This is a genomic window from Thiocapsa imhoffii (assembly GCF_016583985.1).
GTDB classification, from domain to species: domain Bacteria; phylum Pseudomonadota; class Gammaproteobacteria; order Chromatiales; family Chromatiaceae; genus Thiocapsa; species Thiocapsa imhoffii.
Genome location: NZ_NRSD01000006.1, coordinates 56135 through 111981, shown reverse-complemented (window position 1 = coordinate 111981; position 55847 = coordinate 56135). Strand labels below are relative to the sequence as shown.

Annotated in this window: 60 protein-coding genes and 1 tRNA gene (2 of these 61 running past the window's edge); 34 read left to right on the top strand and 27 right to left on the bottom strand. The window is 64.4% G+C overall.

Features of this window, described 5'->3' with window-relative positions; genetic code table 11:
• The 3 genes from CKO25_RS08160 to CKO25_RS08150 form a co-directional block, all read right to left on the bottom strand.
• Nucleotides 1-353: the 5' portion of a hypothetical protein gene (locus tag CKO25_RS08160; RefSeq protein WP_200387426.1), read on the bottom strand. 169 nt of this gene lie to the left of the window's left edge; the window shows 353 of its 522 coding nt (coding positions 1-353); the start codon lies at nt 351-353; its stop codon lies off the left edge, out of view.
• 103 nt (nt 354-456) lie between these two features.
• Nucleotides 457-1029, bottom strand: coding sequence for a Tll0287-like domain-containing protein (locus CKO25_RS08155; protein WP_200387425.1), 573 nt, complete (start codon nt 1027-1029; stop codon nt 457-459).
• A 250-nt stretch (nt 1030-1279) separates the two neighbouring features.
• Nucleotides 1280-2290, bottom strand: a complete 1011-nt coding sequence (locus tag CKO25_RS08150) for a class 1 fructose-bisphosphatase (RefSeq protein ID WP_200387424.1) — start codon at nt 2288-2290, stop codon at nt 1280-1282.
• Nucleotides 2291-2587: 297 nt separating this feature from the next.
• On the opposite strand from CKO25_RS08150, the gene CKO25_RS08145 reads away from it, so the two are divergent.
• Nucleotides 2588-5041 carry a DEAD/DEAH box helicase gene (locus CKO25_RS08145; RefSeq protein WP_200387520.1) on the top strand — a complete coding sequence of 818 codons (2454 nt, stop codon included), beginning with the start codon at nt 2588-2590 and terminating at the stop codon, nt 5039-5041.
• A complete protein-coding gene (locus CKO25_RS08140) occupies nt 5038-6273 on the top strand; it encodes a ribonuclease H-like domain-containing protein (protein ID WP_200387423.1) in 1236 nt (411 codons plus the stop codon). The genes CKO25_RS08145 and CKO25_RS08140 overlap by 4 nt, the downstream gene beginning before the upstream one ends.
• Nucleotides 6274-6327: 54 nt before the next feature.
• Here the strand turns inward: CKO25_RS08140 and CKO25_RS08135 are convergent, their stop codons facing one another.
• The 9 genes from CKO25_RS08135 to CKO25_RS08095 form a co-directional block, all read right to left on the bottom strand.
• Nucleotides 6328-7338, bottom strand: a complete 1011-nt coding sequence (locus tag CKO25_RS08135) for a LysR family transcriptional regulator (RefSeq protein WP_338115093.1) — start codon at nt 7336-7338, stop codon at nt 6328-6330.
• 325 nt (nt 7339-7663) lie between these two features.
• Nucleotides 7664-7966 (bottom strand): 4a-hydroxytetrahydrobiopterin dehydratase, encoded by a 303-nt coding sequence (locus tag CKO25_RS08130; RefSeq protein WP_200387422.1) that lies wholly within the window; start codon nt 7964-7966, stop codon nt 7664-7666.
• Between the two features lie 12 nt (nt 7967-7978).
• Nucleotides 7979-8455, bottom strand: a complete 477-nt coding sequence (locus CKO25_RS08125) for a ferritin-like domain-containing protein (protein WP_200387421.1) — start codon at nt 8453-8455, stop codon at nt 7979-7981.
• Nucleotides 8456-8510: 55 nt separating this feature from the next.
• Complete coding sequence (csoS1, locus tag CKO25_RS08120; protein WP_093036077.1) at nt 8511-8819, bottom strand: alpha-carboxysome major shell protein CsoS1; 309 nt, start codon at nt 8817-8819, stop codon at nt 8511-8513.
• A gap of 86 nt (nt 8820-8905) precedes the next feature.
• Complete coding sequence (gene csoS1 / locus CKO25_RS08115) at nt 8906-9211, bottom strand: alpha-carboxysome major shell protein CsoS1 (RefSeq protein WP_200387420.1); 306 nt, start codon at nt 9209-9211, stop codon at nt 8906-8908.
• Nucleotides 9212-9334: 123 nt separating this feature from the next.
• Nucleotides 9335-9631 carry a carboxysome peptide B gene (locus CKO25_RS21115; RefSeq protein WP_200387419.1) on the bottom strand — a complete coding sequence of 99 codons (297 nt, stop codon included), beginning with the start codon at nt 9629-9631 and terminating at the stop codon, nt 9335-9337.
• A gap of 46 nt (nt 9632-9677) precedes the next feature.
• A complete protein-coding gene (gene csoS4 / locus CKO25_RS08105; RefSeq protein WP_200387418.1) occupies nt 9678-9968 on the bottom strand; it encodes an alpha-carboxysome shell vertex protein CsoS4 in 291 nt (96 codons plus the stop codon).
• Between the two features lies 1 nt (nt 9969).
• Nucleotides 9970-11673, bottom strand: a complete 1704-nt coding sequence (locus CKO25_RS08100; RefSeq protein ID WP_200387417.1) for a carboxysome shell carbonic anhydrase — start codon at nt 11671-11673, stop codon at nt 9970-9972.
• Nucleotides 11674-11751: 78 nt separating this feature from the next.
• Entirely contained in the window at nt 11752-13614 is a 1863-nt protein-coding gene (locus CKO25_RS08095; protein ID WP_242467515.1) for a CsoS2 family carboxysome shell protein, read from the bottom strand.
• A gap of 79 nt (nt 13615-13693) precedes the next feature.
• Here CKO25_RS08095 and CKO25_RS21110 point away from each other — a divergent pair, with 79 nt between their 5' ends.
• The gene (locus tag CKO25_RS21110; protein WP_242467495.1) at nt 13694-13987 is read left to right on the top strand and encodes a hypothetical protein; all 294 of its coding nucleotides are present in this window, start codon (nt 13694-13696) and stop codon (nt 13985-13987) included.
• A 577-nt stretch (nt 13988-14564) separates the two neighbouring features.
• Here CKO25_RS21110 and CKO25_RS08090 read toward each other — a convergent pair.
• Together CKO25_RS08090 and CKO25_RS08085 are read right to left on the bottom strand one after the other, a co-directional pair.
• The gene (locus CKO25_RS08090; RefSeq protein WP_200387416.1) at nt 14565-14909 is read right to left on the bottom strand and encodes a ribulose bisphosphate carboxylase small subunit; all 345 of its coding nucleotides are present in this window, start codon (nt 14907-14909) and stop codon (nt 14565-14567) included.
• Nucleotides 14910-15055: 146 nt separating this feature from the next.
• A complete protein-coding gene (locus tag CKO25_RS08085; RefSeq protein ID WP_200387415.1) occupies nt 15056-16471 on the bottom strand; it encodes a form I ribulose bisphosphate carboxylase large subunit in 1416 nt (471 codons plus the stop codon).
• A 573-nt stretch (nt 16472-17044) separates the two neighbouring features.
• Here CKO25_RS08085 and CKO25_RS08080 point away from each other — a divergent pair.
• On the top strand, nt 17045-18745 hold the full coding sequence (locus CKO25_RS08080; protein ID WP_200387414.1) for a SulP family inorganic anion transporter: 1701 nt from the start codon (nt 17045-17047) through the stop codon (nt 18743-18745).
• A 103-nt stretch (nt 18746-18848) separates the two neighbouring features.
• On the top strand, nt 18849-19895 hold the full coding sequence (locus tag CKO25_RS08075; RefSeq protein ID WP_200387413.1) for an SAM-dependent methyltransferase: 1047 nt from the start codon (nt 18849-18851) through the stop codon (nt 19893-19895).
• A 51-nt stretch (nt 19896-19946) separates the two neighbouring features.
• On the opposite strand, the gene CKO25_RS08070 is transcribed toward CKO25_RS08075, so the two are convergent.
• On the bottom strand, nt 19947-20165 hold the full coding sequence (locus CKO25_RS08070) for a YgaP family membrane protein (protein WP_200387412.1): 219 nt from the start codon (nt 20163-20165) through the stop codon (nt 19947-19949).
• Between the two features lie 269 nt (nt 20166-20434).
• Between CKO25_RS08070 and tsaC the strand changes: the two genes are divergently transcribed.
• Nucleotides 20435-21001 carry an L-threonylcarbamoyladenylate synthase type 1 TsaC gene (gene tsaC / locus CKO25_RS08065; RefSeq protein WP_242467494.1) on the top strand — a complete coding sequence of 189 codons (567 nt, stop codon included), beginning with the start codon at nt 20435-20437 and terminating at the stop codon, nt 20999-21001.
• A gap of 81 nt (nt 21002-21082) precedes the next feature.
• On the opposite strand, the gene CKO25_RS08060 is transcribed toward tsaC, so the two are convergent.
• Nucleotides 21083-21646 (bottom strand): DUF6790 family protein, encoded by a 564-nt coding sequence (locus tag CKO25_RS08060; protein WP_200387411.1) that lies wholly within the window; start codon nt 21644-21646, stop codon nt 21083-21085.
• 137 nt (nt 21647-21783) lie between these two features.
• The gene (locus CKO25_RS08055; RefSeq protein ID WP_200387410.1) at nt 21784-22269 is read right to left on the bottom strand and encodes a thermonuclease family protein; all 486 of its coding nucleotides are present in this window, start codon (nt 22267-22269) and stop codon (nt 21784-21786) included.
• A gap of 451 nt (nt 22270-22720) precedes the next feature.
• On the opposite strand from CKO25_RS08055, the gene CKO25_RS08050 reads away from it, so the two are divergent.
• From CKO25_RS08050 to CKO25_RS07960, 19 genes are all read left to right on the top strand, one after another.
• Nucleotides 22721-23842 carry an AI-2E family transporter gene (locus CKO25_RS08050; protein ID WP_200387409.1) on the top strand — a complete coding sequence of 374 codons (1122 nt, stop codon included), beginning with the start codon at nt 22721-22723 and terminating at the stop codon, nt 23840-23842.
• 219 nt (nt 23843-24061) lie between these two features.
• Nucleotides 24062-25867 (top strand): translation elongation factor 4, encoded by a 1806-nt coding sequence (gene lepA, locus CKO25_RS08045; RefSeq protein ID WP_200387408.1) that lies wholly within the window; start codon nt 24062-24064, stop codon nt 25865-25867.
• Between the two features lie 153 nt (nt 25868-26020).
• A complete protein-coding gene (gene lepB / locus CKO25_RS08040; RefSeq protein WP_200387407.1) occupies nt 26021-26848 on the top strand; it encodes a signal peptidase I in 828 nt (275 codons plus the stop codon).
• A 42-nt stretch (nt 26849-26890) separates the two neighbouring features.
• On the top strand, nt 26891-27274 hold the full coding sequence (locus CKO25_RS08035; protein WP_200387406.1) for a DUF4845 domain-containing protein: 384 nt from the start codon (nt 26891-26893) through the stop codon (nt 27272-27274).
• A 10-nt stretch (nt 27275-27284) separates the two neighbouring features.
• Nucleotides 27285-27977: a ribonuclease III gene (gene rnc / locus CKO25_RS08030; protein WP_338115091.1), complete on the top strand. Its 693-nt coding sequence runs from the start codon at nt 27285-27287 to the stop codon at nt 27975-27977.
• The gene (era, locus tag CKO25_RS08025) at nt 27970-28884 is read left to right on the top strand and encodes a GTPase Era (RefSeq protein ID WP_200387405.1); all 915 of its coding nucleotides are present in this window, start codon (nt 27970-27972) and stop codon (nt 28882-28884) included. The genes rnc and era overlap by 8 nt, the downstream gene beginning before the upstream one ends.
• Before the next feature lie 9 nt (nt 28885-28893).
• Nucleotides 28894-29655: a DNA repair protein RecO gene (recO, locus tag CKO25_RS08020; RefSeq protein WP_338115090.1), complete on the top strand. Its 762-nt coding sequence runs from the start codon at nt 28894-28896 to the stop codon at nt 29653-29655.
• 98 nt (nt 29656-29753) lie between these two features.
• Nucleotides 29754-30542 carry a pyridoxine 5'-phosphate synthase gene (gene pdxJ, locus CKO25_RS08015; protein WP_200387404.1) on the top strand — a complete coding sequence of 263 codons (789 nt, stop codon included), beginning with the start codon at nt 29754-29756 and terminating at the stop codon, nt 30540-30542.
• Nucleotides 30543-30703: 161 nt separating this feature from the next.
• Nucleotides 30704-31990, top strand: a complete 1287-nt coding sequence (locus CKO25_RS08010) for a GlgC family sugar phosphate nucleotidyltransferase (protein ID WP_200387403.1) — start codon at nt 30704-30706, stop codon at nt 31988-31990.
• A gap of 12 nt (nt 31991-32002) precedes the next feature.
• On the top strand, nt 32003-32725 hold the full coding sequence (locus CKO25_RS08005) for an endonuclease III domain-containing protein (RefSeq protein WP_200387402.1): 723 nt from the start codon (nt 32003-32005) through the stop codon (nt 32723-32725).
• A gap of 10 nt (nt 32726-32735) precedes the next feature.
• Entirely contained in the window at nt 32736-33350 is a 615-nt protein-coding gene (locus CKO25_RS08000) for a hypothetical protein (RefSeq protein WP_200387401.1), read from the top strand.
• A gap of 30 nt (nt 33351-33380) precedes the next feature.
• A complete protein-coding gene (locus CKO25_RS07995) occupies nt 33381-33962 on the top strand; it encodes a class I SAM-dependent methyltransferase (RefSeq protein WP_200387400.1) in 582 nt (193 codons plus the stop codon).
• A gap of 57 nt (nt 33963-34019) precedes the next feature.
• The gene (gene crcB, locus CKO25_RS07990) at nt 34020-34394 is read left to right on the top strand and encodes a fluoride efflux transporter CrcB (RefSeq protein WP_200387399.1); all 375 of its coding nucleotides are present in this window, start codon (nt 34020-34022) and stop codon (nt 34392-34394) included.
• Nucleotides 34391-34711 carry a DUF190 domain-containing protein gene (locus CKO25_RS07985; RefSeq protein ID WP_200387398.1) on the top strand — a complete coding sequence of 107 codons (321 nt, stop codon included), beginning with the start codon at nt 34391-34393 and terminating at the stop codon, nt 34709-34711. The genes crcB and CKO25_RS07985 overlap by 4 nt, the downstream gene beginning before the upstream one ends.
• Nucleotides 34705-35979, top strand: coding sequence for a serine--tRNA ligase (gene serS, locus CKO25_RS07980; protein WP_200387397.1), 1275 nt, complete (start codon nt 34705-34707; stop codon nt 35977-35979). Before CKO25_RS07985 ends, serS begins: the two co-directional genes overlap by 7 nt.
• Before the next feature lie 291 nt (nt 35980-36270).
• A complete protein-coding gene (locus tag CKO25_RS07975; protein WP_338115089.1) occupies nt 36271-38049 on the top strand; it encodes a Wzz/FepE/Etk N-terminal domain-containing protein in 1779 nt (592 codons plus the stop codon).
• 326 nt (nt 38050-38375) lie between these two features.
• Nucleotides 38376-40325: an RCC1 domain-containing protein gene (locus CKO25_RS07970; RefSeq protein WP_200387396.1), complete on the top strand. Its 1950-nt coding sequence runs from the start codon at nt 38376-38378 to the stop codon at nt 40323-40325.
• A gap of 279 nt (nt 40326-40604) precedes the next feature.
• Complete coding sequence (locus CKO25_RS07965; RefSeq protein WP_200387395.1) at nt 40605-41132, top strand: DUF4389 domain-containing protein; 528 nt, start codon at nt 40605-40607, stop codon at nt 41130-41132.
• A gap of 110 nt (nt 41133-41242) precedes the next feature.
• A tRNA-Met gene (locus CKO25_RS07960) sits at nt 41243-41319 on the top strand.
• 210 nt (nt 41320-41529) lie between these two features.
• Here the strand turns inward: CKO25_RS07960 and CKO25_RS07955 are convergent.
• Both CKO25_RS07955 and hslO read right to left on the bottom strand, forming a co-directional pair.
• Nucleotides 41530-42777, bottom strand: a complete 1248-nt coding sequence (locus CKO25_RS07955; protein WP_200387513.1) for a NupC/NupG family nucleoside CNT transporter — start codon at nt 42775-42777, stop codon at nt 41530-41532.
• A gap of 33 nt (nt 42778-42810) precedes the next feature.
• On the bottom strand, nt 42811-43683 hold the full coding sequence (gene hslO / locus CKO25_RS07950; protein ID WP_200387394.1) for an Hsp33 family molecular chaperone HslO: 873 nt from the start codon (nt 43681-43683) through the stop codon (nt 42811-42813).
• A 263-nt stretch (nt 43684-43946) separates the two neighbouring features.
• On the opposite strand from hslO, the gene CKO25_RS07945 reads away from it, so the two are divergent.
• Entirely contained in the window at nt 43947-44129 is a 183-nt protein-coding gene (locus CKO25_RS07945) for a hypothetical protein (protein WP_200387393.1), read from the top strand.
• A 229-nt stretch (nt 44130-44358) separates the two neighbouring features.
• On the opposite strand, the gene CKO25_RS07940 is transcribed toward CKO25_RS07945, so the two are convergent.
• Together CKO25_RS07940 and CKO25_RS07935 are read right to left on the bottom strand one after the other, a co-directional pair.
• Complete coding sequence (locus CKO25_RS07940) at nt 44359-45201, bottom strand: metallophosphoesterase family protein (RefSeq protein ID WP_200387392.1); 843 nt, start codon at nt 45199-45201, stop codon at nt 44359-44361.
• Nucleotides 45202-45325: 124 nt separating this feature from the next.
• Nucleotides 45326-45640: an MTH1187 family thiamine-binding protein gene (locus CKO25_RS07935; RefSeq protein ID WP_200387391.1), complete on the bottom strand. Its 315-nt coding sequence runs from the start codon at nt 45638-45640 to the stop codon at nt 45326-45328.
• 246 nt (nt 45641-45886) lie between these two features.
• Between CKO25_RS07935 and CKO25_RS07930 the strand changes: the two genes are divergently transcribed.
• Nucleotides 45887-46348 carry a hypothetical protein gene (locus CKO25_RS07930; RefSeq protein WP_200387390.1) on the top strand — a complete coding sequence of 154 codons (462 nt, stop codon included), beginning with the start codon at nt 45887-45889 and terminating at the stop codon, nt 46346-46348.
• 109 nt (nt 46349-46457) lie between these two features.
• Nucleotides 46458-46736 carry a DUF6489 family protein gene (locus CKO25_RS07925; protein ID WP_200387389.1) on the top strand — a complete coding sequence of 93 codons (279 nt, stop codon included), beginning with the start codon at nt 46458-46460 and terminating at the stop codon, nt 46734-46736.
• Between the two features lie 111 nt (nt 46737-46847).
• Here CKO25_RS07925 and purN read toward each other — a convergent pair whose 3' ends face one another.
• Together purN and purM are read right to left on the bottom strand one after the other, a co-directional pair.
• Nucleotides 46848-47522: a phosphoribosylglycinamide formyltransferase gene (gene purN, locus CKO25_RS07920; RefSeq protein ID WP_200387388.1), complete on the bottom strand. Its 675-nt coding sequence runs from the start codon at nt 47520-47522 to the stop codon at nt 46848-46850.
• Nucleotides 47515-48588, bottom strand: coding sequence for a phosphoribosylformylglycinamidine cyclo-ligase (purM, locus tag CKO25_RS07915; RefSeq protein ID WP_200387387.1), 1074 nt, complete (start codon nt 48586-48588; stop codon nt 47515-47517). The genes purN and purM overlap by 8 nt, the downstream gene beginning before the upstream one ends.
• A gap of 195 nt (nt 48589-48783) precedes the next feature.
• Here purM and CKO25_RS07910 point away from each other — a divergent pair, with 195 nt between their 5' ends.
• A complete protein-coding gene (locus tag CKO25_RS07910; protein WP_200387386.1) occupies nt 48784-49344 on the top strand; it encodes a CDP-alcohol phosphatidyltransferase family protein in 561 nt (186 codons plus the stop codon).
• A gap of 48 nt (nt 49345-49392) precedes the next feature.
• Here the strand turns inward: CKO25_RS07910 and hda are convergent, their stop codons facing one another.
• Nucleotides 49393-50184: a DnaA regulatory inactivator Hda gene (hda, locus tag CKO25_RS07905; RefSeq protein WP_200387385.1), complete on the bottom strand. Its 792-nt coding sequence runs from the start codon at nt 50182-50184 to the stop codon at nt 49393-49395.
• Nucleotides 50185-50186: 2 nt separating this feature from the next.
• Nucleotides 50187-50786 (bottom strand): NAD(P)H:quinone oxidoreductase, encoded by a 600-nt coding sequence (gene wrbA / locus CKO25_RS07900; RefSeq protein WP_200387384.1) that lies wholly within the window; start codon nt 50784-50786, stop codon nt 50187-50189.
• Between the two features lie 378 nt (nt 50787-51164).
• Here wrbA and CKO25_RS07895 point away from each other — a divergent pair, with 378 nt between their 5' ends.
• Both CKO25_RS07895 and CKO25_RS07890 read left to right on the top strand, forming a co-directional pair.
• The gene (locus CKO25_RS07895; protein ID WP_200387512.1) at nt 51165-51722 is read left to right on the top strand and encodes a thioredoxin family protein; all 558 of its coding nucleotides are present in this window, start codon (nt 51165-51167) and stop codon (nt 51720-51722) included.
• A gap of 58 nt (nt 51723-51780) precedes the next feature.
• A complete protein-coding gene (locus CKO25_RS07890; RefSeq protein ID WP_200387383.1) occupies nt 51781-52071 on the top strand; it encodes an acylphosphatase in 291 nt (96 codons plus the stop codon).
• Nucleotides 52072-52144: 73 nt separating this feature from the next.
• On the opposite strand, the gene CKO25_RS07885 is transcribed toward CKO25_RS07890, so the two are convergent.
• Nucleotides 52145-53041, bottom strand: a complete 897-nt coding sequence (locus CKO25_RS07885) for a phosphodiesterase (protein WP_200387382.1) — start codon at nt 53039-53041, stop codon at nt 52145-52147.
• A 385-nt stretch (nt 53042-53426) separates the two neighbouring features.
• Here CKO25_RS07885 and CKO25_RS07880 point away from each other — a divergent pair, with 385 nt between their 5' ends.
• From CKO25_RS07880 to CKO25_RS07870, 3 genes are all read left to right on the top strand, one after another.
• Nucleotides 53427-53846 (top strand): ferritin family protein, encoded by a 420-nt coding sequence (locus tag CKO25_RS07880; protein WP_200387381.1) that lies wholly within the window; start codon nt 53427-53429, stop codon nt 53844-53846.
• Nucleotides 53847-54008: 162 nt separating this feature from the next.
• The gene (locus tag CKO25_RS07875; protein WP_200387380.1) at nt 54009-54563 is read left to right on the top strand and encodes a hypothetical protein; all 555 of its coding nucleotides are present in this window, start codon (nt 54009-54011) and stop codon (nt 54561-54563) included.
• 29 nt (nt 54564-54592) lie between these two features.
• Nucleotides 54593-54859: a BPTI/Kunitz-type proteinase inhibitor domain-containing protein gene (locus tag CKO25_RS07870; RefSeq protein ID WP_200387379.1), complete on the top strand. Its 267-nt coding sequence runs from the start codon at nt 54593-54595 to the stop codon at nt 54857-54859.
• Between the two features lie 30 nt (nt 54860-54889).
• Here CKO25_RS07870 and lpdA read toward each other — a convergent pair whose 3' ends face one another.
• Nucleotides 54890-55847 carry the 3' portion of a dihydrolipoyl dehydrogenase gene (gene lpdA, locus CKO25_RS07865; protein WP_200387378.1) on the bottom strand. Its footprint extends 818 nt past the window's final position, so 958 of the gene's 1776 nt are visible here — the last part of the coding sequence; the start codon falls outside the window, past its right edge; it ends in the stop codon at nt 54890-54892.

Sequence of the window (55847 nt, the reverse complement as noted above, 5' to 3'; positions counted from 1 at the left end):
GTCCGTGGTGCTTCGAGAAAGTCGTCTGAGTCGGCGAGGGCGAGGGTGGTGGGGCGATCACTGGCAACTGGCTGCCGATCCGCGTGTGCCGCGTTGGGTCTGGGCTGCAGCGGCGCGGCCGGTCGCGCGGTGACGATCAACCGGGCACCGGCGCGGTGAAAGAGTTCCTGATAGCGGGCACGGGTGCTGGCGTCGACATCCCGCTTTACGACGACCGGATGGCCATCGAACAGACGCTCGATCCCAGCGGGGTCGAGTTTGAATGCCGCGGCAAGCCGTGCGCGAACCGCGAGCGGATCCGCTTCGGGTAGAACCTCACCACGATAGGTGAGATCGAAACGCGCCTCCTCCATGCGACCCCCCCATGCTCCGAGTGGTGAACCCTGACCGATCGGTTGCGACGCCCGGCTCTGGCGCTGACGCCCCAGCGCCGGGCTGCTGGCTCAGTGCGGTCGCTTAGAGTGGCTTGCTGAGCGAGAAGGCACCGCGCACATCGCCGAGACTATAGCCACGTGCCATGTCTTCAGGATAGCGCTCATCGATCGCCTCGACGAGCTCGGGCGTGAGATCGCTGCCATGGCAAAGGATGCAGACCTCGGCGGTGGGAATCGCCTTCATGAACCGAAAGGTCTCCCCGTCAGGCGTTTCCACGACCTCGGCGAAGGCCATGGGTTGCACATCCTCACCCGCGGCCCGGCGGGCGTCGAACTCAACCAGGACCTGCTCCTCCCAAGCGTCCGGCACATGATTCGGGTTGCGGGGTTTGAGGCTGGTCCGTGCGACCTGCCAACCCGTGCGCTCGGACAATTCAGCGGCGATGGCGGGCGCCCGCTCCTGGCAGACCGCGATGGCGTTGGTCGGCCCACCCGCTTGCATCGCGCCTTGCAGCTCGCCCTGCAGGGTCGTCGCGAACTCCTGAACGATCACCTTCGCCTCTTCCGCATGGGGGTTCGCCGGAGCTTCGGCGCTCACGACACCGGTGGCCAGGATCGTGGTCAGCGCGGCGGATCCAATCATCATCACCTTCATGATCTTCCTCTCTTCAGTCACGGTTGGTTGAGTGCGTTTCGCCGGACCGGCGAGACGTGCGGTCACGAGCCCGGAGGCTTCTGTCGGTCGACCAGGGATCGTTCGTTACCTTTGACGGAGGACAGTGACCAAGTTCCGCACGCAGGCCGAGTCTGGGCGTGCGCCGAGCATCAGGCACCGTGGTGCCGACCGCTAACGCGCGGCCATGATGGCCCGCATCGCAATGGGGTTGGCGCGGCGCGCGCGGGCGTCAATCCGAATGGTAGCCGAGGATGCGCTCGACCTCGTTCTTCGACCCCAGGATGACCGGAACCCGTTGATGGAGCGATTCCGGCTGCAAATCCATGATGCGCTCGGTGCCCGTGATGGACCCGCCGCCGGCCTGCTCGACGATGAAGGACATGGGGTTGGCCTCATAGAGCAGGCGCAGCTTGCCACCCTGGCCCTTCGACTTCATCTTGCTGTCGATCGGGTACATGAAGACTCCGCCACGGGTGAGGATGCGATGCACCTCGGCGACCATGGAGGCGATCCAACGCATGTTGAAATCCTCGCCGCGCGGTCCTTCCTTGCCGTCCAGACATTCCTGGACATAGCGCTGCACCGGCGGCTCCCAGAACCGACTGTTCGAGGCGTTGATCGCAAACTCGCGGGTGTCGGCGGGGATCGTCATGTTGGGGTGGGTGAGGATGAACTCACCGATGTTCTGATCCAGGGTGAAGCCATTCACGCCATTCCCGGTGGTTAGGACCATCATGGTCGAGGGTCCATAGAGCGCGTAGCCGGCGGCGACCTGCTGCGTGCCGGCCTGGAGGAAATCACGCTCGGTCGGGGCGCCGTCGCCGCCCTGAATGCGCAGGATCGAGAAGATGGTGCCGACCGAGACATTCACGTCGATGTTCGAGGAGCCATCGAGCGGATCGAAGGTCAGGAGATATTTTCCGCGCGGGTATTTCGCTGGAATGTCATAGATGGTGTCCATCTCCTCCGAGGCCATGGCCGCGAGATGCCCCGCCCATTCATTCGATTTGATGAAGACCTCATTGGTCAGGATGTCGAGCTTCTTCTGGGTCTCGCCCTGCACATTCTCGCTTTCGGCACTGCCCAGAACACCGACTAAGGCGCCGTGGTTCACCATGTTGCTGATGACCTTGCAGGCGGTGACGATGTCGTTGAGCAAGGAGGTGAAGTCGCCGGTGGCGCCCGCAACGTGGCGTTGCTCCTCGATGATGAACTGCGTGATGGTCGTGCCGTTGTGCATGCGATCCTCTTCGTCTTCTGGTTTGTTCGACGGTTCTAAACTGCGTGCAGTATAGGATTTTCCGCACTCGCCATAAACCAGCAATGCGTCATTCGCCGCTCGTCGCGCTGCCGCGAACCCGCGGCCTGATGCCCGCGTGCGGTGAGGCGAGGGGAGCGGGGCCGGTCTCAGGTTGCAGAATCGCCGCCGCCGCGACATCATCATGGCAGCGATTGGTTGGCGCATGGCCCGAGGCGACGCCCCTTGAATGTCTTCGACAGTCTGACCGATACGGGTGCGCGTGATGTCCAGCGCACGGTGTCGGGATCACCCCCCGAGCGCGCATCCCTGCCCTTGACACGGCTGCGGAACCACTTACTCAAGGGCCACCGAGGTCGGATCGTCGGGGCGACGACCCAAGCGGCGCGGCACGCGCGCTGGTGTGACCTGCCCGCGGAATTGGCGCCGGCGCTTGCCGCGGCGCTGCGTGCCAGTGGGCGCGAACGCCTCTATAGCCATCAATCCCAGGCCTGGGAACTTGCACGGACCCCGCGGCATCTGGTCGTTGCCACCCCCACGGCGTCGGGCAAAACCCTGTGCTACAACCTGCCCGTGCTCGATGCGGTGCTGTCGCGTGGTCACAAGGCGCTCTATCTCTTCCCCACCAAGGCGCTGGCCCAAGACCAGGCGGCTGAATTGATGGCGTTGAGCCGGGCGATTCAAGCCGCCGGTGGTCCCGGCGTCAAGGCCTTCACCTTCGATGGGGATACTCCGGGGGATGCGCGCAAGGCCGTGCGCACGCGCGGCGATATCGTGCTCAGCAATCCGGACATGCTGCATCAGGCGATCCTGCCGCATCACACCAAGTGGGCGCAGTTCTTCGAGGGTCTGGCCTACGTCGTCGTGGACGAGTTGCACACCTATCGGGGCGTCTTTGGCTCGCATGTCGCTAATGTGTTTCGGCGGTTACGCCGGGTCTGTCGCTTCTATGGCGTGCAACCCACCTTCCTCTTCACCTCGGCGACGATCGCGAATCCAGCCGAATTGGCCGAGCGGCTCTGTGGTGAGCCCGTCGTGGCGCTCACCGAGTCGGGTGCGCCGCAGGGTGAGCGTCATCTGCTGCTCTGGAATCCGCCGGTCATCAATCCTGATTTGGGGATCCGCGCCTCGGCTCGCTCCCAAACCACGCGGATCGCGCGCGCGGCGACAACACTGGGTCTGAAGAGCATCATCTTTGCGCGCTCGCGCCTCATGGTCGAGGTCATCACGAAATACTTGAAGGACGTCTTTGACCGCGACCCGCGCAAGCCGGCCCGGGTGCTGGCCTATCGCGGCGGTTATCTGCCGAGCGAGCGCCGTCGGGCCGAGCAGACGATGCGCGACGGTGCCGTGGATCTGGTGGTCAGCACCTCGGCCCTGGAGCTGGGTGTCGACATCGGCGCCTTGGATGTCGCGATCCTGAACGGCTATCCGGGGACGATCGCCGCAACCTGGCAGCGACTCGGGCGGGCCGGACGGCGGCTCAAACCCAGTCTGGGGGTGATGGTCGCAACCAGCGACGCGCTCGATCAATACATGATGCGTCACCCTGAGTTCTTCTTCGGGGCCTCGCCCGAGCAGGCGCGCATCCATCCTGATCAACTCTTGATCCTGATGGAGCATGTCCGGTGCGCGGCCTTCGAACTGCCGTTTCACGATGGCGAATCCTTTGGTGCCGAGGATCTCGGCGAGATGCTCGGTTACCTGCGTGATGAGGGGGTGCTGCAGCATCAGGGCGGGCGCTGGTTCTGGATCGCCGACAGCTATCCCGCCAACGCGGTCTCGCTGCGCTCGGTCGCCGAGGGGAATTTCGTCGTCATCGAGACCACGGAGGGTGCCCAGCGGGTGATCGCCGAGGTCGACTACAGCAGCGCGCCCGGTACGCTCTACGAAGGGGCCATCTACATGATCCAGTCCCAACCCTATCAAGTCGAACGGCTCGATTGGATCGGGCGCAAGGCCTTCGTGACCCGCACCCGCGCGGACTATTACACCGATGCGATCGATTACACGCGGCTGAAGATTCTCGCCCGCTTCGAAGGCCGCGCCCTAGGCCAGGGCGCGACGGCCCAGGGCGAGGTGCATCTGGTGCGTCGTTATCCTGGATACAAAAAGATTCGTTACTACAGCCATGACAACGTCGGCTATGGGCACATCGACCTGCCAGACCAGGAGATGCACACAACGGCGGTCTGGTGGCAGATCGCGCCTCAGGCCCTGGACCGGGCGCTGCCTGATCGTCAGCAGGCGATCGACGGCTTTCTGGGCGCGGCCTATGCGCTGCATCACATCGCCGCGTTACGGGCAATGGCCGAGATCCAGGATCTCGGACGCTCGGTTGGGGACGCGCAGGGGACCTGGTTCGCCGTGGTGGGCAACGCGGGGCGCGGGCAGTTGCGTGGACCGGATCATCAGCCCTTGGAGCCGAGCGCCGAGCCGCGGTTTGAGCCGACGCTGTTCCTCTACGACAACTATCCAGGCGGCGTCGGGCTGTCGGCGCCGCTCTTCGACGATGCGGCGCTCTTGGTCCGAGATGCCTTGGATCTGGTGACCCATTGTGGTTGTCGCAGCGGCTGTCCCGCTTGCGTTGGGCCGGTCCTGCAGAGCGATGAGACGCTTGCCGTGACCCCACGCGCGGCCGCGCAACGGGTGCTGGCCCTTCTCGATGCCGTGACCCAGCCCCGTGCCTGGGAATCCGCCGCGGATCGGTCTGATGTGCTGTCTGCCGGATGAGCCAGCTGAGTCTCAAGGACCGTCTCGGGCGCTTGCGGGGATCGCCCCCTGCGGGTGCGACAGCGCCGACTGCGCCAGCTCCCTCCCTGGCCGCGCGGCTGCAGCGTCTGACGCTCGGTCGCGCGCGCGTTGAGACCCACTCCAGGTCTGGCGGTGCCGCGTTGGTCGAGGCGCTCGGCGCGGTGGAGGTGGCGCCTGGTGTTCTCCGTCTCGAACGGCAATTCGGTGCACGCGAACGGCACGGTCAGGTCGCACTCGGTCCGGACGGGTGCGCGAGCGCGCTGGCGGCACTCGATCACGGCGGGCCCGCGCCGCGGGTGCTCGAACCCCTGTCCGGTGCCTCGCTGGGGCGGGAGCTACTCTGCTTGGATACCGAGACGAGCGGTCTCGCCGGCGGCACGGGCACCTGGGCCTTCGTGTGCGGATTCCTGCGTGGCCATGCCAAGGGTTGGACCCTGCGCCAGTATCTCCTGACGCGTCTCGATGCCGAACCGGCCTACCTGGATGCGATCGCCGCCGAATTGCAACCACGCGCGCTTCTCATCAGCTACAACGGACGCGCTTTCGACATTCCGTTGCTGACCACGCGGTTTCGTCTGGCCGGTCTGCGCGATCCCTTCCCAGACGTGCCGCATCTGGACCTGCTCCAACCGGTGCGGCGCGCCTATGGCCGGGTCTGGGCGGATTGCCGACTCGCGAGCGTCGAACAGCGGCTGTTGGGGTTCGTCCGCCAGGATGACCTCCCCGGTGCGGCGGCGCCGGCGGCCTGGTTGGACTGGTTGCGTGAGGGGGCGGTGGCGCCCTTGGCGGGGGTGATGCGACACAATCGCTGGGATCTGCTCTCCCTGGCGGCGCTGCTCCCACGGCTCGGTGCGGTGTTTGCGGATCCGCTTGCGCACGCGGCGGATATCCGCGCGATTGCGGCCTATCATCAGTCACGGGGTCGCACCGAGCAGGCGCTTGACTTGCTCCAGTCCGGACGCCGGCGCTTGACTCACGCGGGACTCCTGGAGTTAGCGCGGCTGCATCGTCGTCGCGGCGACTGGGAGCAGGCGCGCGCGATCTGGGAGGAGCTCGATGCGGCGGACGATGCGACCGCGCGCACGGAATTGGCCAAGTACCACGAGCATCGCACGCGTGATCTGGCGCGCGCCCTCGCCTTGGCCAGGCGTCTCCCCCCTGGGCCGGAACGGGATCGACGCTGTGCCCGGCTGGGGGCAAAGACGCGTTGAGAGGAACACGCGGGCGGCGCCCAGCGAGGATCGGGGTTGAGGATCGAGCGCCGTTCAGGTCGAGCGGCAGGCCCTGAGCTGTGCGTCCGTGTGCGCGAGCTTCGCGCGGATCTCTCCCTCGCGGTCGACGGCGTAGGCCAGAAAGGTCTTGGCAATGGTCGAGAGATCTCGCCCCTTAGGATGGACGAGATACCAGGCGCGTTCGATCGGGAAGCCCTCGACATCGAGCATGGCCAACCGGCCCGCTCCACCATCGAGTGTCAGGGTATGCAGCGAGAGCGCCGAGATCCCGAGCCCGGCAATGATCGCGTGCTTGATGGCCTCGTTGCTGCCAAGTTCCATGCGGACATTGGGCCGGATGCCGCGTTCGGTAAATCGCCGGGCGATCGCGTCACGAATCCCGGACCCGGGTTCGCGCAGGATGAAGCGTTCCTCGGCCAAGCGCTCCAAGCTGATCCCGGACTGGCCGACTAGGGGGTGATCCTTGCGGGCGAGGATCACCAGCGGATTGGGGGCGAGATAGGTGGCCTCGACGTCGAGGCCGGCATGCGTGGGCTCACCGAAGATATAGAGGTCGTCGTCGTTGGCCGCCATGCGCTCGATGATGCGCGTGCGATTGGTGACCTTGAGCGACACGTCGATCCCTGGAAAGACCTCACAGAAGCCCCCGAGCAACTCGGGCGCGAAATATTTCGCGGTCGTGATGACTCCGAGTCGAAAACGTCCACTCTTCAATCCCTTGAGATCGGCCAGTTTGATCTCAAGATCCCCCAGCGAACGCAGGATGCCCTTGCAGGTGTCGTAGACCTCGCGCCCAGCGTCGGTCGGCTCGACATTGCGCCCGACATGCAGGAACAAGGGCATCCCGACGGTTTCAGTCAGCTTCTTGATTTGCATCGAAACGGTCGGCTGCGTGAGAAACATCTCCTCGGCCGCGCGGGTAAAACTACCCAGTCGCACGATCGCTTCGAGGAGCTGGAGTTGCCGCAAAGTCGCATGGCGAACGAATCGGTTCACCGCTTCGGTTTGGCCAACGACCTCGCGTGGCAGGTCCGGTCCGCTCACCAGCGGTGTCTCAATCGGGCCAGACGCGCGGTCGTTGCGGTAAGCCTGCCGGTCGCGGCTCCGGCTCCGCGCGGGTGTTCGGGGCGGCTCGTGGGGTCTTTGGGGTGCGCGGACGTGTCGTCGGCGCGGTTTTGCTCGCGGACGGACGGGGCGTGCGAGGTGAGGTGGCGGCCGTGCCCTGGTCCTGCGGCGACGACGCGCCATCGTTGGTTTCAGGTTCTAGCGGGATCTCACCACTCTTGGGATCGGACATTTGGAATCACTCGCTGGCAGTCGGTCAAGCGGTGTGATGGACTCACCCTGGGTGCTGGTGAGCCGTGGAGGATCAGGCGGATGCCGATCCGTCTCGAGACGCGGGAGCGGCACTCACATCATCTGCTGGCGCGACCAAGACATCCAGATCGCGGGCAAACCTATGCAAGGTGTCATCCACCTCCGTCGCGCCGTCCGGCGCATGCAAGGTGACGTTGACATAGGTGCGTCCAAAGCTCAGATCGGGGTAGACCCCGCTCTGTTCGGACAGTTCAGCCGCGCGTTCGAGGAAGGCGCGGGTGGCCTCGTAATCAGGGAATTCCAAGCGGCGCTCGAGTCGCGGTGGGCGCTGACGCTCGCTCCATTCTTGCTTCATGCGGCGACTCCCTCAGAAATAGGCGCGTTCGTTGCGGTCCTGAACACGCGGGACGCCGAGTGCGATGAGCCACTGTTCGAGCTCTTGGGCATGGACGGTTTCGTCCTGGAGTAGCCCCTGGAAGAATTCTCCATTTGCCTGATCGCCGATGCGCAGACAGAAGGTGACCGCTTCCTGATAGAGCGCAATGATCTCAGCCTCCAACACGGCATCTTGCCGTAGGAGATCGACGAGATTGCGGGCCACCCCTGCCGGTCGCAACTGCGACGCATTGGGTGCCACGCCAAGGATGAGCATCCGCTGAATGATTCGCTCGGCATGCTTCATCTCTTCGACCGTTTCCTCACGGAAACGTGTTGCCGCCTCGGTCAGGCCCCAGGCCTCGGCGAGCGAGGCCTGCGTCATGTACTGCTGAACCGCGGACAGCTCCAAGCTCAAGGCGCGGCCAAGATAGCCGAGGGTACGAGGATGTATGCGGACGTGTCTCATGCAGTCTGACCCGTGCCGCCTATGACGGGCGGCTCAAGGCTCGGTTGGCGGATGCTCAGTCTGCCGCCGCGGGCAGGGTCCTGTTGAGGATCGGCTCCACCTCGCGGTGCGGGCGGGCAATGATGTGCGCGGCGACCAGACCATCGCCGACGCGCTCACAGGCATCCGCGCCGGCACGCACCGCGGCGTTGACCGCGCCGGTCTCACCGCGCACCAGCACCGTGACGTAACCACCGCCGACGAACTCACGCCCGATCAGACGCACCTCGGCGGCCTTGGTCATGGCGTCCGCCGCTTCGATCGCGGGAACCAGTCCGCGGGTCTCAATCATCCCCAGGGCAATCCCGTAGCTCTCACTGGCCATTGTCTTCTCCACTCAGTTGTTGTGTATCGAAATGGATTCACGGACCGCCCACGGCGGCCGGTTTGGATCAGGTGCTCCCGCCGCGCTTAGTCGGTCGCGGGGCCGCCGACGGGCAGGATCGGCTCCACCTCGCGGTGCGGGCGGGCAATGATGTGCGCGGCGACCAGACCATCGCCGACGCGCTCACAGGCATCCGCGCCGGCACGCACCGCGGCGTTGACCGCGCCGGTCTCACCGCGCACCAGCACCGTGACGTAACCACCGCCGACGAACTCACGCCCGATCAGACGCACCTCGGCGGCCTTGGTCATGGCGTCCGCCGCTTCGATCGCGGGAACCAGTCCGCGGGTCTCAATCATCCCGAGCGCGATTCCGAATTTGTCGCTTGCCATCGTACGTGTCTCCTCTGTGTACCAAGTCGCCGCGGGCGCTGCGGCCCGATAGTCTTCAATTCAGGTTCAACCCTGTCCGTTCACGCGGATCGCTCCAGCCGATCCAACTCCGAATGCCGCGGCTCATGCCGCCCGCGCGGGGAGGGACGCGGTCGGCTGGATGGCCGCGGCTTCCTCCGTTTCCCAGTGATCGATGACCCCGCCGATCGTCAGGTCGGTCAAGATCGCGGCGTTCCCCATCGCGTAGCGCGCCGCCGAGCCGCTGACCACGAAGACCCAATCACCGACGCGGGCGTCGACGGGATCCGTGGCGACGACATATTGTCCCTTCAGATCCTGCAACAGCCGCAGATCCAGATGTCCCAGCCCCCCGTTGCGATGGGTACAGACGATGGAGCCGACAACTTTCCTGATTTCCACGTCCGGTTCTCCCGTGCGGGTGATGTTGCCGAGTGACCGCCGCGACTCAGGTCGACTTGGGCCGCGGTCGATCCGCTCCATCGTCGCCGGCACTCTCGGGCGGCCAGTGATCGATGATGCCGACGATCGTGAGGTCACTGGGATATTCCTTGCTGCCGGCCGCCTCGCGCGCCGCGGAGCTGCCGACACAGATCACCCAGTCACCCGGTACGCAACCCACTGAATCCACTGCGACCTGTCGGGAGCTGCCGTCGCGAACCACGAGCAGGTGTTTGTGTTCGAAGCCCGCGATGCGATTGGTCGAGACCAGCGGCCGTTCGACTTGGCAGATCTTCATCTCAGTGTCCCTCCGCAACGATGAGGCCGAGCGAGTCACCAATGACCTCGATCCCGGATTCCGCATCGCGGTCGCGCACCGCGAGCAGGCGATGCAACATCCCTTGCGCCGCGAGACCTTCGAAGCGGTCGGCGAGCGCCAGATCGAGCCGTTGGCACCGCTGCACGGCGCGGTCGCGGGCACCCGGCACCCGACCGTGATAGTCGAAGCGGATCACGACCGGGATCGGCAGGCCATGCGCGACATTGAGTCCACGAAAGATCGTGCAGCCGACATCGAGATCAGCCGCCCCTTCCTCCACCGTATCGAGATAGGCGAAGTAGGTGAGATTGCGCAGTTGGATCTCCTCGAACCCGATCCCGGCTCCCACGAAGCGCTCGGCATGCCCGATGTCCGGGTAATGCCCACCCTGATACTGGCGGACGTAATCGATCTGCGACAGATTGTTCTCGATCAACTGGGCCGCGAGGCGCACCATCCCGGCGTCGGCCGATGCGGGTGCGTGCGTCCGCACCAATTCAGCGATGCGTGAGCGCGCCGCCTCCGCGGACAGGTCACGCGTCATGGCATGCACCTTGGCCGCGTCGACGCCTTGCGCTGGACTCAGCTGACCCATGGCATCCGGCAGGTGAATGCGGATCGCATCCGTATCCGTATCGAGGCCGATCAGCAAGAGCGCGACCGAGGCGCCACAGCAAAAACTGTTCTCAACGGCCTCGCGAAACGCCGAGAGTCGCTCGATCGCGGCAGTCGCCGCGACCGCCTCGTTCGAGCCATGGGCCGCGCATCCCTGATGCGTTGGATCGACCGAGCTGTAGTGATAGATCGCCGCTTTGAGATAGCGTGTCGGGGTATCGGCGGTGTTGGGCTTACCCTCCCGGTAACGCCCCAGTTCCACCTCGACCCACTTCGCGACCGTGTTCTCGACGTCGAACAAACTCCCCGCATAGGACTTACGGCGCACCGCCGCGAAGGGCAGGCGCAGGACATAGCTGACGGCATGCGCGAGTCGCCCATCGGCGCACGGGGTCACGTCGAACAGATGAAATCCACAGTCCTGGATCATCTGGTCGAAGCCCTCGGTGTCGCGGCCGCACAGCGGGTCATTCAAAAAGAACTCGTCGGCCATCCGCCGGTAGGTCTCAAAAACGGTCCAGGCGAACAGGGTCCGGATATCAAGACCGGCGACCCAGGCATCCTCGAGCAACCGGCTCGGCAGTTGAAACCCCAATTCCGCCTCGGCAATGCGTTGCGCCTGGTGCTCGAAATCCGGTGTCCAGCCCAGCGCGGACAGACGCTTGAGCACCGGCACGATGTCATCGAACGCCCGTTTGGTCCGCTCTTCGTAGTCACGCAGCCGCCGATTCATGGCCCGATCGGTGAGCGGATGAAGCCCGCTCTCGGATCCTGCCGCGACCGGATTCGCCGGCCGTGCGGGCACCACCGGTTGCGTGGCGGCCTCCGCGGTGCGCCGTCTGGGCTCGCGCCGCGCCCGCTGGTCGCGCGACGCCGGAGCCACCGGCCGTGGCGCGCGGATGCGGGCTGCCCGCCCCACGGTCTCCGTCGCGCGCGGTTCGGTGTCAGGCCCGACGGTGCCCTCTGGTGCCGGCGCCGGCGTGCGCGGACGATAGCGCGGCGCGGCGACCGGTCCAGACTGGCTGGACCAGATCAGGCTTGATCGGGTTGGTCGGCGTTTGCTCGACATGGCCTCGGTGTCTCGTGCGGATCCTGGTTGATGGCTGAACGAGGGTTCAACGCGATCGGCTCGACGCATGGCGTCGCCTTAACCGCGCGCGCCCCCCGAATAGGTGATCAAGGAACCACGGTCGGTATTCCCGCTGGCGCCTGTCACCCGGCTGACCGGTGCTGGGACCTCTTCGTTGCGCTTCGCCTTCATCGCGGCCATGGCCGTCAGCGGGCCCGGGCGGGTCGGATTGCGGCGGCGCGCGGAGACGCCCTCGGTTCCGGTCACGCGTTCCCCGCGCTCCCAGTCATCCCCGGTGATCTTGGTGCCGGCGGCCTGTCCCTCTCCCGTCACCCGCGAGCGGACCGGTGGCGCGGCCGTGGCGACCGAGGGGTCAGCGCTGTCGGGTGCGCCGGCTAGGACCTCGGGTGCGAGGAGACTGGTGGGCACGGACTGATTCCGGTTGAAGCGAAATTGCTCGGTTCCGGTGATCTTGCCCGTGCCCATCCCAAAAGGGCCGGTGATACGACCCTCCTGCTCGTAGAGCGTCCCGGTCACGGCGCCCGACTGGCGGGCCTGAAAGGCCTGCCGGGCCGGCGAATTCACGCTGAAACTCTGCCAGGGCGCACCGTCGATGGGTTGCGGAAAATCGGCTTGGCCGGGTAGGGCGCCATTGCCACACGCCGCTTCGTATTGATCGACTCCGACATAGGGCGTCCCGGTCACCGGTTCGCACGCACCCTGTTCCGCGCCCGTCATGATGCCTCCAATGCCGGGTTGCATGCCTGTCATGCGCGCACCCATGGCAGCGGCCATCGGAGGGATCCGTTCGGCCATCGCGCGTTGCTGTGTGGGCTCGCAATAAGTCGCGCTCTGCTCAAGTCCCGCATAGGGCGTTCCGGTCACGGTCTTACAGGTGCCGGGTTCATCGCCGGTCACCCGGCTCGAGCGGCCGGTTTGCGTCCCGGAGACGACCAGGCCCCGCGTGGTCGTGGAGTGGCCAACCTTCGGCGGCTCGGTCGGCGGAGGCGCACTGTCGCAGAACTCGGCATACTGCTCGCGTCCGACGTATTCGTCCCCGGTGACCAGGCGACAACTGCCAGGCTCGTCGCCCGTCAACTTGGCGCTGCGACCGACGCGCGTCCCGGTCACGGTGCCGCCGCTCAGGGTCTGGGTCTGGTTGACCTTGGGGGGGACGTGCTGAAGTCCGGCCGCCGAGCGATTCGGGAGGTCCTCGTTGGTCAGATACTGGCTGCCCGTGGGCACGATGCCGGCGCCGGACTCATTGCCCGTAACCCGTTCGGAGAGTCCGACCATCACCCCGGAAACAGGGCGACCGGCGCGCGTCTGGGCCTGTCCGGGACGGCGTGGGTTCCCCGGCAGTTCGACCCCGCAGAAGGCACTCGCCTGCTCGGCGGAGAGATACTCGGTCCCGGTTACCGTTTTGCAGGTGCCGGGCTCGTCACCGGTCACCTTCGTCGAGCGACCGACCTCGTTGCCGGTGACGCGGTTGCCATGACTGGTGCTGGTCGTGCGGACCTTGGCGACCGGTTGAGGTGGCTCGGCCTGACAGAATTCGCGAAAGATTTCGGCGCCCATGTATTCGGTGCCGGTGACATCGCGACAGACGCTCGGCTCGTCGCCCGTCACGGAACGACTGCGTCCGACCCGCGTGCCGGTGACCAACTGGCCCTGCGCGGTCTCGCTGAGGCCGACCTTCCAGGGCTGATCAGCCGCGGCGCCGACCTGGTGCTCACGTCCCGGACGGATGCGTCCAACCGGCTGACTCCGCCGGCTCCCGGCGGACCCGTTGGTACTCCGCTGCGCACGCACGGTCTGCGCCAATTCTCGGCCTGACAATTGCGGATTGGCCTGGCGGGCGAGGCTGGCGGTGGTGGCTGGGGCGTTGACCGCGGCCTTACCACGGCCCGACTGCGCGCTGCGCCGGGCGAGGGCGAGCATGCGCCCCGTGGGCTTCACGGCGGTGATCCGTTTCCCCTGACGCCGCGCTCCAGCGCCCGTGGCGTCGGATCGTGGGGCGATGGCGCGCTCGCTGCTGCTGACCCAAGCACTGGCCGTCGTGGCCGTCGACGCGCCGGCACTGTCCGGGGTTCTACCGCATCCGCAGCCGCAGCCGCCAGCGGTGTCCGGCGTGCGTGGGGAACTCGGTTCCGGTGTGCGTGGCGCCCGGGTACGACTCCGATCCGCGGTCCGGTCGGCTCGTTTCCCGGCGCGGGAAAGGGCCTCGCGCCGCGCGCGGGCTTGCGCACGGCTCGAGTTGGCCGGTGAGGCGGGGGCGGTGACCGGGCGTCCGGCTGGGGCGGCACGGTGGTGATCCGCAAGGGACCGGGACGCACCCATGAGGCGAGTATCCGCTCGCTCGAGCAGGGGACGATCCAGCTTAGGCTGGGTCGAGGACGCCCGCTGGGGTGGCGCCGCGGTGGCCGCGCGACTGCGTTGGGGCGTCCCGCTGGCACCGTTGGTTCGCTTGCCGAGTGTGGACATGGCACGACGCCGTGCCAAAGCCGCTTCGCGGCCGCTCGATCTCAGATTCGCTTTGCTAGCCATGGTCGTCCCCTTGGGCGTCGAGTGCGTCATGCGGCGATGTCGGCCAGTCGCGGTGGCAACTACGGCCCCACGTTCGTGCCCTGACCGGGTCGGTGGACCGCCTCGGCCGCTCGATGTTTGTAACTGGATGCGCGGTCGCCGGCGCGCACCGGCGACCGAGACGCATCACGGATGAAGTGCAATCACGGATCAACCCCTTCGCGTCGCGGCCGCCCGGGAGATCGCCAGCAGGCGATCGTCTCCGGATCGATGCGCGCCGAGATGCCACCCGGGCGCAAGACCCCTGGTTCCACGGCACCGATTGACCCTGTCGAACCTCACCGCAACCCCGCGCTCCGGCGCGCTCAGCCGCGCCCTTCGAAGACCACGAAACAGGAGCCTTGGCTCTGCGTGTAGTTGTCGTAGCCGGTGATGCGCACGTGGTGATCGGGGTAGGAACGGTGACAGGCTTCCAGTTCACTGACGATCTGGCCCAGATCCTTCGTGCCGAAGAATGGCAGTTTCCACATGGTCCAGTAGTGATTGGTTGCCTTGCTGGGGTGCACGTGCTCAATGCCCGGGGTCCAGCCCTGCGCAATGATGTAGGCGATCTGGTCGAAGATCTCGTCCTGCGTCATCGGCGGCAGGAACCCGAAGGTTTCGAGCGTGACGCGGGTCTGATAGTCGCCTTGGGTGGATTGAAATGGCATGGCTCAGGTCCTCTTGACGGAAGGTGGTGGGGTTCGAGTGACGGCACGGAGTCCCGCCGCGACCGGTCGGGTCGGGGAACCTCGCGACGCGTGGGTGCGCGACACAGGAGTCCCCGACCGGCCGATCACAGTGGCGAGCGCAGGTCTCAGCCGACGTCGAGCTTGTCGACCGTGTCGAACTCGAACTTGATCTCTTTCCAGGTTTCCATGGCGATCGCCAGCTCGGGGCTGTGCTTGGCGGCCGCGGTCATGATCTCGCGGGCCTCCTTCTCGAGTTCACGGCCCTCGTTGCGAGCCTTCACGCAAGCCTCGAGCGCGACGCGGTTCGCGGCCGCGCCGGCCGCGTTGCCCCAGGGGTGACCCTGGGTGCCGCCACCGAACTGAAGCACGGAGTCGTCGCCGAAAATGGTCACCAGCGCCGGCATGTGCCACACGTGGATTCCGCCCGAGGCCACCGCGAAGACACCGGGCATCGATCCCCAGTCCTGATCGAAGAAGATGCCGCGCGCGCGGTCCTCGGGGATGAAGGATTCACGCAGCAAGTCGACGAAACCCAGCGTGGAACCCCGGTCACCTTCCAGCTTGCCCACCACGGTTCCGGTGTGCAGATGATCGCCGCCGGAGAGACGCAGGCACTTGGCGAGGACGCGGAAGTGGATGCCGTGTTTGGGGTGACGGTCGATCACGGCGTGCATGGCCCGGTGGATGTGCAGCAGCATCCCGTTCTTGCGGCACCACTTCGCCAATCCGGTGTTAGCCGTGAAGCCGCCGGTCAGGAAGTCGTGCATGATGATCGGCTGACCCAGTTCCTTGGCGAACTCCGCCCGCTCGTACATCTGCTCCGGGTCGGCGGCGGTCACGTTCAGATAGTGCCCTTTGCGCTCACCCGTCTCGGCCTGTGCGGCGGATACGGCCTCGGCGACGAATTCGAAGCGGTTTTGCCACCGCATGAAGGGCTGGGAGTTGACGTTCTCGTCGTCCTTGGTGAGATCGAGACCACCACGCAGGCACTCATAGACGGCCCGTCCGTAGTTCTTGGCGGACAAGCCGAGCTTCGGCTTGATCGTCGCGCCGAGCATCGGACGACCGTATTTGCTGAGCTTGTCGCGCTCGACCTGGATGCCGTTCGGCGGACCCATGCACGTCTTAACGTAGGCGATCGGGAACCGGATGTCTTCCAGGCGCAGGTGGCGCAACGCTTTGAAGCCAAAGACATTACCGACTAGGGACGTTAGCACGTTGACCACCGAGCCTTCCTCGAAGAGGTCGAGCGGGTAGGCAATGAAGGCGTAGAAGGACTCTTTGTCGCCGGGGACGTCCTCGATCCGGTAGGCACGACCTTTATAGAATTCCAGGTCGGTCAGCAGTTCGGACCACACGGTACTCCAGGTGCCGGTCGAGGACTCGGCCGCCACGGCCGCGGCGACTTCTTCACGTGGCACGCCAGGCTGCCCGGTACATTTGAAACAGGCCAGGAGGTCGGTGTCGAGAGGAACATAGTCGGGCGTCCAGTACATGTCCCGATATTCTTTTACACCGGCATCGTAGGTCTTCACGCTCATGATCAGCTCCTGTGGTCTGTGCCTTGTCCGCCTCGCCTGGAGGAGGCCGTTTCGAACTCTGTCGGCTAAAGTACCTGATAATTAGGTATAGAAAATAATCAATTGTTTCTATCGTTTGGTTCGGTGAATTTATATGGGTTGGGCGGTTTGCCGGGTCATGCGCTCAGCGCTCGGACCGCGCCTGAGACCGGGTTGTGCAACCTCAAGCGGGCTAGGGTAATCGATTCAGGGTGAAATAGGGAGTCACGTTGAGCGAAAAAGACCCCTAGGATCCGGTGCGCGTGAACGCGCGATGGTTGCCGTGCGCGGTGTGGTGGAACGGCGCTGATACGATGGAGTAATGAGGGGGATGAGGAGGTCGGGCGGGTGTGCGGTGGGGTCATCCAAATGAGCCGTGACGGGGCGACCCCCGGATGTATCCGCGAATTGAGGCGGCCCAAGAGGCGTCGATACATAGCTTTTAGACGATGCATTGATTCACAAACTTCGATTATCGTCTAAGGCTTCCGAGCCCCATAGTGTGTCGGTTTGGCCACCGCGAGGTGGTCCGTCGGTGACAGAGCGGAGCGATCCATGCGTATTTTGAACGAGATTCGATTCGACAACCTACGGGGTGATCTCTTCGGTGGCGTCACGGCCGCGGTGATCGCACTGCCCATGGCACTGGCTTTTGGGGTTGCCTCCGGTGCCGGCGCGGAGGCGGGCCTCTATGGCGCGGTCCTGATCGGGCTGTTTGCCGCCCTCTTCGGCGCCACGCCCACGCTCATCTCCGAGCCCACCGGGCCGATGACCGTGGTTTTCACGGCGGTGATCGCCTCCCTGATCGCTGCCAACCCGGAACAGGGCATGGCCATGGCGTTCACGGTGGTGATGCTGACGGGTCTGTTCCAGATGCTGTTCGGTGTGCTAAAGCTCGGTCGCTACGTGACCATGATGCCCTACACCGTTATCTCGGGGTTCATGTCGGGGATCGGTCTGATTCTGATCATCCTCCAGCTGCCCGGACTCATGGGGCAGGCGCCGCCGAGTGGTGGCGTGCTCGGCACGCTCCAAAGTCTCCCGGCGATGGTCGCCTTGATCGATCCCCAGGAGGCGATCCTTGCCGGCGTGACCTTGGCGATCCTCTTCCTGATGCCTGCTCGGATTAGACGGCTGCTGCCGCCCCAACTCGTGGCGCTCGTGGTGGGGACAGTGGTCGCGATTTGGTGGCTGGGCGATCAGGATATTCGTCGCATCGGCGAGATCCCATCGGGGCTGCCCTCGTTCCAGATGCCGGTGTTCACCACCGCGCAGTGGCAGATCATCCTCATCGACGCACTCGTCCTGGCGTTGCTCGGATCAGTCGATGCCCTGCTGACCTCCGTGATCGCCGGCAGCCTGACACGCAAGCACATCGACTCCGACAAAGAGTTGGTCGGTCAAGGCGTCGGCAATCTCGCCTCGGGGCTCTTCGGTGGACTGCCCGGGGCGGGTGCGACCATGGGAACCGTGGTCAATATCCAAGCGGGAGGGCGCACGGCGCTCTCTGGTCTCACCCGGGCCGCGATCCTCGCGGTGGTGGTGATCTGGGCCGGCGCCCTGACCGCCAACATTCCCCTGGCGGTGTTGGCCGGCATCGCCGTGAAAGTAGGGATCGACATCATCGATTGGCGCTTCCTCAGTCGCGCCCATCGGGTCTCGATGAAGGGGGCCCTCATCATGTATGGGGTGATCGCCATGACGGTGTTCATCGACCTCATCACCGCGGTGGCGATCGGTCTGTTCGTGGCCAACGTGCTGACGATTCGGCGGCTCGCCGATGTGCAGGAAGAGTCCGTGTGCGTGATGCCGGCACGGCGCAAACGCGACGAGGGTCAATGTGCTCAGTTGTCCTGTGACGAGCGCACCCTGCTCGCTAGGGCGCGTGGGCGCGTGAAGATCCTCTATCTGAGTGGTCCACTCGTCTTCGGCGCGGCCGCCTCCATCAGTCGGCAAAGTCCGAAGTTGGAAGGTGCCAACGCGGTCGTGATCGACTTGAGCAAGGTCCCGCACATGGGAGTCACCACCGCGGTCGCGATCGAAGGGATCGTGCGCGAGGCACTCGCTCATGGCCAGGCGGTTTACATGGCGGACGTCCACGGCCAACCCCGCGAGCGTCTCGAACACCTCGGACTGCGCGAGGTGATGCGCCGGGATCGCTGGGTCGCGGACCGTGAGACGGCACTGAGAAAGGCCCTGGACGAACTGCCGGACCTCCAGCAACACCGGGGTGAGGCGCACGGCGAACCGGCGTGATGGTGCGCGGGCGCGGAGGTCCTCCCGCCTTGCCTTTAGGGTGGGCGCCAATACCTTCGTGTTGCTTCATTCTGTCCAAGCAACGAACGATTGAGGGAACATCATGGTCAGCGCAACAGAGATGGCGATCCGTTGGGTCGAAACAGGCAAGGTCCCCGATCGCGTGACGCGCAGCGGCATTCGCGCCCTGTTGCGTGGGCGTCTGGCGACCTTGCCCACCAAGGATTGCGAAGCAGCGATGCTGGCGAAACAGGAGTTCATTGCCATGATGGACGCCTCGCCGATCGCTGCCGTGCCGGAGCGCGCGAATGAGCAGCACTATGAGTTGCCGGCGCGCTTCTTCGACCTCGTGCTCGGTCCGCGCCGCAAGTACAGTTCCTGCTACTGGCCCGACCAACGCATGACGTTGGAAGAGGCTGAACGCGAGTCATTGCGGATCACGGTCGATCGGGCTGGCGTCCGGGACGGCGAGCGCGTGCTCGAACTCGGTTGTGGTTGGGGTGCCCTGAGCCTCTATCTGGCCGAACAGTTTCCAGGTTGCCGGATCACCGGGGTCTCCAACTCGAGCGGACAACGGGCCCATATCAAGGCCGAGTGCGAACGACGTGGATTGACCAACCTCGAAATCCTGACCGCCGACATGAACGACTTTCGGCCCGAGGGCGTCTACGATCGGATCATCTCGCTCGAGATGTTCGAGCACATGCGCAATCACCGTGCGCTTTACGCCCGGGTGCACGACTGGCTGACCCCCGGCGGACGTTTTCTGATGCACATCTTTGTGCATCGTGATCATCCGTACCCCTTCGAGGACGTGGGACCGAGTGATTGGATGAGCCATTATTTCTTCGCCGGCGGCATCATGCCGAGCGATGACTTACCACTCTACTTCCAGGAGCACCTGAAGCTGGTCGATCGGTGGCGGTGGGACGGTCGCCATTATGAACGCACGCTCAATGCGTGGTTGGCGCGCATGGACGAGGCGCGTGATGAAATCTGGCCCATCCTGGAGGAGACTTATGGTGCCGCGCAAGCGGCGACCTGGTGGGTCCGTTGGCGGCTCTTCTTCATGGCCTGTGCCGAACTCTTCGGCTATCGCAAGGGGCAGGAGTGGTATGTGAGCCACTATTTGTTCGAGCGCCCGACCTGAACGGACAACCGCGCACACCGCCCCGATACCGGGGCAGTGCGCGCAACGGGATCAACTCCCCGGCGCGTCGTTTTTCGTGGTATCCATCTTCAGGGGAACATAGGCGAGGCAGGTGCCGGTGAAACCGGTGGCGAGGACGACAAGGCCGATGATCGTCAGCAGGACCTTCGCGCCTGTTGGGGCGACCAAGAGTCCTAGGAGAACGAGTAGACCGCCAACCGCGAGGCGGATGTTACGATCGGTCTTGCCAACATTTTTCGGGAGATTCATGACGGAGGACTCCGGTTGAGAGGTGATTGCATGATGGCATCCAAGCCGATCCTGTCGCGCTTTGACTGGGCGCGCGACCGATGGCTCCTTTCCACGCATCGGCCAGCCAGGCTGGCGGTCCACGAGGGGATCCAAGAACATCCGAGTATACCTGAGTCCCGACCGTCAGATCAGCTGCGATTGGTCAGGTTGTCTTTCGGGTCGAGGGGACCAAGGGGATCATGGCGGTGCGGGGAGGCCGACGACCCCGATGGTCGAGGGGCGCGCTGATGGCCTGGTTCATGTCACCCCAGCGACTGCGTCACGCGGCCTGGCTCCTGCGCTCGGGGGGCGTGATCGCCTATCCCACCGAGGCGGTTTTTGGTCTTGGCTGTGACCCTTGGGATGCGGACGCGGTGGACCGGATTCTGGCCATGAAGCGCCGGGAATGGTCCAAGGGTCTGATTGTCATCGCCTCCGATCCGGACCAGTTGGTGCCGTTCGTGCACGAGCTGGCGGAGCCGCGGATGCGCGAGATCCGGGCATCCTGGCCCGGCCCGAACACCTGGCTCCTGCCGGCGCGTGCGCAGACCCCACGCTGGCTGACAGGACGATTCGACACCCTCGCGGTGCGGGTGACGGCACACCCGTTCGCCGCGGCCCTATGCCGGGCCTATGGCGGGGCCATGGTGTCGACCAGCGCCAATCAGGCCGGTCGTCCGCCAGCACGCACCGCACTCGCGGTGCGACGCGCGCTCGACTCCGGCCCTGATCTCATCCTCTCCGCGCCCTGCATGGGGTCCGCGCAGCCGTCACGAATTCGCGACGGGCAAAGCGGGCGGATTCTGCGGGCCTGAGCAGGTTAAATCTTGATTAATCAAGACCTTATCGATCAGGAACGCACGCCCGATTCTCAAGCTGCGTGCGGTACGGTGTGGTCAGGACGGACGGTCCGGTGAGGCGGCAGGCGCGCTCAACGGCTGGCGGGCCGCCGGGTGGTGATCGGCTGTCCGCGTCAGTCCCAGCAAGACGAAGCCAATGATCGGAATCAGGAGGTCGGTGTAGAAGATGACGCCGGCATTGCCGGGGGCGAAATTGTGGGCGCTCACCATCTGCTCGACATGCCCGGCCGCCGCGCCCCACAAAAAGGCCGCGGGTCCGACGACGGCGGCGAGGCGCAACCCGCGCCCGCCCCGAAACGCCAGGAAGCCGATCAAGGCGAATCCTAAACTGGCAAAGCCAACCTCGGCTTGAAAGGGACTTTGAGGCCAGCCGATGAAGGCCGCGGTCATCTCGCCGAAGAAGGTGTGCATGACGAAGTTGTAGAAGAAAGAGATCCCGACCGAGAAGAACAGAAACCAGGCGAACAAGGCCTCTGTGATGCGGGGTCTCGTTCTGGGTTGGCGGTGCGCGAGCAGGCTGATCCCGCTCGCAAGCAATCCCAGGATGAGGCAGGTCAAGGTAAAGTTGGACAAGGCCAGACGAATCAGTTGCTCAATCATGATTCAGGTGTCTCGAGGTGGCGGTGAAGGGACAAGGGGCGCTGCGCGTGGTCAGCCGTGACGGGGTGGGTTGTGATCAGCAATGGCTCACGGTCCTTCCTGGGCGCGTGTCACTGCACGGGTGTGGCGATGATGGTTCAGCGCCCCTGCCGGTAGGTCCAAGGCGTCTGATGTGTTCCGTCGCTGGCCCAGATGCCGCGGCGCGCGGCGCGGGCCGCGCGTTCAGCTCGATAGAACCGTGAATCCTCGCAGTAGCGTGGATAGACGGCGGCGGCGCCGGTGCGCACCAGCTCCAGGTTCAGGGAGCGGCGTGGCGTCTCACTCGTGTAGACCTCGGCGATGGTGCGACCATAACGGTCCTGCTCGATGGGTCGGAGTTCGAGGCGGGGTGTGGCGATGGCCCGCAGCGCGGCCCGGGAGCGAGCGCCCCAGGGCTGCTGGCGCAGTTCGGGGGCGTCGATGCAGTAAAGACGAACCTCAAGAGTGACGCCGTCACAGCGCACCCGTAGTGAGTCGCCATCGAGCACGGCGTCGAGCGCACACGGCTGGCCGTTCCCAGCGAACGACCAATTCGCCGGGACGAGTCCTGGCCCCCACCACTCGATTGCCCATGCGAGGACCATGGCGATGGCGATGATTAGGCTCGACAGAGGGGTGCGTCGGCGGCGAATCGTGCGTGGCCCGGTTCAGATTGGCATCCTGCATCGCCCGACCTGTCGAGTCGATGCCTTGCGCATGGTAAGTCCCCGGCACGATACAGGGGGATCGACCGCTCGCCAAGTGATCGGATCGAGCAGCCGCCCGTTCCACGGTGTTAAGGGATGACTCGCGGCGGGATCCGCGCTGATCAAGGGATGGTCCAGGTGCGCGCGGGACGGATCGCGCACGGGTCCGGCGGCTCCGGGGACGTGTCCCGCCCTTTGCGGACGCATGAGACGCCCTTACACTGAGCTGGGCCGGTCAGCGTGCGGCACGCTGGCCCCCTTCACGCCAGACCGAGCAACGGGATCGCGGCAGGTGCCGATTTGATCCGCCATAGCGATGTCCCACCGACTTCCCTCCAGGACGCACTCGATGAAGAGACTTGCCGAATTCAATTCACCCAGTCGTGCGCTGATCGTCGCCGCCGCCCTGGCCATTGTCATCGGGATGACGAAGCTGGCGGCGCCACTCTTGATCCCGATTCTACTGGCCATTTTCGTGGCGATCATCTCGACGCCGTTGCTCAATTGGATGCGTCGCCGGGGCGTGCCGAAGTGGATGGCGCTTGGCTTGATCGGATTCATCCTGTTCGATATCGGGAGTCTGCTGGCCCTCTTGACCACGGGCGCCTTGGAGGGGTTCCGCGAAAGCATGCCGACCTATCAAGAACGGTTCCTGATGCTCAGTCAGGAGTTCGGCGGTTGGATGGAGCGTCTCGGCGTCGGCGGCTCGACCGAGGCCGTCCCGGATCTGCTCGATCCGAACAAGGTCATGGCTGGTGTGCGCATGCTCCTCTCGAATGCCAGCGGATTCTTCATGACCATGCTCCTGGTGGTGTTGCTGGTGGTCTTCATCCTCCTGGAGGTCCGCACCATGCCGGGCAAGCTCCGCGCCGCCTTCGGGATCACGCCAGAGGGCGAGGCGCGGATCGCGCAACTCCTGCGCGCCATCAACCACTATATGCGGATCAAGACCTTGACGAGTTTGGCCACGGCCGTGAGCGTCTACCTTCTGCTCTTGGTGGTCGGGATCGATTTTGCCCCCTTGTGGGCCGTTTTGGCCTTCTTCCTGAATTTCGTGCCGGTGGTGGGGAATATCGTCATGATGATCCCGGCAACCTTGCTGGCGATCGTGCAGGCCGATGTTCCAACCGCCGTGGTCGTCGCCGCGGGCTACCTGGCGATCAACACGGTGATCGGCAATGTGATCGAGCCGCGCGTGATGGGCAAAGGCTTGGGGATCTCAACCCTGGCGGTGTTCATCGCCCTGTTGTTCTGGGGCTGGCTGCTCGGACCCGTGGGGATGTTCCTCGCGGTGCCCTTGACCGCGTCACTCATCATTGCGCTCGACGCCAGTGCGCATACGCGCCCGCTGGCGATCTTGCTCGGACCCGCCATCGCGGAAACGCCCGAGGCGGTGAAGCCGCTGGGGGAGACAGTCGATGATATGGCGCGTCCCGGCGAGGTTATGCAGGAGGGAGTCGATCCGCGATAGGCGCGGCCGTGATGCGCGCGCGCGCGGCGGGGCGGCCCGCCGGATAGCGGTCACGATCGGTGCGTGGTCGCCTGGATCGGCACTGCGCCGGTCGCTCTGGTCTGGTATGATCCGCGCCCTGAATCGGTTCGTGCGCGTGCGTCATGCGCTGACGCCCGACGCACCAACCTGAGCGCCGTGCGCTCCTCACCTCTCCAGTCCTCGGGCGATCTGCACGTCATGACAGACCTCAGTCATATTCGGAATTTCTCGATCATCGCCCACATCGATCATGGCAAATCGACGATCGCGGATCGCTTCATCCAGACCAGCGGCGCCCTGAGCGACCGCGAGATGTCCAGCCAGGTCCTCGACTCCATGGATCTGGAGCGCGAACGTGGCATCACCATCAAGGCCCAAAGCGTGACGCTGGATTACAAGGCGCGCAATGGTGAGACCTATCAACTGAACTTCATCGACACGCCCGGGCACGTCGACTTCTCCTACGAAGTTTCGCGCTCGCTGGCCGCTTGCGAGGGCGCCTTGCTGGTGGTGGACGCGGCGCAGGGCGTCGAGGCGCAAAGCGTGGCGAATTGTTACACCGCGATCGAACAGGGACTTGAGGTCGTGCCGGTCTTGAACAAGATCGATCTGCCCTCGGCCGAGCCGGAGCGCGTGATCAGGGAGATCGAGGAGATCATCGGTCTGGAGGCCGAAAATGCCGTGCGGGTGAGCGCGAAAACAGGTCTCGGCATTCCCGATCTCCTCGAGGCACTGGTAGAGCGGATTCCCCCGCCGCAGGGTCATGTGGACGCACCGCTGCAGGCCCTCATCATCGATTCCTGGTTCGATCCCTACGTGGGGGTCGTCTCCTTGGTGCGGGTGATGAATGGCGAGATGCGGCGCCGCGACAAGATCCTCATCATGTCGACCGGGCGGACACAACAGGTCGACGCCGTGGGGGTGTTCACGCCGAAGAAGACCGAACGCGCGCGGCTCGGTGCGGGGGAGGTCGGCTACATGATCGCCGGCATCAAGGAGATCGATGGTGCCCCGGTCGGCGACACCATCACCCGCCCCGATGCGCCAGCGGCGAAACTGCCTGGCTTCAAGGAAGTCCGGCCCCGTGTCTTCGCCGGTCTCTACACCGTGATCTCCGACGACTACGAGGACCTGCGCGAGGCGCTCTCCAAGCTGCGTCTCAACGATGCGGCGTTGCATTACGAACCCGAGGTCTCGCAGGCGCTGGGGTTCGGCTTTCGCTGTGGGTTTCTTGGCATGTTGCACATGGAGATCATCCAGGAACGACTCGAACGCGAGTACAACCTGGATCTGATCACCACCGCCCCCACGGTGGTCTATGAGGTGTTGCGTGCCGATGGCGAGGTGATCAAGATCGACAACCCGGCCAACCTGCCCGAGCCCGGGCAGATCCGGGAGATTCGTGAACCCATCATCGAGGCTCATGTCCTGGTGCCACAGGACTATCTCGGGGCGGTGATCACCCTCTGCATCGAGAAGCGAGGGGTGCAAAAACAAATCCAGTATCTCGGCGGGCAGGTGCAGGTGAGCTATGAACTGCCGCTGAGTGAGGTGGTGCTCGATTTCTTCGATCGTCTCAAGTCGGTCAGTCGTGGTTATGCCTCCTTCGAATACGAATTCAGGCGTTTCCAGGCGGCCGAGTTGGTCAAGCTCGATGTTTTGATCAATGGTGACAAGGTCGATTCCCTGTCCTCGATCGTTCACCGTTCACTCGCGCCGACGCGCGGGCGCGATGTGACCGAGCGTATGAAAGAACTGATTCCGCGACAGATGTTCGAGGTGGCGATCCAGGCCGCGATTGGCAGCAAGATCATCGCCCGCACCACGGTGAAGGCGCTGCGCAAGAACGTCACGGCCAAATGTTACGGGGGCGACGTGACCCGCAAGCGCAAGCTGTTGGAGAAACAGAAGGCGGGAAAGAAGCGGATGAAGCAAGTCGGGCGCGTCGAGATCCCGCAGGAGGCGTTCCTGGCCGTGCTGCAATCCGGCAAGGATCAATCCTAGACCGTCACCCCGGGCCGGGTCGCTTGCGCGCAGCGTGCGTGATGCCAACCGATCCCGTGGCCACCGGGGAGGGTGCTCGAACATCACCGCGAAACCCTGTCACGCACGCCCTGGACTGACCCCTGATTCCCTGAACGACATGACGGACCCATCATGAATTTCGATTTTCCTGCCTTTTTGGTGCTTGCATCCGTCGTGACCGGCGGGATCTGGCTGGCCGATGTCTGGCTGTTCGCGCCGCGCCGACGTCGCCAGGCGGCCGCGGATGGGCATCAGGGGAGTCTGAAGGAGCCGGTTCTCGTCGAGTACGCGCGCTCCTTCTTCCCGGTGATTTTTGCCGTGTTAATCTTGCGCTCCTTTCTCGTCGAGCCCTTCCGGATTCCGTCGAATTCCATGATGCCGACGCTCCTGACCGGCGACTTTATTCTCGTGAACAAGTTCGCTTACGGTCTGCGCTGGCCCGTGCTCAACAGTCGCTTTCTCGATCTCGGTGATCCAGAGGTCGGTGATGTGGCGGTGTTCAAATACCCCATGGACCCGTCGGTGGACTACATCAAGCGGGTGGTCGGGGTTCCAGGCGATGAGATCGGGTATGTCAACAAAACCCTGTATCGCAATGGTGAACCGGTCCCCCAGTTGCCGATTGGGCGCTATACCGGGGTCGGGTCCGGGGCCGAGATGACAGGCGCGAACGAGGCGCTTGAGCGTCTCGGTTCGGTTGAGCACCGCATCCTGACGCGGCAGAATGCGCCGGATCTACCCCCAGGTTGCCGCCTCCTCGCCTATGGTCCGGTCACGGTTCCCGAGGGTCAGTATTTCATGGTGGGTGATAATCGCGACAACAGCAACGACAGCCGTTGTTGGGGGTTCGTGCCGGAGGAGAACCTGGTCGGTAAGGCCTTTGGCATTTGGATGCATTGGGACGGTCGTCGCGATGGCTCGCCGATCGCCTGGGGGCGTCTGGGGAGCGGGATTGAATAACCGAGCACGCCCGAGAGCAAGAGCAAGAGGAGTCGGGAAACGATGACAGCAGGCTTGCGCGCACGCCAAGGGGGGATGGGGATGCTGGCGATCCTCGTCGTCATCGCGTTGATCGTCTTCTTCCTGTCCCTGGCGTTCAAATTGGGACCCTCGTACGCCGAGTTCTGGACCGTCCGCTCCATCATGAACGGCGTCGCCGACTCATCGCGTCCGATCACTGGTGGTCCGCGCGAGATCCTGGATCAGATCCGCAACGGGCTCGGCATCAACAATATCAACCAGGTCACCATGCAGGACTTTTCGGTGCGTCGCACCGATGGTGGCCTCTACGAGGTCGCGGTCGAGTATGAACGACGACAACATCTCTTTTTCAACGTTGATGCGGTCTTGACCTTCGCCGATCAGGTGGAGGTGAGAACACAGTGAGCACTGCGTCGTGACCATCGATCGGCACTCCAGCGACCCCGCGCGGCTTGCGCGGGCGTTCGGGCATCGCTTCGCGCGCGAGGAGTTGTTGCTGCAGGCCCTCACGCACCGCAGCGCGGGCGCGCGCAACAACGAGCGGCTCGAGTTCCTCGGCGACGCCCTGATTGGCCTGGTCATTGCCGAGGCACTCTGGACGCGTTTCCCGGCGGCGAACGAGGGGACCCTCAGTCGGCTGCGTGCCTCGCTGGTCAACCGTGAGAGTTTGGCCGCATTGGCGCGCGCGCTCGATCTCGGCGACTACTTGCGCCTGGGCGGCGGGGAATTACGTTCAGGCGGGTTTGCCCGGGACTCCATTCTGTCCGATGCCTTTGAGGCGATGTGGGGCGCCATCTACCTGGACGCGGGCTACGATGTGGCGCGTCAGCTGGTCTTGAACATTTTTGCGGATCGCTTGGAGCAAACCGATGCCAACAAATCCACGAAGGATCCCAAGACGCGGCTCCAGGAGTGGTTGCAGGCTCAGCGCCGCCCCTTGCCCGAGTACTGCGTGATCGCGACCAGCGGTGAGCAGAATGCGCAGACCTTCGAGGTCAGTTGTGTGCTGAGCGATACCGGGACGGTCACCCGGGCCGCGGGCGGAACCCGACGGGCCGCGGAACAAGGGGCCGCACAGGCCATGTTGGAGCAAATCGCGCATGACTGAGGCACTGTCGCATCGTTGTGGGACCGTGGCCATCATCGGGCGACCGAACGTGGGCAAATCGACGCTGCTCAATCGGCTGATCGGGCAGAAACTCGCCATCACCTCGCACAAGGCGCAGACCACCCGTCATTCGATCCTCGGGATCAAGACGCGCCCCGAGGGCCAGATCCTGTTCGTCGATACGCCGGGGATCCATCAGCGGGGCGCCAACGCGCTCAATCGCTATCTCAACCGCGCCGCGCGCACCGCGCTCGGAGACACGGATCTCGCGCTCTTCGTGGTCGAGGCCCGGCGCTGGACCGATGAGGACGCCGGCGCACTGCGCGCCATCGTCGAGGCGAAGGTTCCCGCCGTGGCGGCCATCAATAAGATCGATCGGGTGGCCAACAAGGAGGTGCTGTTGCCCGAACTGCAGGCATTGAGCGCACGCTATGCCTTTCTGGATCTCATCCCCGTCTCCGCCACCCGTGGCGACCAGATGGAGCCTCTCGAACAGGCCTTGCTGCGTGCCTTGCCCGAGGGGGCGCCGGTCTTTCCCGAGGATCAGATCACCGATCGCTCCGAGCGCTTCTTCGCCGCCGAACTGTTGCGCGAGCAACTCGTCCAGCGCTATGGCGAGGAACTCCCATATCGGACCACCGTGCAAATCGAGCGGTTCGAGGAACTCGATGGCCGCTACCGGATCCATGCCCTGATCTGGGTCGAGCGAGCGAGTCAAAAGGGCATCATCATCGGGCGTCAGGGTGAGGCCCTCAAGGCGGCGGCGACCCAAGCCCGCCTCGAGATGCAAAAGGTCTTAGGCTGCCCGGTGCATCTCGAGGTCTGGGTGAAGGTGAAGAGCAGTTGGTCGAGTGATGAGGCCGCGCTCGGCCAGCTCGGTTATGGCGACGACCACGGAGTACGGTGATCAGCGACCGTGGGTGCCGCGAACGCCCTGTTCCAGGCCATGGTGCTGCACCGGCGCGATTATGGCGACACCAGTTTGCTGCTGGAGGTGTTCGCGCTCGGGCGTGGTCGCTTCCCGGCCATTGCCAAGGGCGCGCGTCGCCCACGCCAGCCGCTGAGTGCCTTGCTGCAGCCCTTTCAGCCGCTCTGGCTGGGTGCGGTCGGGCGCGGTGAGGTGCTGACCTTGACGCGGGTGGAGGCGGCTGGTCCCGCGATTGCGCTCCAGGATGATGCCCTCTTGTGTGGCTTCTATCTGAACGAACTCCTGGTTCGTCTCCTCGGTCGGGAGGACCCCCATGACGCGGTATTCGCCCTCTATCATGCCGCGCTGGTGGCATTAGGGGCGGGTGCGTCCCTCGACGCCACGTTGCGGCGATTCGAACTGCAACTTCTCGATGAACTCGGCTATGGACTGGCATTGGATGTCGACGCGGCGGGAGCGCCGGTCGTGAGTGGGCGTCAGTATCGCTTCCAGACCGGCCAACTCCAGAGCGCGCATGGCGAGGGCGAGGAGGGCGGCATTCGGGTCGCGGGTGCGACCCTCTTGGCCTTGAGGTCCTTGGGAGGCGGCGGTGTCGAGCTGACGCCCTCGCAGCGGCGGGAGGCACGCGCCCTGTTGCGCGCCCTGTTGGAACCCCATCTTGGCGGGAAACCCTTGCGCACTCGCGAACTCTTTCGTCGCTGGAACCGCGGTGAACCTGCATCGCGCGTTAGGTCGCATCCGGATCACTGATCCACCCGTGCGGCCGCGCCAACCCCATTTCGGGTGTGCTGAGATCCCCAAGCTCACCACTCGCTGTCCCGTACTCTTGCATTCGGAGCCTGGCCATCGTGCATCACGAAACCGTCACCGGCGTCCTGCTCGGCGTCAATATCGATCATGTCGCGACCATTCGGCGTGCGCGTGGAACCCGTTATCCAGAGCCGATCCAAGCGGCCTTGGTCGCGGAACAAGCGGGTGCCGATTCCATCACCTTGCATTTGCGCGAGGATCGTCGCCACATCCAAGAGCGCGATGTCGAGTTGCTCTGCGGCATCCTCCAGACCCGCATGAACCTCGAAATGGCGGCGACCCGGGAGATGGGCGCGATCGCCTGCCGGGTGACACCGGCGGACTGCTGCCTAGTGCCGGAGCGGCGCGAGGAACTCACCACCGAAGGGGGGCTGGACGTCGTGGCGCAGCGTGATCACCTGCGAGATTTCTGCGCGCAATTGGCCGAGGCGGGCGTGCGCGTCTCACTCTTCATCGACGCCGAGCCGGCGCAGATCGAGGCCGCGCAGGCGATTGGCGCACCCGTGATCGAGATCCATACCGGCCATTATGCCGATGCGGTCTCGCCGGTGGCCCGCGCGGTGGAACTTGAGCGGATTCGCCGTGCCGTCGACTTGGGCCGGTCGCTCGGCCTGCAGGTGAATGCCGGGCACGGGCTCGATTATCACAACGTTAAGGCGATCGCGGCGATTCCTGGTGTGCGCGAACTCAATATCGGCCATTCCATCGTGGCGCGCGCCATCTTCTCCGGCCTCGATGGCGCGGTTCGCGATATGAAGGCCGTGATCGACGCGGCCTGCGCCGCGGATCCCCGCCCGGGCGTGACGAGCCCTGCCCGCGGCGCCTGATCCCGGCCGCGCAGGCCGCTCCTGGTGCGCGGGGCCCGAAGCAGCCACCTGGTGCAGTGGCTCGGAGCGAACCCCGCTGAGTCCACTGGCATTTGCGTTGTCCTCCCAGCTAGACTGTGCGGTGGGACGCGGGGTCCTGTCGACTGATTCGATCCGTTGCCATGTCCAAAGAGACACTCATCCTCATCCTGGCCATCGATCGCGGCGTCGGGTCCGCGCCCCTGACCGAGCACCGTACGAAGGCTGCCGTGCCTTTCGGTGGCAAGTACCGGGTCATTGATTTCACGCTCGCCAACTGTTTGCACTCGGGTCTGCGGCAGGTTCTTGTCCTGACGCAGTACAAAAGCCATTCACTCCATAAACACCTGCGCGACGGGTGGTCGATCTTCAACCCCGAGCTGCGCGAGTTCATCACGCCGGTGCCGCCGCAGATGCGCGAGAGCCAGGACTGGTATGCCGGACCCTTCGATGCGATCCGGCAGAACCGCTATCTGATCGAGCGCAGTCAGGCCGAACGCATCCTGATCTTGGATGGTGGGGTGGTCTATCGCATGGATTACGCCGAGCTGGTCCAGGCGCATGCCGACAGTGGGGCCGCGGTCACCGTGGCCGTGCGGGCCGTGCGGGGAGCCGGCTCTGGCACCCAGGCCGGCGTCGAGCTGGGTGAGCGGGAGCATATTCTTGGATTCAGGCCCCCGGTCGGCGATCCGGGCGGTTCCGGAAGCCGCTTCGGCGTGCGCGCGGAGATGGATCTGGAGGACGACGAGCAGCCCGAACAGTTCGAGACCATGGGCGTTTTCGTCTTCGATCGGCGTTTTCTGATCGAGGAGATGACGCGCTACGATCAGCGCCGTCAAGCCGCTGGCGGGACGCTTCCCGATACCGATCTGGCACTCGACGTCGTGGCCCCGCTGACCAGTCTCCATCAGGTCCAGGCCTATCGTTTCGGACAAGCGCGTGGCCGGGTGACGCCCGATCGCTATTGGTGTGATCTCGCCTCTGTCGATGCCTACTACCAGGCGAACATGGGCCTGTTGCGCGCCGAGCCGCCGCTCGATCTCTACCAAGCCGAGTGGACCATCCACACCCATCAGGGCCAGTATCCCCCGGCACGGACAGTGCCGGGCACGCGCAGCGGGAACGAGGGGATCTTCGTGAACTCCATGCTGGCGGCCGGCACCGTGATCAGCGGGGGCGGGGTGAATCATTCCATCCTGTTCCCCCGGGTGCGGGTCAATGATGGCGCGATCGTCGAGGCCTCGATCCTCTTCACCGGCGTAGTCGTCGGCGAGGGTGCGCACCTGCGCAACTGTATCGTGGAGAAGGGCGTTGAGATTCCGCGCGGGATGCGGATCGGATTCGACCTCAAGGCGGATCGGGAGCGCTTCTGCGTCTCCCCGCAGGGAGTGGTGGTGGTCACCAAGATCGATCAGCAGGCGAGCGGCTGAGCGTCCATCCGCATGGAACAACTGGCCCTGCGGGCGATCCATGCCCGGCTGCTCGCGCACTTCGGTCCGCAACAGTGGTGGCCGGCCGAGTCGGCCTTCGAGGTCATGATCGGCGCGATCCTGACGCAAAACACGGCTTGGACGAACGTGGAGCGGGCCTTGACCCGCTTGCGTGCGCGCGTGCCACTGACCGCGGCGGCGATCCTCGCGCTGGCCGAGCCGGAACTGGCCGAGGCGCTGCGCCCCTCGGGCTATTACCATCTGAAGACCATGCGCGTGCGCGCCTTTTGTTCCGCCTATGAGGCCGGGGGAGGTTTCTCGGCGCTCGCCGCGCGTGACACCCACAGCCTCCGAACCTGGCTCCTAGCCGTGAAGGGAATCGGCCCCGAAACCGCTGACGACATCCTGCTCTATGCCTTCGACCGTCCGGTGTTCGTCGTCGATGCCTACACCCGACGCCTGTTCTCGCGTCTTGGTCTGTTGCCGGGCAAACCGGGCTACGAGTCGATTCGTCATGCCTTCGAACAGGCGCTCGGGCCTGACGTTGACCTGTTCAAGGAGTACCATGCGCTCATCGTGTCCCAGGGAAAGACGGTTTGTCGTCAGCGCCCGCGCTGTGGGCTCTGTGCCGTGGCGTCGCTCTGTGCCGCGGCCTCCAGTGATTCGCTGGACCCATCGCCCGAGACTGACCTGGCGCGCGCGCGTCATCGCGGGCCGACCCCATTCGACGAATAAAAGAGTCTCCATGATCGAGCTTCGGACCTACGTCTTCATTGATTCGCTGCAGCCGCAGTTGGCTGAGTATCTCGGCACCGTCTCCCAAGGGTTCTTGCCGGTCCCGGGCGACGCCTGTCTCTGGCTCGAGGTCGCGCCTGGGATGGCCGTTCACCGCTTGACCGATATCGCATTGAAATCGACCCGTGTCCATCTCGGACAACAGGTGGTCGAGCGTGCCTTCGGCTCCATGGTCATCCATCATCGGGATCAGAGCGATGTGATGGATGCCGGTCGCGCCGTGCTCAATGCCTTGCATGCCACCGAGAGCGCGCGCAAGGCCTGCCGCATCGCCTGGAAGGAGACGATCCGCTCGATCACGCCGGATCATGCGGTGCTCATCAACCGCCAGGATCGCCGCGGCTCCATGATTCTGCCCGGCCAGAGCATGTTCTTTCTCGAAACCGAGCCGGCCGGCTACATCGTCTATGCCGCGAACGAGGCGGAGAAGGCGGCCAGTGTCACCCTGATCGATGTGCGTGCCGTTGGCGCCTTCGGTCGTCTCACCCTGGCCGGGCGCGAGGCCGACATCGATGCGGCGGGAGACGCGGCGATCTCGGCCATCCATAGCCTTTCGCGGATCTGATCCACCTCGACTCAGCGGGGGCAGACAACCATGCCGAGACTCGACACGGCACGCTTCTACCTGGACTCACTGGCCTCGCACGGCGAGACCGCGAAAGGCGTGCAATGGCAGTCCAGTCAAACCCAGGCATTACGCTTCGAAATCCTTCGCGGACTGCTCCCGGAGGATCTCTCGACGCTGCGGTTGGTGGATGCCGGCTGTGGTTTTGGCGACTTCCATCGCTTCCTCGCACGCCGCGCCGATGAGCCCGGGCACTACCTTGGATTGGACCTGATGGAGCCCATGGTCGAGGTGGCGCGGCGGCGCACCGGTTGCGAGATCCGCTGCTGCGATGTGTTGAACGATCGCTTGCCCGTCGCCGACTACTATGTCTGTAGCGGCGCCATGAACAATCTGACCCGGGAGGAGACCTGGCGCTTCATCCGGCAGTGTTTCGCGGCGTCGCGCGCGGGCTTCGTTTTCAATCTGCTGAAGGGTCAGGACGGACCGGGCAGTTATAATTTTCAACAACCGCGGGATCTGATGGGACTGGCCGAGGAACTGGGGGCGACGCACCGGCTGCGGGAGGGCTACCTGGCCAGCGACTTCAGCATGGCCCTACTGAAGTCCTGAGTCTCGCGCCGGACGGGAGCGGTCCGGACTGATCCCGACCCCGCGGAAGGAGGGCGCATGTTGCAGATCATCGTCATCGCCGCTGGAGGCGCACTCGGAGCGCTTGCCCGCTATGGAATGTCGAATGCGGTCTATGCCGTGCTGGGCCGTGGGTTTCCGTGGGGGACGCTGGCGGTGAACGTGCTCGGCTCGTTCCTGATGGGCTTGTTGTTCGTGCTCTTCCTGGAGCGCTTCAATCTCGCCCCGGAGTGGCGCTCGGCGATTCTGATCGGCGTGCTCGGCGCCTTCACGACCTTCTCCACCTTTTCGATCGAAACGCTGAATTTGCTCGAGCAGGGGGCGATGCTCGCGGCCTTCTGGAACATGGTCTTAAGCGTCTGGTTGTGCGTCCTGGTCTGCTGGGCGGGGGTGTTACTGGGAAGAAGCCTATGAATCATGAGGCCGTGCTGATGGTGCGCATCTATCTCGCGGAGTCGCAGCACCTCCTGAAACCACTGCTGAAGCTCTTGCTTGTAGACCTCAAGGTCCGTGGCGTTACCGTGCTGCGGGGCATCGAGGGCTACGGGCCGTCCGGCCAACATCGTGGGTCCTCGCTGCTGGATCTGTCGCTCGATCTTCCCTTGGTTGTCGAGTTCTTCGATCGACCGGAGCGCGTCGAGGCCGCGATTGCGCGGATTCGGGATTTCGTCCCACCGGATCATATCGTATCCTGGCCGGCCACTATCGCATCAGAGGATCCCGCATGTTAGACCCACGCTTGTTGCGGACCGAATTGGATGAGGTCGCCATGCATCTCGCTCGTCGCGGACTGGTCCTCGACCAGGCGCGGATCGAGGACTTGGAGCGTGAACGCAAGCAACGACAGGTCGAGGTCGAGTCCCTGCGCGGCGAACGCAACAGCCGCTCCAAGGCGATCGGCAAGGTCAAGGGAGCCGGTGGTGACATCGCGCCCTTGCTCGCCGAGGTGGCGGATCTCGGTGCGCGTCTCGCGACCGCCGAGACCCGGCTCGATGCGATCCAGGGTGAACTCGAGCAGATCGGCCTAGAGCTGCCGAACCTGCCCGATCCCAGTGTGCCGGACGGGCGTGACGAGCGCGACAATCGCGAGGAACGCCGGTGGGGCGAGCCGCCGAGTTTCAGCTTCGAGCCACGTGATCACGTTGATCTCGGGGCCTTCAATGGCTGGATGGACTTCGACCTGGCCGCCAAGGTCACGGGGTCGCGCTTCGTGGTCTTGAGTGGTCCCTTGGCACGGCTGCACCGGGCCCTGATCCAGTTCATGCTCGATACCCACACCGAGGAGCACGGCTACAAGGAAGTCTATGTGCCCTATCTGGTCAACACCGACAGTCTTCTCGGCACGGGACAGTTGCCGAAATTCGCGGCCGATCTCTTCAAGGTCCCGGGCGAGCGCGACTTCTACCTGATCCCGACCGCCGAGGTTCCGGTGACCAACCTGGTGCGCGATCTCATCCTGGATGAGGGTGAACTCCCACGCAAATGGGTGGCCCACACCCCTTGTTTTCGCAGCGAGGCCGGATCTTACGGTAAGGATACCCGCGGCATGATTCGCCAACATCAGTTCGAGAAGGTGGAACTGGTACAGGTGGTGCGTCCGCGGGAGTCGTTGCAGGCACTCGAGGCGCTGACCGGCCACGCCGAGACCATCCTGCAGCGTCTCGGCCTCGCCTATCGGGTGGTCAGTCTCTGTGCGGGTGACCTTGGATTCGGGGCCAGCAAGACCTACGACCTCGAGGTCTGGCTGCCTGGCCAACAGACCTATCGCGAGATCTCATCCTGTAGCACCTACAGTGATTTCCAGGCGCGTCGTCTGCAGGCGCGCTGGCGCAATTCCGAGACCGGCAAGCCCGAGCTGGTCCATACCCTCAACGGCTCGGGTCTCGCGGTCGGACGGACCCTGGTCGCCATCCTGGAAAACTATCAAAAAGCGGACGGGCGCATCCAACTCCCCGAGGTGCTGCGTCCTTACCTTGGTGGTCAGGAGGTCCTCGGGTAGCATGTGCCCCGCGGTGTCACTCAACACTCGACACAACAGGAGGCCAGCATGATCGGCCGAGGCGGCTGATAAACTCGTGTAAGACGAACGTCCGGAGCGCAACGGGGCGCGACCAGCCCGGCGCCCCGCCTCTTCAGTTCTCAGCCACGACCAGGCCAGTGTGCGCGAACGCTTGCTCGACTTCATGTGTCGAACAGTCATGTGGTGCGCATCAGGCTGGCGCGATGATCACGGGGATGCCCGGGTGGATGCGGTTCAGTCGGGTTGGTGGGGATTGAGAGGTCACGCAGGGTGCAAATCGAAAACAATACCGTGGATCTCAGCGACTATGTCGCGACCTTGATCCGCCGCAAGTGGCAGTTCCTCATCCCCGTCGTGCTGGTCTTCATCCTGGCCATCACGGTGGTGGTGAAATTGCCAACGAAGTATCAGTCGAGCGCGATCATCTTGATCGAACAGCAAGAGATCCCCGTCGACTTGGTTCGCTCGACCGTCACGAGCTACGCAGACCAGCGTGTTCAGGTGATTCGTCAGCGCGTCATGACGACGGCGAACCTGCGCCAGATCATCGAACGCCATGACCTCTACCCGGAGTTGCGGGTCGATCGCGGTATCGCGAGCGCGGTGGAGCGAATCCGCCGGGATATCGAGATCAAGATGATCAGCGCGGATGTCGTCGATCCGCAGAGTGGCCGCGCGGGCTCGGCTACGATCGCCTTCTCCGTCGCCTACAGCTCCCAATCGCCGGTGATGGCGCAACGGGTCGCCAACGACATCGTGTCGTTGTTCTTGGATGAGAACATCCGGGAACGTCGGCGCACGGCCGAGGAGGCCTCCCGCTTCCTCGAGCAGGAGTCACTGAAACTTGCCGAGCAGGTCAGCGAACTCGAGGCGCGGCTGGCGCTCTTCAAAGAAGAGCATGGCGACTCGGTGCCGGAAATGATGCAGGTGAATTTGCAGCTCCTGCAACGAACCGATGACAGCATCCGACAGATCGATCAGGAATTACGCTCGCTCGAGACGAATCAGGTGTTCCTTCAGTCTGAATTGACGAAGGTCAACCCTTACAGTGCAATGTACAGCTCGACGGGCGAACGCATCCTGAGTCCGGCGGATCGTTTGCGCATGCTGGAAACGGAGTTCTTGACCTACAGCTCACGCTATTCGAGTGTGCATCCCGACCGACTCGCGATCGAGCGGGAAATCGATCTGCTGCGTCAGGAGGTTGGGCGGCGTGATGATCGCGACATTCGCCGCCTCCTGACCGAACAGCAGAATGAGCTGGCGCGGCTCCGGTCCCGTTACTCCAGTGAACACCCGGATGTGACCTCGCTGGAGCGGCAGATCACCGAGACCCGGGCCCGGATCGCGGCGAATGCCGGGGCTGGTTTCGAACCCTTGGAAATGACGATCGGAGTCGGTGACGCGGACAACCCTGCGTTCATCCAATTGCAGGCACAATGGAACGCCAATCAGTCGAAGATCAATTCGCTCAGACAGACCCGAGCCGACTTGGAAGCACGTCTGATTGATCTGGAAACGCGCATCTCCGAGGCCCCGAAGGTTGAACGTGAGTATCGTTTGATCACGCGCGACCATGAGGGGGCGCTCGAGCGGTATGCCCAGGTCCGCAGACGGCATCTCGAGGCCGCATTGGCTGAATCGCTCGAAAGTGAGCGGAAAGGGGAACGGTTCACCTTGATCGAGCCGCCGCTCGTTCCCGAACAGCCCTATAGCCCGAATCGCAAGTTGTTGGCCTTGGTCGGTTTTGTGGTCGCCGTTGGGACGGGCGCAGGGGTTTTGGGGGTCCGCGAAGCCTTGGACGACGGGGTCTATTCGATTCAGGTGGTCAAGGAGATCACCGGCGCGCCGCCGCTGGCGATCATGCCCGTTATTCGCACGGATGCGGATCGGCGCCAAACGCGGTACCGACGGATCGCCTATGGGGTGGTCGCGTTCGCGACGATTGCCGGCGCGGCCATCGCGGTCGATACCTTTGTGCGCCCGCTGGACGTCTTGTGGTTCCAGGTCCTCGATTCGCTGACCTCATTGGCGCAATTTCCCACCTGATCCAGCGCTGGGTCAGGTGGGCGGAGCGGGCCCGCCGTGGGTCGTGGCCGCGGCGGTGGGTTTGCTCGACCAGATCACGAATGAGGTTCGGTTTCAGTTGCGGGTCGGTCAACGGTCGCGGGGGCGCCGTGAATCCATCCTTGGAGGCTTCACGGCGGCATCCTTGCCGCCGAGACTCCCGCGACCACTGACCAACCCGAAACAAGCCGATCATCCAGGTTTTTTGGGTCTCTGTTTCGCCTATTCGCGCGCGATATGGGATCCTTTCAGCATCAGCCGGAGGTGGTCCGGTGAGCGGTTCAGTCAGTTCGAAACGAGTCCGAAACATGGCCTATCCCCACCCCCTCCGTCGTCTGACCAAGCGCATCAAGACTCTGCGTGGCCTGCTGCTGCTCGGCGGCTTGAGTTGGGGGCTTGGCGGGTGGGGTGGGGGCTGGTTCCCGGAGGCGGCGGCCATGCCAACCGTGGCAAGTCCGGCTCTGGCCGCCACGATGCAACGACTCGATGCGGACGAGCACAGCCTGTTCGTGGGCAGTGACGGCCGACTCTGGGCCTGGGGCTTGAACTATTGGGGACAGCTCGGTGATGGGACGACGCAGGACCGCTTATCGCCTACCGCGGTCGGCAGTGGCCTGATGGCCGTTGCCACCGGAACGGCGCACAGTCTCGGCCTGAACCGAGATGGTGCCGTTTGGGCCTGGGGCAAGAACGAGTCCGGTCAGTTGGGTGACGGGACGCGCACGGATCGCACGCGGGCCGTGCGGATTCCCCTGACGGATGTCATTGCCGTCCAGGCGATGGGCTGGAGCAGTTTTGCGCTCAAAGGCGATGGGACGCTCTGGGCATGGGGCTGGAATGCCGCGGGCCAACTGGGCGATGGCACCACCAGCGATCAACTGCGTCCGGTGCGAATCCTTGATGACGTGGTCGCGATCTCGGCCGGATCGATGCACGCCCTGGCCGTGACGGCCGATGGGCGACTCTGGGCTTGGGGTGAGAACGGGAGCGGTCAGGTCGGAGACGGCACCACCAACCGCAGAGCGAGACCGACTCAGGTGCTCACCGGGACGGTCGCGGTCGCGGCAGGGGAAAGCCACAGCCTCGCCTTACGCAACGATGGCAGCCTCTGGGCGTGGGGCGCGAATTTTTGGGGACAACTGGGGAATGGCTCGGTGTCAATGGCACCAACGCTGACGCCAAAGCAGTCACGCCCAACGACTGAGTTCGTCGCCTTATCGGCAGGGTCCGGACACAGCCTCGCCTTAACGCGTCAGGGCGCCCTCTGGGCGTGGGGTAGCAATCAACACGGCGAACTCGGGGATGGCTCGGTGACGCATCGACCCGGACCCGTGTCGATCCTCGATCGGGTCGTGGCCATGGCCGCTGGGACGAATCATAGCCTTGCGATCCGCGATGATGGCAGTTTGTGGAGTTGGGGCAACAACGAGGAAGGTCAACTGGGTGACGGAACACAGAGCGGACGCCCCGGACCACGGGCGATCGTGGGGGCTGAACCCAGTCCGCGACAGGTCTTGAACGCCGCGGTCTTACCCTCGGCACGGGCGGTGGCGGTGAATCAGCCGGCGACCGCCTTTGCGAGTGTCATCAACACGGGTGGCGAGACGGCGCGGAGTTGTTCGTTGGCGTTGCCGGGCGGGGTGAACGCGGGGTTCTTGTATCAGACCACCAACGCGGCGAACGAGTTGGTGGGGCAGGCGAACACGCCGGTGGACATCGCCCCGGGGGCGACCCAGGGATTCTACTTTGCGGTGATTCCGCGCGCGGCGTTTTCAGGCCGGGATCTGGCGTTGGTCTTCGACTGTGCCAACACCGCGCCGGCCGCCTCGCAGCGGGGTCTGAATACCTTTTTGCTGACGGCGACGAGCGCGGCGCCGGTGGACCTGTTGGCGATTGGGGTGACCCCGAGCGGCGATGGCGTGGTGCGCCTGCCCAGTCAGAGCGGCACGGCTGCCTTTGCGGCGGCGGCGGTCAACATCGGGCGGACGGGGACGGTCCGAATCACCGCGGATGATGGCGGTGCCGGCCTGCCGCTGCGGTTACAAGTCTGCGAGACGGATGCCCGTGGCGGTTTCGTAGAGTGTGGTACGGCCCTGACGCGTTCGGCAGCGGCTGGTCAGTCGCTGACCTTCACGGTGGTGGTGACGGGGACGGGTCGTGCCGTGCCCTTTGATCCGGCGCGCAACCGGCTGTTCCTGCGTTTCGCTGCCAGTGGGGCAACGGTCGGGGCGACCAGCGTGGCGGTGCGCACGCCCTAGCACACCTCGCACGTCAGGGTCGCGGATCCGCCGAGGCGGTCGATCGAGCAGGACTGGGCTTGGTGTTTCACTTCATCCATGGGCTGGTCGTCGATCCAGCCTCCAACGAGAGGGGCCGCGATCTCTTCCTTGGGGTCGTGAGCGAATGAAGATGGAACTGCCCGGATTCTCATCTGTCCCCTGATGCAAGACCCTTCTCGATTCCGGTCTCGTTCCTGGAGTTTCATTTGTTCACGACAGCATGTCATCACCCTACCATCGGACTGGTCTGAAGAAACCATGAGTCAACCCAATCGCCAAGGTCATCACGCTGAATTCGGGACGCCCGCGGAGGATGCAGTGCAATCGAGGATTGCGCCAAGGTCGTTCGCTGATCCCGCCATCACGTCCGCTGCCGAGGTGCCCCCCGTGGGTGTGCGGAGCGATCCAGATCCCTACAGCTATCGGTTCGCGGATGTCCCCAACCCCTGGACGCGGATCGGCCGCACACTGGTCCGGGGGGTGACCATGCTGGGTTTCGTGTTGTGGTTCGAGGTCCTGAACTACACGATCTTCGCCATCGCGCTGCTGCAATATCTCGCGATCCTGGTTAGCGGTCGACCGATTGCGCTGTTACGACGGTTCAATGAGGGTTTGAGCGCTTACATGGGCGACCTGGCGGGCTACCTCACCTGCGTCGATGAACGAGCCCCCTTTCCCTTTTCCCGCCCACGGCCGGCACGCGGAGTCGTGCATCAGCCGCAGTGGCGTCAATCAAGGCCGTCGGCCTCCCCTGATCGCGCCCACGCTCACGACCGGACGCCCTGAGGTCCACAACCGGCTCGACTTGCTCATGGAGGTGGGCCGTGCGGTCGCCCTGCGAGTCGCGGGGGAGTTGACGTCGGTCGCTCCGATCCGTATGATCTTCGCTCTTCGAAGGCTACGTAGCTCAGTTGGTTAGAGCATCGCACTCATAATGCGAGGGTCGGTAGTTCGAGTCTACCCGTAGCCACCACGTCTCTCATTCCCCATCCATCGCCACCGGACCTCTGTCCTCACGCGAACCGTCCCAATCCAAAGGCTTCGCCGTGTCCCAGGGATTCCCGCGGTCCGGCCATCTCCCGTTCTCGATCGAGCTGTCTGCCGACAGGACCGCGGTCGTGCAGGCGCATCAACAGCATGATGACCCATTCGATCGCGGTCGAGTCCGAGGGCCGAAACCGGTTCAGAGCACCAGTGCGACCACCGCGCCCGTCATCAGGGTCGCCATGGTTCCGGCGAGGATTGATTTCATGCCGAGCGCGACGATCTCGTCGCGCCGCTCGGGCACCATCGCGGCAAGTCCTCCGATCATGATGCCCAGGCTGCCGAGATTGGCGAAGCCACAGAGGGCATAGCTCATGATGAGTTGGCTGCGAGGACTCAACTCGCTGCTGGGCGTCGCGGCGAGTTCGAGATAGGCGAGAAATTCGTTCAAAATGGTCTTGATCCCCATCAGGGCACCAGCGGTTTGCGCCTCGGACCAGGGGATGCCGATGAGCCAAACGATCGGCGCCAGTGCCCAGCCGAGGATGCGTTGCGCCGTGAGAGGTTCCGCGGCGACGGCGGGCAGCAGCGCCAGTGCTTGGTTGAGCAGACTGACCAGTGCGAGCATGACGATCAGCATGGCCATGATGTTCAGCCACAAGGGGATGGCCTCGAGGGTGCCGCGGGTGATCGCATCCATGCTGCTGCGCGCCTCGCTCCGGTCCGCGCTCGGGATGACGGTCGCGGCACCGGCCGGCTCGGGGATCAGGATACCCGCCAACATCAGGGCGGCGGGCGCACTGATCAGCGAGGCGGTCAGGAGATGGCCGATGGCATTCGGGATGCTGTCACTGATGATCGTGGCATAGAGCAACAACACGGTGCCGGCGACGGTCGCCATGCCACAGGTCATCAGCGCGAAAAGAGCCGAGCGAGACAAGCCGGCGAGATAGGGACGGATGAGCAGGGGCGCCTCGGTCATCCCCACCAGGACGTTGGCGGCGGCGCCGAGACCGAGTGCTCCCCCAGTGCCGAGTGTGTGACGCAGGAGCCAGGCGAAAGCGCGCACCAGGAGGGGCAGGATGCGCCAATAGAAGAGAAGGGCGGAGAGGGCGCTCATGACGAGGATCAGCGGCAGCGCCTGAAACGCCAGCACGATGTTGTGCTGAGGATATGCGAGGTCGAAGGGCGGGGCACCACCGCCGATGTAACCGAACACCACTTCGGTTCCGCTCAGGGTCGCCTGTTGCAGGGCGAGCACGATGGAATTCAGTGCAACGAAGGCGGCTTGTACCCAGGGAATCTTCAGCAGCAACCAGGCGAGTCCAAATTGCAGCGCCAAACCCGCGATGATCAAGCGTGGCGCGATCTCCGTGCGTTGTTCGCTCAGCGCCCACGCCAGCAGGATGATCGCGGCCAGCCCAAGAACGGGCTGCAGGGTTTCCAACATGGCGCGCTCCTCTGTTGAGACGGTGTGCGGTCAATGCTGTGATGGCGAGGGATCGTGCCGTGGCTGTCCGGTGAAGAGCTGTTTCGCGTCGATCACATCGAGTCGATACCTGCGGTTACAAAATTCGCAGGTGACCTCGACCGCGCCTTCCTCCGCGAGGATGGCATCGACCTCGTCGGCCCCGAGCAGTTTGAGTGTGTCTTCAATCCGCTGACGCGAGCACCCGCAGCGGAATGCGATGGGTTCGGGCTCGAACAGTCGCACCGTTTCTTCGTTGAACAGACGATACAGCAGGTCGGCGGCACGCTGCTCGGTCAACTCGTGCGTGGTCAGGGTCGCGGCCAGGATGGCGATGCGCTCCCAATCCTCCGCGAGGAGGGGTTGACTCGGCAAATGCTGAATGAGTAGACCCGCCGCGCGACTGGCGTTCGCGCTCAACCAGAGCCGGGTCGGCAACTGCTCGGAGTCACGAAAGTAGCGCTCGATCGCGGCAGTCAGATCCGGCCCGTCGAGTGGCACGATGCCCTGGTAGGGCGTGCCGTCGCGTTGCGCGATGCTCAGCGCCAGATGGCCGCTACCGAAGCGGGCGCTCAGGGGGCCCTCGCTGGGCACCTCACCCTCCCAACGGGCCAGTCCACGCACCTGACTCGCCTGGTTGGCCTGAGCCACCAGGGTGCGCAACGGGCCGCTTCCTTGTGCTTGCAGGATCAGAGATCCCTCGATCTTGAGCGTTGCGGACAACAGGGTCACGGCGGCCAGGGCCTCGCCTAGCAGGTCGCGCACCGGCTGCGGATAGGGGTGGGTGCTTTGGACCGCGCGCCAACTGGCATCGAGATGAACAAGATTCCCGCGAATTCCAAGGCCCTCGAACAGAAATCGATAGAGGCGATCGGTTTCGCTCATGCGTTCACCCAGGCGTTGTGTGGTGTTGATGCAACAGACCTGGTTACAACTTGATGCAATTTGGCCCACAGCCTCGCATTGACCTGAGTGCGGTTGTCGGATTTCAAGATAAGCATTTGTTTAATCGATTGAATGGACTGTATCAGTTTGTTTCATCAAGGCTGATTTCAAGTTGTTTAGGAGGGTGCGGGCGGACCCTGGTGCTTGCATGTTATTTAGTAAAGACTAATATACTGATCATGCAATGTCGCAAATAGGAAACAATGATGATGCCGTTAATCTTGAGTCTTGTCACCGCGGGCCTGTTCCTTCTCCTCTCTGGATTAACCTATGGAGGCGCGGCGCTGCTCGCCAGCCCCTGGGTTGCGATGGTGTTTTGGGGCACCTTGGCTCCGGGCGCCATGCTGTTCCTTCTGAGTCATCAGGATCAGGGCAGCGCACGCTGAATGTCCCATCGTCCAACCCAATCGAAGCGGATTGATCCGAAGACCTCGGAGTCGACTCTGTGAATGCCGCCATCCCGCCGAACCCGAGTGCGTGTTCCGCGCACTCGGGTCAACTTCCGCGCCGTCAAGCGCCACACGTCGTCACGACGTGACCCGCCTCTCATCGCTCCAAGGCACTGATCCGTCACTTGCCGCTCGTCTGTTCGTCCGGACCCGCGGGTGTCCTGCCCTAGGGAGCTGTGGCGACCCGTAGGAAGGCCTCGACCGCCGGTGCGAGTTCACGCTCGCCCGCGAGCACGCTCGGTTCGAATTCACGTCGCCATAACGGCATCAGCAGCCGTGCCTGACGCCACTCCTCGAAGAGGATGTGCGTGAGTGGACCACCCCCCTCGAGGAAGCCGGAATCCTCGAAATCCTGTTGCGCCCGCGTGCGGTCGTAGTGGAAGCGCACGATCTCCCAATGCCAACGCCCCCGTCGTTCTTCGAGGATGGCATAACTGCCGCGTACGTCGCCGTCGAACGGCGAGCCGACCGAGCCGACATTCAGGATGGGCACTCCATCGAGTTCACGCTCGAGGGGACGGTGGGTGTGCGCGGTGACGAAGAGGGCGATGTCATCTGGAAGCTGGCCCCGAATCTCTTCGTCGGCCAGATTGGCGGTAATGCCGATGCGGTTACCGGCCATGGTGCCATGGGTCACATGGACCCAACTCGCCTCATGGGCGCCATGAAAGCAGAGATGATCGGGCCAGTTTTCGAGGGCGTCGAGGCGGTCGCGGACCTGCAGCGCGGTCCAGTCAGCGAACTGTCGCATCTGGGCCTCCAGTGCATCGCGTGGTGCCACCCGCAGGCAGCGCAGGATCCAGGCCTCGTGATTGCCCTTGACCGGTAGCCATCCGAGCTGGCGTCGCAGTTGGTCAAAGGTCTCGACACAGGCGCGGCTGCTCGGGCCTCGGTTCACCAGGTCACCGTCCATGATGACGAGATCCGCATGGAGATCGAGGATCTGCTCGACTGCGGCCTCCATCGCAGGGAGGTTGGCCTGGACATCGGAAAAGATCACGACCTTCATCGGTTGATTCTCTGCTAGTGGGTCAGGACGGAAGTATACCGAGCAGATGGGGATCTTTCGTGAGACTGCAGCCTGCGCGGGCGCGCGCACCTGTTCGAGGCGCCGCCCGCGCACTGGGAGCCTGTCAGGTTGCGACCGGACCGATGCGCTCTTGCACCGCGACGATCTTGCCCTCGAGGCGTCCCAGCGGCCCGGATCGGATGTCGAATTTCGCCGTGGCATAGATCCGCTGACAGCCCCGTTGCGCGAGGATGGTGTGTGCGCACTCCAGGATCGCCAGGGCCTCGGCGAGGGTCTCGGTCTCGATGATGGTCCCCATGGGAGAGAGACGATAGGGTTGGCCACTGTCGCGGATCATCGCGATCACGGGGGCGACGAAACCGCTGACGCCTTCGCCTTGGTCCATCGGGAAGATACTGAGATCGAGTAGAACGGACATGGTCACGCCTCTGGGTCTGGTTCTGCGATGAATGGGTGCCGCGGCGGCTGATTTGGCCGGTTCGCACGCCGGATGCCCAATCGCCTGGACCCGCCCGCCGCATCGATCCAGCACAGTGGCCGTGGATCCGTCGTCGCTGCTGGCAGCGTACGATGAGGATTGCCCTGTGGCCAAGGGGGACTATAGACTGAGGTGGATTCGACGCCCAGTCTCCAGTGGGGAACCGACGACCGTCAGGAAGAGAGCATGACCACAGAAACCGAAGTCGCCGAGCCTGACTGGGAAACCCCCCTGTCAGTGAGCCTGACCCCCGCGCTCCTGATCCATGCCTTAATGGGCACGGCCAGTGCCGTGCATACCGGGTGGACAAGTTGCATTGAAGAGGCACTGGTGTTGTCGAATCTGGTCTCGTTGGAAGACCGTTCCGGCAATTATGCGCGCCTGGCTGAACAAGAGTTCGTCGAGGACGACCAACCTGAGACCGTTTGGCATGATTGGACCCTTGAGGTTCGGATCGGCATCGTTCTGACCACTGGACATTGGCAGTTTCCGGTCAATGCGCATCCGTCCGAGTGGGAATGGAACGCGCGCGAGGCGATGCGCGCCTTCGAGCGTGCCTCCGTGCTGCTTGGGCGGCGCGTGCGACGGACGGTCGCGGTGGAGGATCCGACACCGACCGACAGCGTGCCACGCGCGAGTCGGCATTAGCCACTGATCACAGATCGTGTGGTCCGGTTCGAGCGGTCCGCGCCTATCTGTGGTCGTTTTAGCGCGCGGTCAGGCTCCCCTGGCCGTGCCGCACCGAGGAGGAACCCCGATGAAGATCAGCGTCGATGTCGAAGTCACCCCAGAGGAGATGCGCAAGCTCTTCGGATTGCCGGATGTCGAGGCCTTTCAGCGGGAGCTGATGGAGGATATCCGGCAGCGCATGGTCTCGGGTGCCGAGGGCTATGATCCGATCAAGCTCTTTCAGCCCTATGTTGCCGGCACCATGGCGTCTTGGGATCTGTTCCAGAAGATGCTGACCAACGCCGCGAGTTTTTCCGGCGGCAGTGGCGAGGGGCAAGCGAATGAGCTGACGCCCCGCTCGGACTGATCTGCCGAGACCGATCGGGTCGAGGGAGCCGAGTTGCGTTCGGGTGCCAGCCTGCTCCAGGGGCTCGAAGGCTCGGCGTGGGTTCGGCGAGATGTCAGTCCGGTCGCTGCGTCAGGGTGACGTGGAGGGGTATGGCGAGTCGATCAGGACGGGCGCGTGCAACGGCGCGCCGTCCAGCCAGGGGACGCCGTCCGCGTTCAGCCTCAGCCGCCCTTCGGCGAACCAGCGCACCGCCAGGGGGTAGATGACATGCTCGCGCGCGAGCACCCGGGCCGCAAGGGTCTCGGCGTCATCCTCGGGCCGCACCGCAACCCGCGCTTGGACCACGACCGGGCCGCCGTCGAGTTCGGCCGTCACGAAATGCACGCTCGCCCCATGCTCTGATTCCCGTGCTTCCAAGACCCGACGGTGGGTCTGTAAGCCACGGAACTTCGGCAGCAAGGAGGGGTGGATGTTGAGCATGCGCCCGCTGTAGCCGGCGACGAAGTGGGGCGTGAGGATCCGCATGAAGCCGGCAAGTGTGACGAGGTCGGGGGTGAAGGACTCGATCAGGGTGGCCAGCGCGGCATCATAGTCCGCTCGCTCGCCATAGTCGCGATGGTCGAGCACGGCACTCGGGATACCCGCACGCCGTGCCCGCTCGAGACCAAAGGCATCGCTACGATTACTGACCACCGCGCTGATGACGAAGGGCGCGCCCGCGGTGGCTGCGTCGATCAGCGCCTGGAGATTGCTCCCGCCGCCCGAGATGAGCACCAGGATTCGCGCGCGTCGGGCGTCAGTCATGGCGGGGTTCGCCACGGTATTCGACCGCGGCCGGGCCCGCGCCGGCCACGACCTCCCCGATGACGCGCGCGTCCTCGCCGGCGTCACGCAAGTGCGCGAGCGCGGCATCAACATCGGCCGCGGCGACCGCGATGACCATGCCGATACCGCAATTGAAGGTCCGCAACATCTCTTCCTCGGTGATACCGCCCTGGTCTTGGATCCAGTTGAAGACCGGGGGTCGTTCCCAACTCGCCAGCTCGATGCGGGCGCGGGTGTCGTCCGGCAGGACGCGTGGCAGATTCTCGGTGAGTCCACCGCCGGTGATATGAGCGAGTGCATGGACGCGCAGGGTGCGTGTCAGGGGCAGCACCGCGCGGACATAGATCCGGGTCGGCTCCAACAGACGCGCACCGAGCGTGGCTCCGTCGAAGGGGACCCGCAGGTCGGCCCCGCTGATCTCGATGACCTTGCGGATCAGGGAGTAACCGTTCGAATGGGGACCGGAGGAGGCGAGTCCGATGAGGACGTCGCCGACCTGAACCCGTTCGGGCAGAATCAGCTCGGACTTCTCGGCGATCCCGACACAGAAGCCCGCAAGATCATAATCACCCGCGGCATAGACGCCCGGCATCTCCGCTGTTTCACCCCCTGTCAGGGCGCAGCCGGCGAGGGTGCAGCCCCGGGCAATGCCCTCGATCACTGCCGTCGCAACCTCGAGATCCAACCGTCCGGTGGCGAAATAGTCGAGAAAAAACAGCGGCTCTGCCCCGCTCACCAGGATGTCGTTCGCGCACATCGCGACCAAGTCAATGCCGATCCCCTCGTGGTGGTCGAGCGCGATGGCCAATTTCAACTTGGTGCCAACCCCGTCGGTACCCGAGACCAGGACGGGCTCGCGATACTCTGTCAGTGGGAGCTCGAAGAGCGCGCCGAAGCCGCCGAGTCCGGTGATCACCCCCGGTCGGGCCGTGGCCGCGGCGAACGGCTTGATGCGCTCGATGAGCCGGGCGCCGGCATCGATGTCGACCCCCGCGTCACGATAGCTGAGTGGGGCGGCTGGGGGGGAAGCAGAATCCTGCGACACGCTCGGGCTCCTAGGGATGGACGCGAAGGATCATTCTAACCGATCACGCTCACTTCGAGTCGGGTGGTCATGCGCCGTGGGAGGGGGCTGGTGACGGCGACGGCGGCTGGTGGGCGACATGCCACCTTGGACAGGCACCAAAGACCAGACTAGGATCCTGGTTTGGTACGACGGTGTTCGACTTGGAGTCTGTTCGTGAAGCTCAAGGATCTTCCTAATCTCATCAGCATCTTGCGATTGATCGCCGTGGTCCCGGTGGGCTATCTGTTGCTCGCGGGCCAGTATGGCGCGGCCTTGGTTCTGTTTGCCCTGGCCGGCCTCTCCGACGGGCTCGATGGCTTCCTGGCCAAGCGGTTCGGCTGGCAGTCACGGCTCGGCGGGATCCTGGATCCGCTGGCGGACAAGGCCCTGCTGATCACCTGTTTCCTGGTCTTGGGCTGGCAAGGGCTGGTCCCGTTTTGGTTGGTGGTGGCCGTCATCCTGCGCGACCTCGTCATCGTTTCGGGGGCCCTGATCTATCACTGGGGGATTGAGGCGATCGAGGCGTCACCCACCCTGGCCAGCAAGTTCAATACGGCCCTGCAGCTCATCCTGTTGGTCATGGTGATCACGCACGCGGGCGGTTGGCCACTCGCGCAGGGGCTGATCACGGCGACCAGTTGGCTCACCCTGCTGGCCGTGGTCACCAGCGGCGCCCAATACGTTTGGATCTGGGGGCACAAGGCCCGGGCGCGTGGTTGGCGGCGGCGCGGTTAGGGCGCGGGCGGGCCGGCCCCCGCGAACGAGAAGCGGCGGTTTCTAGGCTTAAGCCTCACCCCGCACGATGCGCCGCACCAGCGGGATACTGGGTTGACGTTGTTCGCGCAAACTGATCCGGTCAATACGTTCGACGATCGCGATCAGGGACGCCGGGTCGCGCGCGCAGTTGTTCATGATGTAGCGCGCGGTCTCGGGACCAAGGCGCATGCCAAAGCCGGCGGCAACGCGCATGATCAACAACTCGGAATCACGGTCGGTTAGCGGCAAGAGACAGTATCGCGGCCCCCACTGGAGTCGCGATGCCAGATCCGGGAGGCCGAGCCCGAGGTCATCGGGAGCGGCCGTGGCCGCGATCAGAAGGCGACAACCCTGGTGGCGGGCCCGATTGAAGAGATCAAAGAGGGCCAGCTCCCAGTCGGGCTGACCAACGATCCGCTGCACATCATCGATGGCGAGGAGGGCGCGGCGCTCAAGGTTCTCGAGGATCAGGGGATGCAGGCCAGACTGGCCCAGTGGCACATATTGCGCCGTGCGACCCGCATCAATGGCGGCCCGGCAAGCCCCTTGTAGCAGATGCGTCTTGCCCGTCGCGGGACCACCGAACAGGTAGAGGTAGGATTCCCCCGTCCCCTGTGCCAGGGTCGTCGTCGCCGCCAGCGCCTCGCCGTTCGGCCCCGGGCAGTAGTCCGCGAGCTCATGCTCACGCAGCAGTTCGATGGGCAGATGCAATTGCGCGGGACACGCCTTCAGGTCATCACCCGGCTCCAGTGATCCTGATGGGGGCGTGGCCTGGGCGTGCTCCTGGTGCTGATCAGGGCTGCCCGCGCGGCGGTGCATCGCTAGGCGCGCACGCCTGCCAGTTGCGCCGCCGTCGTCGCGAGCCGTCGCCCCAAGGCCATGCACAGGCGTTTCTCCTCATCGTTCACTGGGCGGCTGCTCTCCGCTCCGGCAAGGTGTGAGGGTCCGTAGGGCGTGCCACCCGAGGTGGTGTGCAGGAGATCCGTCTCGGTGTAGGGCAATCCCATCACCAGCATGCCGTGGTGCAGGAGTGGGATCAGCATGGTCAGGAGGGTTGTCTCCTGTCCACCATGCAGGCTCGAGGTTGAGGTGAACACGCCCGCGGGCTTACCCGTCAGACTGCCTGACAGCCACAACTCGCTGGTGCCATCGAGAAAATACTTCATGGGCGCGGCCATGTTGCCGAAGCGGGTTGGACTGCCGAGCGCGAGACCCGCACAGTCGCGCAGGTCGTCCAGCGTCGCGTAGGGCGCGCCCTGGTCGGGGATGGGGGCTGCCGTTGCCTCGCAGACGGTCGAGACAGGTGGCACGGTCCGCAGTCGCGCCTCGTAACCGGCGGATTCGACGCCACGGGCGATCTGATGGGCCATTTCGGCGGTCGCGCCGAAGCGGCTGTAATAGAGAACCAGGATGTAACGCATCGGGAAAACTCCAGTCGGAGCGGTCCGCTGGGCGACCGCGGGTTGTCTGCGTCGGTCCGCTCGCGTGGTCTCCGGGGGCCTGGTTTCAGGACCGGGCACCGCGGCGCGCATGCGGATGACCGAACCAGGCGCACGACCATCAGGCGCAGTATATACCGACGCATTCCGCGCGCACCTGGCTTTTGGGACAGCGCGCGCGGCGAGTCCGGTCGCGGCGATTGCGGTGCGCCGCATCCGGGCAACGCCGAGGTTGGCAGTTGAACTCAGGTTGGGAACTGGTGAGAATCCCCCCGAATTGGGCACGCGTGTTCGCGCACGCGCCTAGGCATGCATGACCCGAGCCTTTACGACCACGAGGAGAGTCAGACGCCGATGATGATGCCGATTTGTTCCGGGCACCGCCGACGCGGTTTGTGGTGCTTGTTCATCCCGCTCCTGTTGGTCGTCACCTGCGCCGGTGCCGCGCCGCGTGATCCCGGGCAATTCTTCTTCGACCCCACCTTCGGCGACTTCGCCGAGGAACTCGAGAATGCGCGCGACGCGGGCAAGACCGGCGTGTTGCTCATGTTCGAGATGGACGAGTGTCCCTTTTGCCACCGCATGAAGACCAGCGTGCTCAACCAGCCCGCGGTGCAGGATTACTTCAAAGCACATTTCCTGATCTTTAGCGTCGATATCGAGGGCGATATCGAGGTCCAGGACTTCGCGGGCAATCGCATGCCCGAAAAGGACTTCGCCCTCAAGGCGCATCGGGTGCGGGCGACGCCGGTGTTTGCCTTTTTTGACCTGGATGGAAACCTGGTCGCACGCTATACAGGCGCGACCGGCGATGCCACGGAGTTCCTGTGGCTGGGTGAATATGTGGTCGAAGGACGCTATCAGGACATGACCTTCCCGGTTTATAAGCGTGAACGTCAGGCGCAGGCACAGCCCTAGTCGCGGCCGAACCTGATCATCAGTCGCGCCCGCGCGGGCGCGCTTCCAGGAGACCGGAATGGACGAGCAGCAGGGCGAGCAGCGGATCTGTTACCGCTGCACCATTGGCGGACGGGTGCAGGGGGTGTTTTTTCGAGCCTCGACGCGGGAGCGAGCCATGCGGCTGGGGCTAACCGGTTATGTGCGCAACCGCTCCGATGGTCGGGTCGAGGTGATGGTATGCGGCGAGGCGGGCGCGGTGAGTCAGTTGCGCGAGTGGCTGCGGACCGGACCCGCGGGTGCCGCGGTAACAGGGGTCGCCTGCGAGCCCTTGGGTTTCCAGCAGTACCCCGGATTCGCCATCGAATGAGTCGTGGCGCTGCTGACGACGGTGCGCCCGGGGCCTGCGCGGCAGGTCGCCGCGCGCGCTGGCACGGCCGCACTCAGTAGCCCATCGCGTCTGGGATCGCGCGCTCCGGATAGGTCTCGCAGCGCCGGACGCGACTCTGGATGACCCCATCCGGGTGCAGTTGGATCTCGCGGAAACCCGGTGCGCGATCGTCGAGCGCGAACCGGTCCTGGTGAGGCTTGAATTGCAGACAGGTGGACGGCGTTCCGAGCAGCAGATAGCCGCCGCGTTGCTGGGCGAACTCCTGATGGATGTGACCGAAGGCGAGCGCCTTCACCCGCGCATGGCGATCACAACAGGCGAGCAAGGCGGCGCCGTCCGCGACCCCGATGCCGTCGATCCAGCGACTGCGGATTGCTACGGGGTGATGGTGCAAGAAGATCACCGCTGGTGATGTGTCGGCCATGAGGATGCGCTCCAACAACGCCAGGCGCGTCGCTCCGAGTCGCCCACCTTCGTGTCCGGGCTCGGTCGAATCGAGAAAGATCAGCGTCCAGCCGCCGAAGCGGCGAAAGGAGACCGGAAGGGTCTCGGTCGTGCCGAAGACCTGTTGCATCGCGTTCAGTGAATCGTGATTCCCTGGGATGCAGTCATAGCGAACCCTGGTGGCGTCGAGCAGACGCCGCAGACGGCGATATCCGGCCACGCTGGCGTCTTGAACCAGGTCGCCCGTCAGCACCAGCGCATCCGCCGGCACGCTCGCGAGCGCGGTCTGCAGCACGCTCTTGAAGCTCTGGCTCGTGGTGATCCCGAGAAGTTGGTCTCGCCCCCGCGCGAAGAGGTGCGGATCGGTCAATTGCAGCAGCGTCAGGATCCGCGCGCCCCGCCGCGCCGGTGCTTGGGACTCGTTGGTGACGCATGGATGCGAGAACCCTGGGTCGGGGAGGGAGCGCGGGGGCGTCGGTTGTGGTCGTTGGATAAAGGGCAACATCGGTTTCTCCTGCAATCTGGTTCCCCCTATAGCAAACCTATCCGCGGCGATTCGGAACGGGGTTCACAGACTTGTCGAATGCTCTTGCAGTCGATATGAAAAATCTCATGTTCAGACTCCACGGACGTCAGTTTATCCCGGCGCTCAGACTGGTTTATTCTTCTCCTCGGTTCGGAAAAGATGCCGACGAGACAGGGTCGGGAGAGCAATCGCGCAACCGAGTTCGGGTCCATCCGCCCCAATGTGTTCAACGCGGATGCGCTCCGGTGCCTCGGGTGGAGGAGTCACGGCCGTGCGATCCGCCGTCGCGCCAACCCTTTGCGGTTCGGGACATCCCCGGATCAGGTTCCGCCCATGCCGTGCAACCCGTCGAGAGGAGATCACTGTGAAACTGAAGGGCAGTCAGACCGAAGCCAGTTTGAAGGAGGCCTTTGCGGCCGAGTCCCAAGCCAATCGGCGCTATCTGTATTTCGCCGCCAAGGCCGACATCGAGGGATACAATGACGTCGCGGCGGTTTTTCGTTCGACCGCGGAGGGGGAGACGGGCCATGCGCATGGCCATCTCGAGTATCTCGAGGAAGTCGGCGACCCTGCCACGGGTTTGCCGATCGGAGCGACCGAGGCCAATCTGCGCGCCGCGATTGCGGGCGAAACCCATGAGTACACCGATATGTACCCGGGCATGGCCAAGATCGCGCGCGACGAGGGGTTCGATGAGGTCGCCGACTGGTTTGAGACCCTAGCCAAGGCCGAGCGCTCCCACGCCAACCGCTTCCAGAAGGCACTCGACAATCTCGACACCTAAGCCGGGTCGGCCCCCAGCGTCACCCGCGGGTTGCGCGCAACGTGCTCCGATGGCTGCCACCAGGGCGCGTGACGCCCCGGCGGCGTGCGCGTGCACCGACTCCGAGGGACGCCAGCACCCTCGGATCGCCCGCGGTCTCCTCAACTTACGCGATGTCGCGACGTGAACACCACTGGATTTTCGCACCGATTAGAGGCCTGGCTTCACCGGTTCAGCGCGGGGCGCCCCTGTCGTCTGATCACGGGTGATCAAGGCGAGCCCTACCTCGAGCGCTACTATCTGACCGGACTCTTCGGCTGGCACCTCTATCTGCACCGTTTTGTCGACTCGGACCCCGATCGAGGACTGCATGATCATCCCTGGAATCGGGCCTTCAGTCTCATCCTCACCGGCGGCTACGATGAAATCCGCGCCTTGAGCGGCCCACCAACAGGGCCGGACGATGGCGGGAGCGAACGCAGTGTGCGGCGCTTTCGTGCCCCTGGGCGGCTGAATCGGCTACGTGGCCACGATTACCATCGCGTCGTCCTGCGTGGCGGCGTGCCGGCCTGGACCCTCTTTCTGCACGGGCCACGGGTGAAGGGGTGGGGCTTTCGGCGTGGGAACGCGGTCGCGGTGATGGCCCGCGACGCGAGCGAGTTCAGGCATCGCGACTGGTGGAAACAGGCGCCAACCGGCGCACAGGTGCGTGGCAGGGCATCAGAGGAGCTGAAATGACGAGGCGTGTGCGGCGGCGGGGCGGGTGGATGCCAATCCTCTGTTGGTCCCTGGTGTTGGTTCTGGCCGGGTGCGGCGGCAAGACGCCGACGATCAAAACCACCGCGGCGCCGGATCAACTTCACGTGTCCTGCGTATCCGATCTGGAGCGCATGAGCTGTGGGGGTGATCGCGTCGGTTTCTACTACGATTACCGCGACGACCGCTGCAAACCCATGCAGTACGGTGCCTGCACGGCTCGCGCGCCATTCAAGACGCGCGAGGAGTGCATGACATTCTGTGGGGCTAATCCATAGGGCGCGAGTGTCGACGCCTCGGTCGCGGGATCACCGCCGTTTCGGCGGCAGGAGGTCGGTGATGGAGCCGTGCGCCATCTCCGCGGCGAGCCCGATCGTTTCATTCAAGGTGGGATGTGGATGGACCGTCAGCCCGATATCCTCCATGTCGGCGCCCATCTCCAGCGCGAGCACGGCCTCACCGATCAGTTCACCGGCATTCGGACCCACGATGCCCGCTCCCAGGATGCGCTTGGTTTCGGGATCGAACAGGAGTTTCGTCAGCCCTTCATCACGATGGATGCCGAGTGCGCGGCCGCTGGCGGCCCAGGGGAAGACGCCCTTTTCGTAGGCGATTCCCTGTGCCTTGGCCTCGGTTTCGGTCAGTCCCATCCAGGCCACCTCGGGATCGGTGTAGGCCACGGACGGGATCGTCAGGGGGTCGAAGAGCGCGGGCAGGCCCGCGATGACCTCGGCGGCAACCTTGGCCTCGTGCGTCGCCTTGTGCGCGAGCATGGGACCGCCGACGACGTCTCCGATGGCGAAAATATTGGGGACATTGGTGCGCATGTGGGCATCGACCGGAATGAAACCGTGCTCATCGACCCGTACGCCCGCCGCCTCGGCGTTGATCAACTTCCCGTTCGGGCGTCGTCCGATCGCAACCAGCACCTGGTCGTAGACGGCCTCGCCCGGGGCGCGACCCTCGAAGACGACTGCGATGCCCTGCGCGGTGGCCTTCATCTGGGCAACCTTGGTGCCCAGCCGAATCTCCCGGTAGCGCTTTTTGATGACCTTCTCGAGCGCCCGGACCAGATCGAGATCGGCCCCTGGCATGAGTTGATCCTTCATCTCGACGACATCCACCGCCGCGCCGAGCGCGCTGTAGACACTGGCCATCTCCAGTCCGATGATGCCTCCTCCGACGATCAAGAAGCGCTGCGGGATCTCCTGGAGCGCCAGCGCGTCGGTCGAGTCCATGACGCGTGGATCGTCGTGCGGGAACCCG

Coding starts and splice junctions, on each gene's coding strand:
- CKO25_RS08155 (WP_200387425.1), bottom strand. CDS start 1,029: ATGAAGGTGATGATGATTGGATCCGCCGCGCTGACCACGATCCTGGCC.
- CKO25_RS08150 (WP_200387424.1), bottom strand. CDS start 2,290: ATGCACAACGGCACGACCATCACGCAGTTCATCATCGAGGAGCAACGC.
- CKO25_RS08140 (WP_200387423.1), top strand. CDS start 5,038: ATGAGCCAGCTGAGTCTCAAGGACCGTCTCGGGCGCTTGCGGGGATCG.
- CKO25_RS08130 (WP_200387422.1), bottom strand. CDS start 7,966: ATGAAGCAAGAATGGAGCGAGCGTCAGCGCCCACCGCGACTCGAGCGC.
- CKO25_RS08125 (WP_200387421.1), bottom strand. CDS start 8,455: ATGAGACACGTCCGCATACATCCTCGTACCCTCGGCTATCTTGGCCGC.
- csoS1 (WP_093036077.1), bottom strand. CDS start 8,819: ATGGCCAGTGAGAGCTACGGGATTGCCCTGGGGATGATTGAGACCCGC.
- csoS1 (WP_200387420.1), bottom strand. CDS start 9,211: ATGGCAAGCGACAAATTCGGAATCGCGCTCGGGATGATTGAGACCCGC.
- csoS4 (WP_200387418.1), bottom strand. CDS start 9,968: ATGAAGATCTGCCAAGTCGAACGGCCGCTGGTCTCGACCAATCGCATC.
- CKO25_RS08100 (WP_200387417.1), bottom strand. CDS start 11,673: ATGTCGAGCAAACGCCGACCAACCCGATCAAGCCTGATCTGGTCCAGC.
- CKO25_RS08095 (WP_242467515.1), bottom strand. CDS start 13,614: ATGCTCGCCCTCGCCCGGCGCAGCGCGCAGTCGGGCCGTGGTAAGGCC.
- CKO25_RS21110 (WP_242467495.1), top strand. CDS start 13,694: ATGGCGCGCTCGCTGCTGCTGACCCAAGCACTGGCCGTCGTGGCCGTC.
- CKO25_RS08090 (WP_200387416.1), bottom strand. CDS start 14,909: ATGCCATTTCAATCCACCCAAGGCGACTATCAGACCCGCGTCACGCTC.
- CKO25_RS08085 (WP_200387415.1), bottom strand. CDS start 16,471: ATGAGCGTGAAGACCTACGATGCCGGTGTAAAAGAATATCGGGACATG.
- CKO25_RS08080 (WP_200387414.1), top strand. CDS start 17,045: ATGCGTATTTTGAACGAGATTCGATTCGACAACCTACGGGGTGATCTC.
- CKO25_RS08075 (WP_200387413.1), top strand. CDS start 18,849: ATGGTCAGCGCAACAGAGATGGCGATCCGTTGGGTCGAAACAGGCAAG.
- CKO25_RS08070 (WP_200387412.1), bottom strand. CDS start 20,165: ATGAATCTCCCGAAAAATGTTGGCAAGACCGATCGTAACATCCGCCTC.
- tsaC (WP_242467494.1), top strand. CDS start 20,435: ATGGCCTGGTTCATGTCACCCCAGCGACTGCGTCACGCGGCCTGGCTC.
- CKO25_RS08060 (WP_200387411.1), bottom strand. CDS start 21,646: ATGATTGAGCAACTGATTCGTCTGGCCTTGTCCAACTTTACCTTGACC.
- CKO25_RS08055 (WP_200387410.1), bottom strand. CDS start 22,269: ATGGTCCTCGCATGGGCAATCGAGTGGTGGGGGCCAGGACTCGTCCCG.
- CKO25_RS08050 (WP_200387409.1), top strand. CDS start 22,721: ATGAAGAGACTTGCCGAATTCAATTCACCCAGTCGTGCGCTGATCGTC.
- lepA (WP_200387408.1), top strand. CDS start 24,062: ATGACAGACCTCAGTCATATTCGGAATTTCTCGATCATCGCCCACATC.
- lepB (WP_200387407.1), top strand. CDS start 26,021: ATGAATTTCGATTTTCCTGCCTTTTTGGTGCTTGCATCCGTCGTGACC.
- CKO25_RS08035 (WP_200387406.1), top strand. CDS start 26,891: ATGACAGCAGGCTTGCGCGCACGCCAAGGGGGGATGGGGATGCTGGCG.
- era (WP_200387405.1), top strand. CDS start 27,970: ATGACTGAGGCACTGTCGCATCGTTGTGGGACCGTGGCCATCATCGGG.
- CKO25_RS08010 (WP_200387403.1), top strand. CDS start 30,704: ATGTCCAAAGAGACACTCATCCTCATCCTGGCCATCGATCGCGGCGTC.
- CKO25_RS08005 (WP_200387402.1), top strand. CDS start 32,003: ATGGAACAACTGGCCCTGCGGGCGATCCATGCCCGGCTGCTCGCGCAC.
- CKO25_RS08000 (WP_200387401.1), top strand. CDS start 32,736: ATGATCGAGCTTCGGACCTACGTCTTCATTGATTCGCTGCAGCCGCAG.
- CKO25_RS07995 (WP_200387400.1), top strand. CDS start 33,381: ATGCCGAGACTCGACACGGCACGCTTCTACCTGGACTCACTGGCCTCG.
- crcB (WP_200387399.1), top strand. CDS start 34,020: ATGTTGCAGATCATCGTCATCGCCGCTGGAGGCGCACTCGGAGCGCTT.
- CKO25_RS07985 (WP_200387398.1), top strand. CDS start 34,391: ATGAATCATGAGGCCGTGCTGATGGTGCGCATCTATCTCGCGGAGTCG.
- serS (WP_200387397.1), top strand. CDS start 34,705: ATGTTAGACCCACGCTTGTTGCGGACCGAATTGGATGAGGTCGCCATG.
- CKO25_RS07970 (WP_200387396.1), top strand. CDS start 38,376: ATGGCCTATCCCCACCCCCTCCGTCGTCTGACCAAGCGCATCAAGACT.
- CKO25_RS07965 (WP_200387395.1), top strand. CDS start 40,605: ATGAGTCAACCCAATCGCCAAGGTCATCACGCTGAATTCGGGACGCCC.
- hslO (WP_200387394.1), bottom strand. CDS start 43,683: ATGAGCGAAACCGATCGCCTCTATCGATTTCTGTTCGAGGGCCTTGGA.
- CKO25_RS07945 (WP_200387393.1), top strand. CDS start 43,947: ATGATGATGCCGTTAATCTTGAGTCTTGTCACCGCGGGCCTGTTCCTT.
- CKO25_RS07940 (WP_200387392.1), bottom strand. CDS start 45,201: ATGAAGGTCGTGATCTTTTCCGATGTCCAGGCCAACCTCCCTGCGATG.
- CKO25_RS07935 (WP_200387391.1), bottom strand. CDS start 45,640: ATGTCCGTTCTACTCGATCTCAGTATCTTCCCGATGGACCAAGGCGAA.
- CKO25_RS07930 (WP_200387390.1), top strand. CDS start 45,887: ATGACCACAGAAACCGAAGTCGCCGAGCCTGACTGGGAAACCCCCCTG.
- CKO25_RS07925 (WP_200387389.1), top strand. CDS start 46,458: ATGAAGATCAGCGTCGATGTCGAAGTCACCCCAGAGGAGATGCGCAAG.
- purN (WP_200387388.1), bottom strand. CDS start 47,522: ATGACTGACGCCCGACGCGCGCGAATCCTGGTGCTCATCTCGGGCGGC.
- hda (WP_200387385.1), bottom strand. CDS start 50,184: ATGCACCGCCGCGCGGGCAGCCCTGATCAGCACCAGGAGCACGCCCAG.
- wrbA (WP_200387384.1), bottom strand. CDS start 50,786: ATGCGTTACATCCTGGTTCTCTATTACAGCCGCTTCGGCGCGACCGCC.
- CKO25_RS07895 (WP_200387512.1), top strand. CDS start 51,165: ATGCCGATTTGTTCCGGGCACCGCCGACGCGGTTTGTGGTGCTTGTTC.
- CKO25_RS07890 (WP_200387383.1), top strand. CDS start 51,781: ATGGACGAGCAGCAGGGCGAGCAGCGGATCTGTTACCGCTGCACCATT.
- CKO25_RS07885 (WP_200387382.1), bottom strand. CDS start 53,041: ATGTTGCCCTTTATCCAACGACCACAACCGACGCCCCCGCGCTCCCTC.
- CKO25_RS07870 (WP_200387379.1), top strand. CDS start 54,593: ATGCCAATCCTCTGTTGGTCCCTGGTGTTGGTTCTGGCCGGGTGCGGC.